This is a genomic window from Cytobacillus oceanisediminis, from assembly GCF_007830235.1.
GTDB lineage: Bacteria > Bacillota > Bacilli > Bacillales > Cytobacillaceae > Cytobacillus > Cytobacillus oceanisediminis.
In genome coordinates this window covers 1-57,521 of the sequence record NZ_VLKI01000004.1, presented here as the reverse complement: position 1 = coordinate 57,521, position 57,521 = coordinate 1, and the positions used below count along the sequence as shown (strand labels likewise).

Sequence of the window (57,521 nt, the reverse complement as noted above, 5' to 3'; positions counted from 1 at the left end):
GTTTCTCCTGGCAGTGCCGCCAATGGCCATTAAAAATCCGACCAATTGGCTGTCATTCTCCGCCACAATGATGGTTGAATTGTCTTCTTTCTCAATCGCTTCGATTCTCTTTCTTTGTGCTTCCGGTGTGGTCTGTCTTTCGCCAGGTTCGAAAAGCATGTATTCTGCCTCGTTTTCTACCTGTGTAATCAAGTTAGCCAGGGCTTCGGCATCGGATGGTTTTATGTGCCGGATCATTGGATAGTCCCCCCTTTATTTGACTATTAAACTAGTATCCTTTTTTTTGTTATTCGACAAAATTCGTACGAAAACATTATTTGAAAGACACAAGTCACGTTTTTTCGCATTTGCAGAGAAGTAATTCATTGCAGTAAATGGTACCATTACCTCTCAACCGTCCGAGCCAATATCGCACCAGCAACGAGTCCCCAGACGGGTGCGCTGATGTGGAGGAAGGAGATGCCGGATAGGGTGACGATGAAGGCGGCGAGTGCGCTTAGGCGGTAGCGGTTGCCGGAGAAGCCCATTTGCAGGCTTGAGTGTAAAACGCCAATCAGCGCGAAACCGGCTAAGAGGGAGACAAATGCCTGTGGGAGCGATTGGATAAAGGGCACGATTTTCCACGCAAAGATTCCAAATACGATAGTGATGACACCCGATACGACTGCACCCATATACCTTTTCTCCCTTGGCCCCGAATCCGGCCCGGCACAAATAGCGCTCATCATTCCAGCGATGTTAGCACACTGTCCGCCAAAGAAACTCGTAATCACAGAAAAGACGCCGCTCGAAGATACAATTTTTCGAATGGGCGGCTCGAAGTTAGAGCTTTCCAGTGCTCCTATTCCCGGTGCAGCGTCATTGCTTAAAATCAGCATGGCCAGCGGAAGTGCAATCGTCACGAGACCCATCCAGGTGAATTCCGGTACCTGCAGTGACGGCAGAAAATAGGTAATTTCTTTGGCAGGGTTCAGGTCCGCTGTAAAAAACAAAACCACAAAGGCTGCAACAACAGCTGCCAGTACCGGCGGAAATTTCTTAACATACCTTGTAAAAAGAAGAAAACTGATTAAAGCGGCCCCTCCCACCAGAGGCATGTCTTGGATCGCCGGAACGAGCTGCACCACATAGCCGGCCACAAGCCCTCCCAGCATCGATGCGATGACTTCTTTCGGCACCCACCCAATAATTTTTGTAAAAAGCCCGGTGATGCCGACCAGAAAAATAAGCAATCCCGACATCACATAACCGCCAATCAGCTCGGGATACGTATACTGAGCAGTGACTGTCGCCAAAAAAGCGGCACCTGTTATCGAATGTCCGCCCGTAATCGGAATCCTGTAAAGCAGCGGCATAAGGATACTGTAAACGCCCCCGAAAAAATAAACTGCAAACATCCAGTTGATGGTTTGCTGATCGGTAAATCCCCCGGCAGCCGCGGCCTGTAAAATAATAAGCGCCGGGCCTGTCATCACCAGCGTGCTTGCAATAATTCCCGATGATATATTTTCACCCGTCAAATCCCGGATCACTGAATATTTATGTAATTTTTCGTTTGAGCTGTATTCGCTGTGCCTTTCCTCTGGCAAACCCATGTCCCCTGCCCCCGACTTTCCATTATTTTAATTACTATCATGATTTTAAACACAAAAATTGTCAAACTATTTCGCATAAGGGAGCATTTTTAAAATAAAAAGCTCTGTTAATCAATAATGTTTATATTTCAAACATAAAAAAGACCATCACATTTCGATGGTCTTCTTAAACTAATCCACCAGTTAGAATAAGGACTTCAGAAATAACCTTTCCTAGTCATCACCCCTGTTAGCTTAACCTTGATAAGGTGTAAGCTAATTCTTTACCTTGCAGCTCTGAAGAAAGGGTGTAATGATAAATTTATCAAGATTGATGCTCCAAAATCAAATGCTCCAGAATCTTAGGAAGCTGTTCAAAGGCAAATGGTACATGCAGCCGCTCTGTTTTTTGATGAGCATCCCTTCCTATCGGCCCAACATTGATAACAGGTGCTTTGAATTGGGACATTTCATCAAAAGGAATGGAATACAGCTCCTGTCCTCCAGGAAGGTTTGAATTATATCTTTCCATTTCAGATAAGTCTCCCTGTAATCCTGCATAGCTTAAATCTGAGATACCGTTAAAATAGTCAACTGCATGAAGATCCTTACCAAACTCTTCTTTTGTAAAGCGAACGAGAGTATGTGACAGAGACTGGATATCCTTATGTTCTGCCGTATTAATGGCCGGATAGTACGGCGGTGCATAGAACAAGACGATCATTGGCCCTAGTTCCTGGCAAAGCATGGACATTTGGTCTGCAATTTGAATGGTTTGTTCACGAATGTCGCCTTGTGTATCTCTGGCAATGGACCGTTCCAGAATGGTGATGTAATCTTCACTTGTCTTCTTAACAGCAAAGTCCCTTAATTGCTCATAGAAGAATACGCGGATAGCTGGTACTTCTTTAATTTCCAGGTTAAATGAACGGTACCTTTCTACAATAAAACTTTCCATTTTCTTCGCTGCGATTTCAGCTGCCCGCTTCATTTCCTCCATCACATCAGCAGCCGTTTTCTTCATTAATAATAGATTATATAAGCTGACAGAACGGTGTGGAATTTGAGTAGAATATTCTTTTTTCAAGTCTTTTTGAAGCAGGAGAGTCGGCGGCGGACTGATCTTGCCATTCACAGTTTCGCAAAACATTTTATTCCATTCAATTTCCTGTGTTAGAACGGATGACATCCACCCGGCATTGATACCGGAGAACGGCTCGCCCACATGTGTTTCCCGGCCAAAGCAAAGTGCTCCGGGCATAATTTTCCCGATTGATCCCGTGTAAAAATAACATTTCTCATCTTGAGGAACTTGGGAAAACATCGGCTCTGAATTGAGGAATAGAGTGTAAGTTAAATCATATTCTTTCGAAATATCCAGAAGCTTCGGAATCACTTCCCGCATTCCCCTTGAATTCACCTCTTCATCAGGAACAGTCAGCAAAAGCAAATTGATTTTCCAATCTTCACTAGAAGCCTTCTCGATAATCGACATATGCTGAACGAGCCCGCATTTCATATCCATCGTCCCTCTTCCAAACAGCCATTCTCCTGTTTCAAGATCTGCCCTTACATCAGCAGGAAGACGGTCAGCACGTTCCTTCAGTGCCCTGGTTAACTCTTCCGGATAAAAGGCAAGATGCTTTAAATCACCATAATCATCAATATCTACGACATCAAAGTGGCTGATCATTACAACCGTTTTCTCAGCCTCGTCATGCCTATACAGAGCAGTCAGAACAAACCTGCCATCTGCCATCGGATGATTAATAATTTGTGAGGGATGTTTTTTAAAATAAGGAATATCCCTTAACAACTGCTCCACCCTTAGCGGAAAATGCTTTTCCCCTTCAGTTAATGTAACACTTGGAATAGATACAAGATCGCATAAAGTGGACTTTAATTGCTCTGGTGACTGAAATGAATATTTATGTTTCATACAAAAGACTCCTTTGCCTTGTAATGATGAATAAAACGTTCAAGCCTGTTCAATCCTTCCTTGAGGATTTCCATGGAGTAAGCGTAAGAAATTCGTATATAGCCTTCCCCATACGGTGTAAAGGCACTGCCGGGAACAACGGCCACCCCTCCTTCGTGGAGGAGCCTGGTTGCAAAGATGTACGAATCCGAAAAACCATCAGGTATCTTCGGAAAAATATAGAAACTTCCTTGGGGCTTTTCCGTCTCCATCCCCATCCGATGAAGCCTTTCATATACATAGTCCCGCCTTTTTACATAAGCCTCATTCATCCACTCAGGATCATTGCGTCCAAATTTCAACGCCTGGATGGCTGCATACTGGCTCGTAATGGGGGCACAAACCACATTATACAAATGCACTTTTACCATCTGCTCAGTTATGGATGCAGGTGCAAGTGTATAGCCAATCCTCCAGCCAGTCATGGAGTGGGACTTGGAGAGCCCATTAATCAAAATGGTCCTTTCTTTCATACCATCTAATGCGGCAAACGAAACATGCCGGCTCCCGAATGTATTTTCACTGTATATTTCATCAGAAATAACATATAAATCCTGTGCCTTTAGCCATTCTGCTAGAGGTTCCATCTCCTCTTTTGTCAGTATAACTCCCGTTGGATTGGATGGATAGTTAAATAAAATCGCTTTCGTTTTATTGGTAACGGACTGCTTCAATAATTCAAGGTCCGGTTTAAATCCATTTGCCGAGGTATCCACCAAGACAGGCTTCGCTCCGCAGAGTACAATCAATGGAATATACCCGGGATAGGCAGGAGCTAATACAACTACCTCATCCCCTTCCTCCAAAATGGTGCGGAAGGCGGCATCTAATGCTTCACTGGCGCCAATAGTAATGATGATTTCGTCCTCTGCGTGATAGAAAAGGCCATACTTCTCTTCAAAGAAAGATTGCACTTCTTTTCTTAGGCTTAACAACCCTGCATTATGGGAGTAACTTGTATAATCCGCATAAAGGGACGATATCGCTGCTTCTTTAATATGTGCTGGCGTCGGAAAGTCCGGCTGTCCAATAGTAAGGTTCACCGCACCTGGAAAATGGACCAGCTGGTTAGAAAATTTTCTTATTCCTGGGGTTTCAAGACCCAGAACACGTGCGTTCATTGACAGTGCCATGTTCATCAACCTTTCATCAACATGCTATTTCTGGAAAAACTCCGGCAGCCATATAGACAATGCAGGGACATAGGTAATCACTAGCAAAGAAATAATCATCGACAATAAGAACGGTAGGATGGCCATCGAGATCTTTTCAATCTTCACACCGCTCACACTCGAAGCGACAAATAAATTAACACCGAGTGGCGGAGTGATAAAGCCGATGGCCAGGTTTGCCACCAGGATGACGCCAAAATGAATCGGATCTACACCAACTGCAGTCACAATCGGCAAAAGAATTGGCGTTAAGACAACCAAAGCAGAAATCGTATCTATAAACATCCCAACGATTAGCAAGAGCAAATTAATTACAAGCAGGATCACGAATGGATTGGTTGATAGATTCGTAATAAAATCTGCAATACTTGCAGGTATTTGCTCAAGAGTCATAATATAAGCGAATGATATAGACAGACCGATAATGATCATTGTTGTCGCATTAATGACGACAGCTTCCCTGAAACTGTCGTATAAATCCTTCATAGATAATTCTTTATGAACAAACACACCGATAATAATGGCATACACAACGGCTACTACTGCAGCTTCGGTTGGCGAGAAGATGCCTCCATAAATTCCGCCGAGGATAATGACCGGTATGAGCAATGCCCATTTTGCATCATATAATGCTTTTAATAGTTCTTTTGTAGAATAATTGATTCTCTTTTCCGGCTTGTAATCACGCTTTTTAGATATGAGAAACGAGACAATCATCAAGCCCGCCCCAAGGATGATTCCCGGAAGAATCCCCGCCAGGAACATGCTACCAACAGATACTCCCCCAATGACACCATAGAGGACAAAAGGAATACTTGGCGGAATAATGACACCAATTGAACCGGAGGCAGCAGCCACTGCAGCAGAAAACCCTTCCCCATAGTTTTTTTCCCGCATGGAAGGAATCATGAAGGAACCAATCGCTGCCACAGTCGCAGGACCGGAACCCGAAATGGCAGCAAAGAACATGCATGAGACCACGGTCACTAAGGCGAGTCCGCCAATCATCCATCCAACAAGTATCGTGGCGAGGTTTAACAGCCGTTTGGAAACTCCGCCTTTTCCCATTAGTATTCCTGCAAGCATAAAGAACGGAATGGCCAATAACGGGAAGGAATCTAGTGAGGTAAAGGCTTTCTGAGTCATAATCGTCAGCGGCAAAGTGGTTGTAAAGTAAATCGTCAAAAGTGCAGAAGCACCCAGTGCGATGGCAATTGGAACACCGATTAATAAGAAGACGATTAGTGAAATAAACAGAATGGCAACTGTCAAACTGCTTCTCCTCCTTCACTTCTGACAGGCGTTTTCCATATAAACCAAAGCTGCTGAAGAAGGCGGATTGACATTCCAGCACCGCCCAAAGGAATAGCCAGGAATGGAATCCACATCGGCAGCTGCATCGCTGGGGTCGTTTGTCCATTCTTCAAACTACTAAAGACGAGCTGTGTGCCCAATACAGCAAGGAATAAGGCGAGAATAAACCATACGAGAATCGATAGGGTATCAAGCACTTTTTTAAAAGAATCCGAGAATAAATTTCTAAATGCCTCTACGCGAATATGTGCACGGAGCCTTACCGCATAACTTGCTCCAATCCAAACCTGCCAAATATGTATATAGCGGGCAAGCTCTTCTGTCCAGCTGGGCGCAGAATCAAATACATATCGTCCCACCACCTGGGCAAAAATGAGGATGACCATCCCAGCCAAAGTGAGAACCAGAAAAACTTCTTCCAGATATTTATCTAATCGTTTCATAGCATTCTCCTTGTTTTGAATGTTTAAGGAAAGCCCGCCTAACTCCGTATCAAACGTAGTAAGCGGGCCTGTTATTGCCTGTTTAATTGTTTGCTTCTAGTGCCTGGTTTACCAGATCTTCACCAATCTCAGGAATATACTTGTCATATACAGATCTGGATGCTTCTCTGAAGGCATCCTTCTGTTTATCAGTCAGCTCATTAACCTGCATGCCGCCTTCTTTAAGCTTGTCCAAAAACTCTTTATCCTGCTTTTGAGCAATTTCACGTTGTTCATCCCTATATTCAAGTGAGGCTTCTGTAATTACTTCTTGCAAATCCTCCGGCAGATTATTGTAAAAATCATTGTTCATCAATAGAATCGTAGCAGCATACACATGGCCACTCATAGTTAAGTAGTCCTGCACCTCATAAAACTTGTTTGTGTAATAAAGGGAAATAGGACATTCCATAGCGTCGTATGTTTTTTGCTGAAGAGCAGTATACAGCTCTCCAAAAGCAAATGGTGAAGCATTAGCCCCGAAAGATTTAAAAGTATCTGTGTGGACAGGATTTTCCAGGGTACGAAACTTCATTCCCTTTAGATCCTCAGGACTTTCAATCGGTCCGTTGTTGTTGGACATATGTCTGAAACCATTTTCGGCAAACACTAGACCTTTCAGATCATTATTCTCGAGATCCTTCAATAGGGTCTCCCCTAATTCCCCATCCAATGCCTTATAAGCAGCTTCGTTGGAGTTAAACAAGAATGGAAGGTCAAACACCATGAATTTTTTGTTAAAAGAAGCAAGCGGGGCTACTGCAGGAATCGTCATCTCAACATTCCCAAGCTGGACTGCTTCAATCGCTTCACGGTCAGACCCATAAAGAGACCCATTTGGGTAAAGCTGTACTTCGATTCTACCGTTTGACCGTTCCTCCACATTTTTTTTAAATGTCTCTGCGGCAATATGGCTGGATTGTTCTTCAGGAACGAGATGGGCAATACGGATCGTATATTTATCTCCGTCCCCCCCCTCTCCCCCGCTGGATTTACTATCTCCTGCAGTAGGCCTTCCGCAACCGCTGACGATTAGGACTGCAATAAGCATCGTGAGCCATAACAACTTCTTCATTAAAATTCCCCCTCTTTTAAATAAATTTGTATTCGCTTGCCAACCTGCTGCATGTGATATTCCATCTTTATTTTAGCTAATGAAATATCTCTATCTTTTAAAGCATTGACAATGGATTTATGCTCCTCAACAGCATCCTTGACACTAATTGGGAGGGTTTTTGATAATAATAGAAAAGCACGGTTAACCCCTTTGTTCAATTGTTTAATCATTTCTGCCAATGTTTTATTTTTGTTTCTTTCTGCAAGTAGCAAATGAAAGGCCAAATCCAAATCATTGAATTCTTGATAATCCAGATCCTTAATGGTTCTTTCCTGCATCTCAATATTCTTTTCCAGGTCAGATATCAAAGCCTCATCAAGCGTAAATTCAATCGTTTGAATATTGTAAGCTTCAAGAACAGAACGAACTTCCAAATAATCGAGGGCCTCCGACGGCGAATAGGAAGCAACTACCGCCCGCTTCCCCTTTTCCATGACAATCAAGCCATCCTGGGCAAGAAGCTGAAGGGCTTCTCTTAATGGTGTCCGGCTTATCCCTAAATCTCCTGCTACCTTTTCCTCAGGTAGCACATCACCTGGGGAAAGATCTCCGGAAATAATAGATTGTTTAATAATGTCATAGGCTTGTTCACCTAGTGAGCGTTCCTTTGCAATTTTTTTCATCTGATGCCTCCAAAATTCAACTGTATACTGTATACAGTTATAATAACCTCTGTTAAAATAAATGTAAACAAATTTTTAAAAAATTATAAATATTCTAAGAGTGGAGATGAATTAGCATTGTTTAACGATCTTCTAAAGATTCTCGGTAAAGAAAAAGTAAGCAAAAGCGAAACTCAGCTTTATAACCACAGTAAAGATGAATCCTATCATCCTCACACAGAACCCGATGTGGTCGTTTTCCCCTCCTGCACCAAAGATGTCCAGCTGGTCGTACAGTACGCCCATAAACATGCCATTCCACTTGTTCAGTATGGAGCAGGATCAGGACTTGAAGGCCAAGCTATTCCCATTAATAAAGGAATAAGCATAAACTTTGAGAAAATGAATCGGATTGTTTCTTTCCGGCCTGAGGATATGATGGTAACTGTTCAGCCCGGCATTACCCGTCTACAACTGAATGAACAGCTAAACCGTCATGGTCTTTTCTTTCCGGTTGATCCGGGTGCAGATGCCACCATTGGTGGCATGGCTGCTACGAATGCGAGCGGGACAGCTGCTGTTAGATATGGAACGATGAGAGATCAAGTGTTAAAGCTTGAAATCGTCCTTCCTGACGGGAGGTTGATTCAAAGCGGAAGTCTTGCAAAGAAATCATCCTCTGGCTATCACCTAAACGGAATGTTTGTTGGGTCGGAAGGAACTCTAGGTATTTTTACTGAAATTACCCTAAAGCTTTCCGGCATTCCGGAACATATTCTCGCCGCGCGCTGTTCCTTCCCGGATATACGGGCATGTGCGAGTGCGGCAGAATCCATCCTCATGGCCGGCATTCCAGTTGCACGAATGGAGCTCGTCGATCAGGTTAGTATGATTAAAGTGAATGAATACAGCAACACCTCCTACCCTGCTGCCCATTCACTCTTTTTCGAGTTCCACGGAAATCAAAGCGGTGTGGAGGAAGACTCCAAATTGGTTGAAATGATTGTGGTAGAAGCAGGAAGCAAGGATTGGGTAGTCGAAGCCAAATCAAAGGAGCGGGCTATGTTGTGGAAAGCACGCCATTACTTAGCCTATGCTTTCCGACATCAGAATCCCTCTTTGAAAGCCGGCGGAACCGATGTATGTGTTCCGATTTCAAAACTGGCTGAACTGATCGTCTTTGCAAGAGAAATCATTGACCAGGAAGGGATAGAGGGAGGCGTTCTCGGCCACATTGGAGATGGAAACTTTCATACCATTTTTCTTTATGATCCCGAAAATTCTGTTCAAATGAAAGCGATAGAAAAAATTGACGAACAAATCGTTAGCCTTTCCCTTTCGTATGGAGGTACATGCACGGGAGAACATGGAGTGGGATTGGGAAAAATAAAATACCAACAGGAGGAACACGGGGAAGCCTTAGAACTTATGTATGGGATAAAGCAGCTGATTGATCCGAAGAAGATTATGAATCCTGGGAAGGTCTTGCCGGTGAGGGTGTTGAAGTGAGGATATTAATGATACCTGTATTTTAAACAGGTGGAGACATTTTATTAAAAATTGATATAAAAAACTGTGCAGCTTTCATTTGGAGAAAAATTACCATTAATAATATCGTCAGATTTTCCCCATCCTATAAAAAGAAAAATATATTTGGAGGTAATTTCATGGCACAGTTAAGAGATATCATGACATCAAATGTTGTTACTGTTAACGAAACACAAACCGTACAGGAAGCTGCAGCGTTAATGAGCCAATATAATATCGGAGCTATCCCAGTAGTAAATAACAGCAGACAAATAGTTGGAATTGTAACGGATCGTGATATTACCCTTCGTACGACAGCACAAGGTGAAAATGCTCAAACACCAGTATCTCAAGTCATGACTGCACAGCAAATCGTACAAGGCACACCTGATATGGATGTTCATCAAGCATCAAATTTAATGGCACAGCAGCAAATTCGCCGATTGCCGGTAACCGAAAATGGACAAATAGTGGGAATGGTTGCTTTAGGTGATTTAGCCGTACAAAATCAATATGCAAACGAGGCAGAACAGGCATTACAAAGTATTTCAACTCCTTCCGCACCTCAACAATAGTAAGGGGTTACTTGATTGTCATAAAATAATAAATAGCACAGACCAGGCCTGGGTCTGTGCTAAAATTCAACCTTTTGTTCAACTCTTCTGTTCAATAGCAAAAGAAGTGACTTTACTTATGCCGTAAATCGTACCCAATCGTTAAGTGAATACTTTTACAAGAACCCCACGAAGAAAATACGATAGCATTTTCGAAGATCACGCGCCTTCCGCTCCAATCAACTCAGTAGTAAACTCAGTTAGCCGCCCAAAAGAAACATACTTTACGAAATAGCCTTTTTAAAAAAGGGTTCTTAACAGTTATAAAAATTGACCAGCATCTATGCTAGTGGATTTTTTCCCCTTAACCTGCTTTAACGTCGCTACTATAAGAAAGCTAACAATCACTAATAATAGCCATGAACTCACCTTTCCTAGATGAACAAGACTCCATGCATCGGTTTGGTTTGGATATTCCCAAGCTCCAAAGAACGTAGCGATATTTTCGGCTATCCATATAAAAAATCCGATGAGCACAAAAGAAAGTCCGAGTGTCATACTGTAACGACTTCCATCAACCTCGTATGTGACCCATGATTGCCAAAAGGCGATCATGACAAGTCCAGATAACCACCAACGAACATCAATCCAATAATGGTGGGTGAAAAAATTCAAATAAATCGCAGCTGCAAGAGGTACAACTACCAAAAAGGGTGGCCACTTAACCAGTTCAACCTTTAACCTCCTCCACGCCTGGCAAAGATAACTCGCTACACTTGCATACATGAATCCGCTATACAAAGGCACTCCAAAAATTTTGAAATATCCTTGCTCTGGATAAGACCAGGAGCCCATATGTACCTTAAAAAGTTCAAGAGCAAGGCCAATAAGGTGGAACAATGTGATAACCTTTAGTTCGTCCTGTGTTTCAAGCCCAGAACGTACCATCCACCACTGCATCAGAAGGCAGATGATAAGCAGCCAGTCATAACGTGGAAGGAAGGGAAGAGGCATGAATTGTGTAAAAGCCAAAGAGGCAAAAATAACGACAGGAAACAAACATGATAGGGCCTGCTCCCAACCAAAACGAAAAAGTTGTTTTAGCGCTCTCATAATTTTTGCCTCCATTTTTATATTCATGAGTAACTCTCCCCTTTTATGAAATAACGGAAATGACATCTTTCTATTCCTTTCAATTATTCCTACTTTTATTTATCCTGGGTGCCTTCATCACTTCGGTATTCTAAAATATCTCCGGGCTGACATTCTAATGCTTTGCAAATTGCCTCTAATGTTGAAAATCTGATTGCTTTTGCCTTTCCATTTTTCAAAATAGAAAGGTTAGCCATTGTGATTCCAACCCTCTCTGAAAGTTCTGTTACGCTCATTTTCCTTTTCGCCAACATCACATCAATATTGATTATAATTGCCATGTTAATCACCTCAGACCGTTAAATCATTTTCTGATTTTATATCAATCGCTTCTTGTAAAAGTTTTTGGAGAACAGCCGCAAAGACTGCGATCACCATCGAAGCAAAAGGAACAACCAATCCGACAAAGATGACACCTGGAGCGTCGTCTTTCTCCGCAAAAAGATAGAAGAGCGGCAATACTAGCACATGTAAACAGCTGATTGTGATTGCACAGTATTTGATTTTCTTTAAAGCATTTACAGAAACTTGCGAGAAAGCTTTATTATTGTCAATATAGCGTAAAAGTTTGAAAGCCTGATACAAAGCAAAGTAAAAAGGGATCGCCGAAGCATAAAAAATAATGGAAACGAGATATTTTATATAAGCAAACTCAGGAAGCAATTCTGCTGTAACATTCCCTATCTCAGGCACCAAAAAGATGCACAAAGCAAGAACTGGGACTCCCAAAAGAATAACAGCTATTTTTAAAAACAACGTTGTAACTTTTTTCATAAAAAGCACCTCACATATTTATTATCAAATTGAATTTAACACATATTTTATCGTTTTACAATAAATAATTAATGATTATAATTACATTTTTATTGATATGGAAATATCCCTTTAATTTTAGACAAAGATAAAAAGCATTCCTCAATACAAAGAAATGCTCTAAACTTTAAACAATCAATTTATAACTTGTTCTGCTAACCTGCCCCGTTTTGTTAAAGAAAACAATTAGGTAATTTTCCTAATTACTATTTTCCTGTACATCCCATTTAGCATTATTGGGGTATCTTCTTCTACTATTATATTTTTATTATTGTTAAGATATATTTCTTCAAAACTCCTACCAATATCAGTTCCTAATACACTAATAATGGGTCTTAAAAGCATTTTAGGTAACGAAAGTTTACTATTTTGAGGTGTGAATTTATCAAAAAATATTATTTTCCCATCCGTTTGTAAAACTCTAACCATCTCTTTAAAACACTTATTTGCATCACACTACAGATAGAATCAGATTTGCTACTACATAGTCGAAAGATTCATTATCGCTAAAAACATCACTTGTTATGTCAATGTTACAAATGGTACCTTTATTAAATCAGGTTCCCCCACTCTTCCATTGCGGCGGTTTCTCCATCCAGCCGTTATGGATCATGCTTTGGGCTCCACGGTGGATGTACTCGAAATGTCTTTAAAGAAGTGCCTGCTTTGGTGGTGCCATTTCGCAGGATGAAGGCCGTACGGATTGCGTTTTTTCCTAAAGGTAAGCTTAAAAAAGGCAAAAAAAAGAACCTCCTAAGAGGCCCCCTGTTCTTTCCGGTCAAGATAGAAACTTAATACTTGCTTGAGGGATTGGTCCAGCTGCACCCATTCATCAAGTTTGTAATTATTTAAAACCTTTGCAAGGTTTGGCTTAATGCCGATTAATTTTATGATGCTGCCGGTCATGAAGTTCAATGTTTTGATAAGCTGGGTGAATTTTTCAATGCCTTTGTCCTCCACTTCCCCAACTGCGGTAAGATCAAAGAGGATTTCACCATATTCACCGGCAAACACAGACTTTAGGCAGCTTTCGGATATCACATTGATTTTATCTGCTGTAATATCCCCAAATAAAGGGATCAGGCACATGGATTCCGATAGAGGGATAAATGGGCCTGACAAGTGATTCAAGCGGATCAGTACCTGCTCAAGCTCTTCCTTTTTCTCCAAAAGCTCAAAATCGGTGGAGGCAAGTCGTCCCTGCAGCTCCAACAGCTTGTTCATCAGGACTTCATTCGAGCTGTCTTTCGGCAAAAAAATCATATTGGCACAATCATCGCTGTCCCATAAAATATGAACATCAAATAATGCAAGCGGAGCATCCTTTGTCTTCATGTTCAGCTCCAGCTTAACAGGTTCCATCCCGGTCCCCCTGCTGTAATGGACAAGCTTTTCAATGCTTTCCTCATCTATTATACCCTTCAAATTTCCATCGCTAAGGTCAAAGCTATCCCTCGCCAAAGTGGAATAGCTAAGAATTTCTCCGTTTCTGTCAGCTTTTAAAAAAGCGAGCGGAAGCGTTTGATTAAAATATTGCATTTTGCTGTCCTCCCGCCTGATAGTTTTGCAGCCATTCCTTCGTTTCGAGCAAATCACGTAAAATAACGGTGCCTTCCGCACAATAAGGAACCAGATCATATTTACCCGCTAAACGCCCTCCTAAAAGTACGGCCGGTTTGTGCCGAAGCTTTGCACATTCGGCAGCATATTCCTTAAGCTTTGGCAGGTGATAAACAATGCTTACAGACAAGCCTATCACATTCGGCTTCCATTCTTTTGCGGTTTTAAGCGCGTATTCCAAAGGCAGGCTCGGACCAAAACATTTCGTTTCCCAGCCATTCTCTTCAAATAAGCTATTGACCATTTTCAGGCCAATATAATGCTGCTCGCCGTCCAGGCAAAGAAACATGGCTTTTTGTCCTGATTCTATTTTATCTCGGCTATAAGCCAGTTTTGACAGCACAAAATCACATGTAGCCGTAGCTAAATGTTCATCCGCAACCGTTATTTTATTCGTCTCCCAGAGAAAGCCGATATGCTGCATGGCAGGCGTAATCAGATTTTGATAGACTTCCAGGCGTGATAAATCCCGATGCTTCTGAAGATGCTCCCACACTTTCGCAGAATCTCCTTCCAGTAAAAAAGAAGCAAGCGTCTCAGCATACTGCATATTACACCTCTCCCTTCACTGGTTCGCCTTTCAGTACAGCAATTGCTGCGGATAAATAAAGAGTGAACGCTTCTGCTTGCTGTTCGTCCTCTCCTTTTACTTCTCTCAGAACAGTGTGAATTAGTTCAAAATTGTCAATCAAATGCTGTGTCTTCATCCCATGCTTTGTTAAAATGCCATTAAGCCAGAAGGCATAATCCGTGAAAAATGCAGCTTGATTTAATTCATAGGCCGACTGGAGATGCTTCATATGGTGATGGTTATCTTCGCGGCACTTCTCTTTCCCCTTCTCGCCGAATCGCTCAAGCAAGGAAGGTTCCCGTTCATAAATCATTTCGGTTACTTTATTGACGATCCCATCAAAATTCACTTAGCCACCACCTTGTATTGCGACACTTTCGGAACCACCGCAGCCAATTCCTGGTCGGGGTACTTTTTCTCCAAATCATGGATTCTCTTAAAATCTTCGCTTCGAACCCAATTTAAATAGCTTTCCTTTGTATCAAAAATCAGCTGGACAGTCAGCTCGCCCGGGCGCTTATCATTTTGCAGCAGCAAAAAGTCTACAAACCCCTCAGCACCATCGACCGACCGTGAGCGATTTTTATATATGTGAATGACTTCTTCCGATTTTTCATCGGGAACATCAAATGTTGAAAAAACCGTATACATGTATTCTCCTCCTATTTTCGGGAGTTTTCAGGCTTCTCAAGTATAACATAGTGTTGGAGTTTGTTCTTTTTGGAGGGTTTGGAGATGTTTCATTGCGCAGGCGGATAAGCCGATTAATTTAACTGCTATGCGGTTTCTGGACGTTCATCTGTTCTTTAACTACCATATTCTCTCCCTCTCCTCATTTTTGGTCGTTAATCCGGCTCTTTAACTTCCATATCCCTTCCATATCCCTTCCATCTCCTCGCTTTTGGTCGTTAATCCGGCTCTTTAACTTCCATATCCCTTCCATCTCCTCATTTTTGGTCGTTAATCCGGTGCTTTAGCTACCATATTCTCTCCCTCTCCTCGTTTTTGGTCGTTAATCCGGTTCTTTAACTTCCATATTCTTTCCGTCTCCTCATTTTTGGTCGTTAATCCGGTTCTTTAACTTCCATATTCTCTCCCTCTCCTCGCTTTTGGTCGTTAATCTAACTCTTTAACTACCATATCCATTCCATCTCCTCATTTTTGGTCGTTAATCCAGCTCTTTAGCTACCATACTCTTTCCGTCTCCTCATTTTTGGTCGTTAATCCAGCTCTTTAGCTACCATACTCTCTCCGTCTCCTCATTTTTGGTCGTTAATCCAGCTCTTTAGCTACCATACTCTTTCCGTCTCCTCATTTTTGGTCGTTAATCCAGCTCTTTAGCTACCATACTCTTTCCGTCTCCTCATTTTTGGTCGTTAATCCAGCTCTTTAGCTACCATATTCTCTCTCCTCATTTTTGGTCGTTAATCCTTCTTATTAACTACCTTTGCCGCCCTTCTCCGATTTTTGGTCATTAAGATAACGTAAGCCTTTATTTATTACTGCCATGTATTGCCGTATTCAATTTCATCCATTAGCTCTAATTATCTCAGCCTTAAGCCTGAGAGAAAGATATGTCTCTGGCTCGTTATGGCTCCTGTTCATCCGCGTTAAGATGATACATGTAACAATTGTTAAGTTTTTCCTGCAAACAAGGTCTGATTTTGGCGAAATAGGTCGTACGAATTATTAGTATTTTAAAGGAAAAATGGTTATTATTACCTATTTTCTGTGTATAATTAGATCTTGAGTGCAAATTTTGACTATTAGGGAGCAAGGAGAATGTTTATGAAATTATTGAAGCTGATTGTACAGAGAAAAATTTTGGTCGGGTTAATAACGGTATTGATTTTAGCCATCGGCAGCTATTCTATTCTTGAATTGGATAAAGAGTTGATGCCGCCTGTGACGATGGATGGAGCTTATGTGGAGATCAGCGCTGGTGAGATGGCTGCCATAGAAGTGGAGCGATCGATCACCAACCCCTTGGAGCAGCAAATCAGGGGGATTGACGGAGTAGAAGGCATTGACTCGACAACGACAATCGGGCGGAGCTCTCTTCAAATAACCTTTGAACAGGGCCGCGGCGATGACCTTTTTAAGGAAGTAGAGTCAATCGTAAATGCCGCCAAGGGGGATAATGCTGGAATCACAGAGGTCATGGCAGGACAGTATGGAACGGCTCAAACCTACGAGTTTTATATGGATGTTTCCGGTGGCACAATGGAAGAGATGACCAATTTTGCTAAAAATGTTCTCGAGCCCCGTTTAGAAGCATTGCCTGAAGTCCGCGACGTATCACTGGCAGGCGTACAGGAGCATGAGATTACAATTGAATTGAACCGCTCCGAAATGGCGGAAAAAGGGCTGGATGCCACAGCAATAATCAGTTCGATCCAGCAGGTGAACAGCGAAGCAACACTCGGGGAACTGAGCAGCGATTCAAACTCTCCTTCCCTTCGCTGGAACACGAAATTGGAAAATATGGACGATGTAAAAAATATAAAAATTCCGACACAGGCGGGATTCATTGAATTGGAGGAAGTAGCAGACGTTTCCCTTCAGCCGCTTGAAAGCTCCTCCTTTGTCTGGAAAAATGGCACAAAAGACTTTATCTTTGTCCAGGTAGGCCGCGTTTCGGATGCTACACAAATTGACATGGCGGCAGCAGTCCGTACCGAAATCAAGAATATCCGTGAAGATGGATTGGTTAAAGGCTTCGAACTGAATGAAATGGTCGCGCAGGCGGATTACGTCCAGGAATCGATTGATGGGGTAACCGGCAATATTCTTATTGGAGGCGTCATTGCGATTGCGATTCTGCTGATCTTTTTGCGGAATCTGAGGGCCACTTTTATCATCGGCCTATCAATCCCCACTTCTATCCTGCTGACTTTTACTGCGATGTGGGTATTTGATTACAGCTTTAACATCCTAACCCTGATTGGTTTGGGACTTGGAATTGGAATGATGGTCGATTCCTCCATTGTTATTTTGGAATCAATCTATCGAAAGAAAGAGCAAGGCTTGGGCAAGCTGGAATCCGTTTTAGAAGGAACCAAGGAAGTTTCATCTGCTGTTATTGCTTCCATGCTGACGACGATCGTCGTATTCCTGCCGATTGGCCTGATTGGAGGCGATATGGGGCAATTCATGATCATGCTGTCTGCGGTTGTAGCGATTACATTGATCAGCTCGGTTATCGTATCGTTCACACTGATCCCTTCTCTTTCTGAAAAATTGCTGAAGCTCCGCAAATCGAAAAAAGAAAGCAAAGAAGGACCGATTATGCGCCTGTATAGCCGTATCGTCGCCTGGATAATCAAGAAAAAACGCTACAGCTTTGCAATCATTGCAATCTTTTTCCTGCTTTTTGCCGGATCCTTGACGCTTGTGACAAAAATTCCGATGACGATTATGCCAGATATGTTCAATCGTTACACCGAGCTGATGGTTGATCTGGAAACAGGCGTTTCAATAGAAGATAAAGAGGAGATTGCACAAAACATAAATCAAAAACTACAATCCATCGAGGATGTAGAGTCCAATTACGTCATGGATAACGGCGGCATGTTTTATACCATTATCAACATGACAAAGGGTGAAGACATTACAAGGGAACAAAAAGACATTAATGAAGATATTATGAAAGAACTCCGTAGCCTATCAGATACCCTTCCAGTTGAAAATGTCCAAGGAGCTATGTCGGCTGGAGGCAGTTCTCCAGTTCAAGTGAATATTAAAGGCGAAGATTTTGAACAATTGCAGGCAGTTGCCGGCGATTTTACTCAAGAACTTGAAGGCATTGATGGCATTGTTGGTGTGACAAATTCCATGGAGCGCACTTCCGAAGAACAGGTTGTCGTTATAAAGGAAGAAGCGATTGAAAAAGCAGGATTAACACAGCCGCAAATTAGGCAATTCATCGAGCAGGCCTTTTTGACAATGCCAGTAGGAGAAATGACGGTAAACGAAGAAAATGTGCCGCTTGCCCTAAAATGGGCCGAGAAAACCGATTCCAAATCGTCCCTATTGGATTTAAAAGTCCCAACAGCACAGGGCGAGAAAACTTTATCTTCTTTTATCCAATTGGAGAGTGTGGAAACACCGAATGAAATTTCCCATCGTGATGGCGAGCGTTTCCTGTCCATCTCGGCTGATATGGAGGGCAAAGACCTTGGCGCTATTAACCGTGACGTACAAAAGCTGATCAGCGACTTTGCTGCACCTGCTGGCTATACCGTTTCAGTTGCCGGCGACCTTGAGCAGCAGCAGGAATTGATCATGGATATGGTGTTTGTGTTAGCCATCGCAATCTTCCTTGTGTACCTGGTGATGGCCGTCCAATTTAACCACCTTGGCCATCCGCTTATCGTCATGTCCGTGATCCCTATGACAATCGTTGGTGTCATTCTCGGATTGTTCCTTACACAAATGGAGCTTAGTGTCATGTCAGGCATGGGAATCGTGATGCTGATTGGAATTGTTCTCAACAACGCCATCCTGTTGATCGACCGGACGAACCAGCTGCGCACTGAAGGATTCTCTGTTGAGGAAGCCCTTTTAGAAGCAGGGAAAAACCGGATTCGCCCCATCTTTATGACCACATTGACAACAGCCGGCGGCATGCTGCCATTGGCATTGGCATCCGGAACTTCCGGCAACTACCAGGCCCCTATGGCGACAGTCATTATTTCCGGTCTGCTATTTGCCACCTTCATCACCCTGCTGCTGATTCCGGCCGTTTACCGCTTGTTTACAACCTCCAGCCTTCGTTTCGGCTGGCTGAAGAAAAAGCGGAAAAAGGAACGAAATGATGTAAAAGCAGTACCAGGAACATAACAATTAACGCAAAAACCCCCTTTAAAAACGGAGGGGGTTTTTGCATAAAATTCCGGGCCATGGCGGAAGTTTCAAACACTATGGACAAGGGCTCTACCCTTCCGAATTTTCTTTCATATATTATTAGCAGATTAATGGAAAGGAGAGTAACCTATGTGCCATTATTGTGTTGAGTACCATTCTTACAAAAAGAAAACCTGCCATGACCCACATTGCAAAATCTGCTGCAAAAAGAAAGAAAGCCATGAAAATCACTGCTGCAAAAAATGCTGCCACGACCACAGCCACCATTGCTCCTGCAAAAAATGCTGCCACGAATGCCATCATCATTCCTGCTGCAAAAAGTGCTGCTGCTAGAATTGCTTTTGTGAAAATAGTAAACAAGCTTTACTTTAAAAAGCAGGTTATTCCTGCTTTTTTTTTGCTGTCATTTTACATATGGAATTCCTCTCGGTTACCTGGATGAAGAGTCATTTAAAAACAAAATATTTCTGTCCAAAATAATTGGTTAGCGTGTAAATCGCTGCTCCCATGAATACGGCAAGCTCTACACGGGAAAGTTCATACCCCGAAAGGTTAAAATCCTGCACGACCTCTGCGGCCAAATCGCTTATTGCATAAGAAAGAAAGTAACTAAATAAAATGACAGAAATAAAACGGACAGCACTCTTTTGAATGCAGGCCTTACTCTGAAAAGTAAAGGCCCTATTTAGATAATAGCTGATTGCAGCTCCAATGCTATTTCCGATAAAAGTAGCTGTCCAGTATGACATTCCGATTAAATTCAAAAGGATAAATATAATAGATAGACCAGCCAACGTATTAACCGCTCCAACAATCAAAAAACGAATAAAGGTATTAGTTCGTTTCAGATAATTTTCCAAAATTAATGCCAGTGAACTCATTTTCAGTTCCTCCGTCCGAAGCCAGGTGAGGGGAAATAGGCATATTAAAAGCATCAATTTCTACTGAAAATTTTGGTCTCCTCTTTGTTTCTTTATATATTTTCCCAATATATTCCCCCACTAAGCCAATAGCCGTAAGCTGCAGCCCGCCAAGCATCCAGATTGAAGTAATCAAGGAAGTCCAGCCGGTTTCGGTTTCACCAAAAAACCTTAATCCAAGAAAGTAAATGCCAAATAGAAGACTAATAAAAAATGAGCATATCCCCAATGCCATGACCATTCGGATCGGTGTAACAGAAAATGAGGTAATGCCTTCAAAGCAAAAGGCAATCATTTTTTTCAAAGGATACTTGGACTCTCCCGCAAGCCGTTCTTTACGATCATAATACACACTGGCCGTTTTAAATCCGAGCAATGGCACGATCCCGCGCAGGAACATGTTTGTCTCCTCATATCGTTGAAGTTCTTCCAACGCACGTTTGCTCATTAAGCGGAAGTCTGCGTGATTATAAACAAGATCGACTCCCATCTTCTTCATCATCTTATAGAATCCCTGAGCAGTGCTTCTTTTGAAAAAAGTATCAGTATCCCGTTTTCTCCTTACACCATAGACAATTTCATACCCTTCCCGGAATTTCAACATAAACTCCCGGATTACTGAAATATCGTCCTGAAGATCCGCATCGATTGAAACAGCACAATCCGCGGCCTTTCCTGCTGCTGATAAACCAGCAAGCAATGCATTCTGGTGCCCCACATTTCTGGAAAGCTTTATTCCCCTAACCTTATCATTATTTAAGCTTTGCTTGTAAATGATTGGCCAAGTCCGATCTTTGCTTCCGTCATCCACAAACAGAATTTTGCTTTTATCCGAAGCTAGATTTTCGTTCTCCAGTTCTTCAAGCAATTGGCTAAGTTGTTTAATCGTTTCCGGCAGTACCTCCTCTTCGTTATAGCAAGGAACCACGATGGTGAGTACTGGGTTGTTCATTTTTTTCCTCCTGATTATATGGCTTTATAAAGGTAGATTTTCCATATAGAGCTTTTTGATTCAAAAACCTTTTCTAAGTGCAGAGCGTTATCTGCAGCATTATCGATTGGAACGGATGAAAAAATATAAGAACCACCCATTGCCTTGAATGCACCTGTATTCAATTGAAGGTTTTTCAGCCTTTTTTTCGTATGCTTTTTAAACATATAATGCTTTCCGAGCTCGTCCGTAAAGATATAGCACCTTCCACCCCATTCATCAAAGTAGATGCGGATTCTTTTGTTTTTTTCCAGTTCTTTTTCAATTATTGTCCGAAACTGATATTTGTACGTTAAGGGGTAAAAATTGTTATACGTATCTAAAGTGTAGAAGCCATTATACTGGGCGATGGCAGGGTGAAGGCCGATGCTTGCGACACGGTAATCTTCCTGCGGGCGCCCAATATAGTTCTTAATATCAGTAAACTGCTTTTCTGCATAAAATTGCTTTACAGTAGGCTTATCCTGAAAGAGAATTTCTTCATTAAAAAATAAAGCGACAATCACTTGTGCCAGCACAAAAACGGGAACCTGCCGCCTCCAAAACTGGCCACGGGACCAAATGATTTTCAAGGACAGGGCAAAAAGAACATAAATAACCAGAGGCCGTAAGAAGTGATACCTGGCAAAGTTGAATGTATCAAGAACATGAAAGCGCTCAGTAAGCGGCAGCCAGCCTTTGTAAAACCAGAAGGCATACCATGCTGATAAAGCAAAGTTTAGGAAAAAAAGGAACAAAAACACCTTTTCATCTTTCCAGTTCTTTTGCCAAATAATCATGAAAAGGGCTATGAACATAAGCGGGAGGATGACTAAGGTGTGGATGGTTGCAGCATGGTGGTGTCCCAGAGCAAAATTTTTAAATGTCAGCCGGAGGCAATGCCAAAAGGTTAACCTTGCATGGAAATATTCATCACGGCTGTTTGGTTCATCGTCAAATAGAAAGGAATAAACAAGCCTGTATTCAACAATAAAAAATATTCCGGTCATATAAGCAATCGATAATAGAAATGGCCAATTCCACTTTCTTTTTCTGATTACATCTGTCAGCCAAAAGATTCCCATGGCACTCAGGAAAAAGAAAAATCCCAGAACGATGCTCGCATACATGGGCAATAAGGTTAAGACAAGGATGTTTCTCAAGGATCTTTCCCCTTGCCTGATATTTAAAAATGCCCAAAGCGCAAGCGGCATCCCAAGAGTGCTCAGCATACCGGATGGCCAAAATGGAGTGAAGGCAAATGCCAGCGCTGTCCCAATCGTAACCGGTGCCCACTTCTCTTCTTTAAGAAAATGCTTTTTCAAAAGCAAATACATTCCAATAAAAGCAAACACTCTTGTAATCGTCTGGCTGAGAGCATAGGCAATCATGGCCGGAAAGAGAGCATAAAGCCAAACAATTAAGGTGAATTCAGAGCCAAACGCGTTCCGGGATAGGTTTCCGTTCATAATTTGCGGAATGACTGCATCAATCGGCCCTGTAAGCTGGCCGCTTTCGGCGAGGACTTTATACCATGCAAGATTGGAATCCAAATTATCGTGAACGCGAATATGAGCGTTTTCACCTAATATGTACAACGGAGACACAAACAAAGCTAAAGCAATAAAGGCAAGGATAAGAAGTTTTTTCTCGGCTGTTATTTTTTTCAACTGCAACCTTTACACCTCTAGGTTCAAGATTATTTATAGGTTAGGGTTCACGAACTGGTGCAAAATATTCCGGAACATCCATATTCAACCCAATAAAGGGGATAATACAACCTGCCGGCATCATAAAAATAAAGTGAAGCTGCCTGCAAGCTGATGTATTACAGTAACCCATAGATAGCCTATAACTAAATGGCGGTTCATGCTGGGGGAAGACTGTGGAAAAATGGGAGGGGTTATATGATTAAAAAAGCGGTAATTCCTGCTGCAGGCCTCGGAACGCGTTTTCTGCCGGCCACAAAGGCTCAGCCAAAGGAAATGCTCCCTATCGTCGACAAGCCGGCCATCCAATATATTGTTGAAGAAGCAATCGCTTCGGGGATTGAAGATATCATCATCATAACCGGCAGGAATAAAAGGGCCATTGAAGATCATTTCGATAAATCAGTTGAAATGGAATTATTGCTGAAGAAGAACGGAAAGCTGGAAATTCTTGAGGAAGTTCGCGAAATTTCCAATCTGGCAGATATTCATTATGTCAGGCAAAAGGATCCTCTTGGGTTGGGCCACGCCATTTTATGCGCCAAAAAATTTATTGGCCATCAGCCCTTCGCTGTCCTTCTCGGTGATGACATCATTGACGGCAAAAAGCCAGCATTGCTGCAGATGATCGAGCAATATAACAAAATGGGTACGAGTATCCTTGGATGCAGTGAGGTTCCCATTTCTGAAGTAAGTAAATATGGGATAGTCGGTTACTCAGAGCAGCGGGACGCATTATATAAAGTTGACAGCCTTGTTGAAAAACCCCCAATCGATACCGCTCCCTCAACCCATGCCATTATTGGCCGATATATTTTAACTCCATCTATTTTTGAAATGCTTGAAAACGGCAAGCCTGACAGCAAGGGAGAATTACAGCTGACAGATGCGCTTCATTTATTACTCGGCCACGAGAGAATGTATTCTTATTTAATCCAGGGCAATCGTTATGATGTTGGCGATAAATTTGGGTTTTTAAAAGCCTCTATTGACTTTGCTTTGCAAAGACCTGACCTGAAGGAGAAACTATTACTATATTTGAAGCAAATTCGCCTATGAATTTTTATCATTTATATCCGTCAAGGTGAGACCTGGGCTATCTCCATGCATCTTGGATCATCTGGCGGATGGATGATTTTTTTGGATTCCTGTCCAACATGTCCCAAGGCCGGGCATGATAATGAAATAAGGAAAAGCCCTCATCCTCAAAGGTTTTCACCGCTCTTTTCTGCGCTGATCTTCTTTAATCCCAAAACCACGAAACAAACAGCCAAAAACAAGAGAATAAAGCCAATAAACGAATAAGTATGCTTCCAATGAATCAGTTCGAATATATTCAAAAGGCTAAATAAAGGTTCAATGATATAGGCAAAAATGGCGGCTAGAATGACCGATGCTGCGCTAAAGCTTTTCCATGTGCGGAAATATTGATAAATCAGCATCCCTGAAACCGGGATGACCACAAAATCTGCAGGCATTAATGGCAGGATAAAATGAAACAATTTATCAGGGTATCCCCATAGCAAAAGATCAACACCCAATACATCCAGAAAACACGCAAAGACCCCACACATTAAACCGAAAGCAAGGATTTCAAAAAAACGCTCCTTTTCCACCAGCCTCCACCAAATAAAAAAAGGAAGAATGGTGGCAGCCATTAACAGCCACCAGTTAAAGCTAAACAAATCGTCCTGCACCCAATGTTCAAAAGAAACATCCCTTAACTTTTCCCTAACTTTTTGCACCTCTTCGTATGAAGGAAATTTACTCATAGCATCACCTGCTGTGCGAGTTCTTGTACATTCTATTCATCTTTCCCCACGCAAGAAGTTACATACAGTAAACCGATGTATTTAATAATATATGTATACAAAAAAGCGGCTGGCCTAAGCCAACCGCTCTCCTCTTAGTATTCACCTTTTAGTCCTGCATAAATCAAAATCGCTTCCCTTAAAAACTCTGCGGCATTTGGATGAATTTTATCATAATAGGCTTTAAATCTTTCGTCTGCCACATACATTTCCGCAAGGCCTGCATGGGCCTCTTTGCTATATTCACTCCAATAAAACGTGATCCATTGTTTATGAAGATCGGCTGCTTCTTGCGCAAGTTCACCTGCCGGATTGCCTGATTGAATCGCTTCAGCTAAAGTGCTATTCACTTTCTCAGCCAACTGGGTAACAGCCTCATGCTCCTCCTGGGTCATATTCATAACCTTGGCATTTGCCTTTTCTACAGTCTCATCCCCGTATTTTTCACGGATTTCTTTCCCGTACTTTTTCTCATTATCATCAATCATCTTCTTTTTGAATCCTTCAAACTTTTCCTTGTCTGACATGGTCGTTCTCCCTTCTACTGACGCAATGGTTTTTTCTACATTCGCAATAAGCAAATCCAGCTGTATTCTTTTCTCAAGGAGTTTCTCGCGATGCTCCTTCAGTGCATCCGCAGCATCAAAAGCTGGTGCTGAAATGAGCTCTTTAATCTGATCCAAGCTAACGCCAAGCTCTCGGTAAAAAAGGATCTGCTGCAGCCTGTCAACCTCCCGCTGGCCATAAATCCGGTATCCCGACGAATTGGTTCTTGCCGGCTTAAGAATCTCAATTTCATCATAATACCTTAGAGTCCTTGTACTCACCCCCGCCAGCTGAGCAAGCTTTTGCACTGTGTACTCCATACGGAAATATCCTCCTTTCGAAAATATAGAAAGTACTTTCTGCTTATTACGATACACCTTTACGCAGCGTGAAGGTCAAATGGTTTTTATAAAAAATTTGCCTCTTGGGGCCCATTCACCTGTCCAGCTGCTTCACTAGGAGAGCTCCCGTTGTTTTTATCATCCTGCATCCTTCCAGATCCTGCTCCTTAATCAATCCAAGGTCCAATGCAGATTTAATTTTTCCTTCATCTGGCCTTTTTTGAATAAGGTCCAGGAAGTTCAGTTTTTCCAGCTTTTGAACAGTCGTTTCCTGATCAAATTTCTCCAATTTTCGAATCTGCCGTTGCAGTTTGTAATTATCGATCGTGACTTCACCTTTCTCATTCTGTCCGACTGCCGTATCGAAATACTGGTGGAACAGATCTTTTAGTTTTTCCAGCTCGGTTTCCAAATCCTTTTTCCTGCGGTTCAACTCAACAAAACGGACCAGCATATCTTTTGTAAGGATGCTCTCGCTGTTTACCAAATCGATCGCCTCTTTTCTCAGATGATACTTCATCTTATTTTGGAAGAGGCGGTGTTATGCGTGTCCTAAAGAACATTCGTTTGTGTCCTTTTAGAAGATTGGGTAGGAGTTTCGCGGATAAATTTAAATTTCCCCGTTTAACAGGCTTAGGCCAACTATATATCAGGTCAAAAAAATGCCTGCAGCCGCTTCTGGATCAAATATATGTTCCTTTGCGGTGCAGGCACTTTTTTTACTGCAATTCCTTTAATGCAATGGTCTGGGCTTAGGGGGACCTTTCTTCTATCTCTAGGTGATTTTCGGCTTCATGAACGCTTCATGGCGACCTTTCTTCTATCTTTGAGGTGATTTTCGGCTTTATGCACGCTTCATGGCGACCTTTCTTCTCTCTCTGAGGTGACTTTCGGCTTCCTGAACGCTTCATGGCGACCTTCTTCTTTCTCTCTATTGGGAAATTTTCGGCTTTATGTTCACTTTATGTTACCCTATCCTTCTCTTAAAACATTTAATTTTTTTAATTGGAAGGGTATACCCAATTGGCGAAGTATATTAGTAAGAAAGACAAAAAGAGGCATGGAGGCCATATGAGATCCGAAACCGAAATGATGGAATTAATTTTATTAACAGCCAAGCAAGATGATCGGATACGAGCGGTTATCATGAATGGTTCGCGCACGAATCCGAATGTGAAAAAAGATATCTTTCAAGATTACGATATCGTGTACCTTGTGAGGAAAATCGAATCTTTTACCCGTGATCATAGCTGGGTGGATGTGTTTGGCGAACGGATTATGATGCAGCTGCCTGAGGAGAAGGTGCTGCCTCCGGCTGATGGCAGCGGCCGTTTTCCTTACCTTATGCAGTTTATGGACGGGAATCGTATTGATTTGACCTTGATTTCTGTTGGAAAAATGGATGAACTCCTGCAACGCGACAGCTTGACTGTCCTGCTTCTTGATAAGGATGGCCTTGTTGGCTCCCTTCCTCCTTCGAGCGATCGGGATTATTGGATTAGAAAGCCGACTGCTAAGGAGTTTGCCGATCTCTGCAACGAGTTTTGGTGGATCGGCCTGAACATCAGCAAGGGGCTTTGGCGTCAGGAGCTTACATATGCCATGTTTATGCATGAGCAAATCAACCGCAATGTAATGATTAAGATGATGGAATGGAAGATTGGCATCGAGACCGGTTTTACAAAAAGCGCTGGCAAGTTCGGAAAAGATATGCGAAATTATCTGACAGAGGAAGAGTGGGAGCAATTTAGATCAACCTATTCTGATGCCGATTTTGAAAACATTTGGGAAGCACTCTTCACTATGTGCGATCTTTTCAGAAAAACGGCTGTCATGGTCGCTGGACAGCTGGGCTATGATTACCCTTATGAAGACGATAAACGGGTGACAGCATTTTTGAAGCATGTTCGAAATCTGCCTGCTGATGCAATGTCTATCTATTAAAAAAAACCCCCTACCCAGGGGGCCTTTTTCAGTTATTTTTCAATTCGAATTGTTCAAATGCTGACCAGTTCACCATCTTTTCCATGAGAATGGAGAGGAGCACGCCCATGATGAGCCCATTTGATATAAATGGCTGGATCAGGACTGGCAAATCAGCGAACAAGGCAGGCGGTGTGTTCATTAAGCTAATGCCGATGAGCACCGGCGCTGCCAGACGGAAAATCGTATCCGAATTAAAGGTTTTTCCGTTTAAGCTATTAAAAGCCGTTCCGAAAAGCTGCAAATAAGCAACAAACAGCACAGCGTTTCCGACAGTGACCGGCATGCCGGCAAGCCATGATCCTAGCGGCGGGATCAGGCCAATCACGGCCAGCAGTGCACCCCCAAGGAAAAATGGCGTTTTCATTAAAATTCGTGTGCTCTGCAAAAATCCAATTGATGAAGTGAATGGCGTATATGGCACCAGGCCAAATCCGCTGCCGATCACTGTGAAGACGGCTGTAAAAAAAATCGAACCCCGGTACTCCCTCTTACCAGATTCTTTTTTAAATAGCGTATCTCCCGAGCTAATCGAAGCGACTGTGTTGCTCAGGTTCATCAATCCAGCAAAGAAAGTGACGGCGATAATTCCGATTTCGAGGTTAGGCTGTCCCAATGGAAACAGCGTAAAGCTCACTTCCCCGGCCGACGCCGTCCCTTGCTGCCCCTCACTCATGAATAACAAATCATAGCCAATCCATCCGGCCAGCAGCCCTATTAAAATGGAAAAATTGCTGATGATGCCATTCCCTTTTAATTTTAATAGACTAACAAAAATGACGAGTGCAAAAGAATATAAAGTAATGGGAACATCAATCGTGCCCTGCTCACTGACTTTCATCATGCCTTTGAAAAAGATAAAAATCAGCTGAAAGGTTAATAGAAACAGATAAACTGACATCACCATCGGGTTAAAGATCGATTTTAATAGCGACATTCCATTAAAAGCTGCAAGAATTAAAGTTACTGTTGAAGCCAAGAGTACCCCTGTCGCGATTCCTCCGCCTATTTCGGAATAGCTCATTCCCAGGGAGGATGCCGATAATCCCAAATTTAAAATGACTCCCCAAAGCAAGCCAGAATGGCCCTCCATCAACGGATAGCGATGCCCTGTCCACCCCTGGAAAATTGATGCAAGCCCCGTAAATACAAGCGAGGCTCTTAGCATCATCGCAATCGTTTCACTGGGCAGCTGGAAGACCGTCCCTACTGAAATGGGGATCATCACTGTATTCGCAAATATAAAGAAAAGCCATTGTACGGAAGAAAAAATCGTAACGGTACCAAACCGCTTATTCATGCTGTCAACACCGCTTTCCAATCAAAAGTTTCGTCTCTCTAAAAAATAAACTAGCTATTATTATAATATAAATCCTGATAAATTTCTTTGGATTTCACTTGAAGAAAATTGGAAGTTCATTTAATAGAGCGGAACTTAATCTGCATGTGGCCAGAAGACCAGTATATCAACAACTGACCGATATATTGGAAATCTGACCTATATATTTTAAAAGTGACCGATAAAATGAAAATCTGACCGAAATATCCAAAAAGTGACCGAAAAAGTTGGATAATTGGCCGATATAAATTTTAACAGTTTTGCGGGGTTCAATAATTAGACAGCGCAAAGACTTTTCTATCTGCCTTCTTATTAATAGGCGGCATTTTAATCGTGATTTTTTATACGTATAGCTTTTTTCCGGAATAGGAAAAACCCGCAATAAAGATTGCGGGATGGATACTATTTTTACATAAAACCGGAAAACCACAGTCCAAGCGTGGTGCCAACATAGTTGCCGATAATGTATCCGAGCGTTCCGACGACCAGAATCGGTCCAATCAGATCCTTCCAGCCTTTTGCTATCGCCATGGCTGCAGCAGTTGTCGGGCCTCCGACGTTCGCATTGCTGGCCAGGAGAATTTCTTCAAGATCATATTTTAATAGTTTCCCGGCTGTTAATGATACCGCCATATTTACCACGATGATAATGAAAACGAACACCAGCAGCAGTGGGGCATTTTGAATAATGAGTGGAATGGATGCCGGAATGCCGATGACGACAAAGAACAAGTAGATCAGGAAAGTTCCGATTTCCTGGCTTCCGTTAATCGATTCAAAGTACTTCGGAAACAACGCCAGAAATAGGAATGTCAAAGTCGTCAGCATTAAATACTTGTCGCCGAATAGCCCATTAAGCAGATTCAAAAAGAATGAAGTTTCATCGCCAGAAGGAATGAATCCATCCAGGAATTCTGCTATTTTAAAAGAAACAATAACGAGCAGAAAGGCCGTTCCAACCGACATTGCCATATCCATCAACGAAATATCCTTCCGCTTCCAAAAGCTTTCAGCAAGCGTCTTGCCCTCTTCTCCTACACTGCCTCTTTCCACTTTTTCAACATGCGGAGCTTTAAAACGGCTTCTGAAAAAGCTCATGGCCGGAATCATCATCAGGACGACGAAATATATGGCCATCATTAAATTGTCAGCGACAACCGCTGAAGATACCATTTCCCCCGGTGTTTCAAACTTCGCCGCCATGGCCGCAAAGTTCACTCCCCCGCCAATATAGGACGCGCTGAGCATGGCGCCAATTTTATCGAGCATCGGGATATGATCCTTCAGTAAAAAGAAACTGATGATCACACCTGCAACGGTACCGATGGAGCTGATCAGAAAAATAATCAGCAAGCGGCCACTTTCCTGCCAAATCTTTTTAAAATTCACATGAAAAAGCAGCAAGGGAATGGCAAGCGGGATAATAAAGGTCCAAACTGCATCATAAACAGGCGAGGCTGTAGGAATAATGCCGGTATTCGATAGTATGATCGCACCAATCAGCGCAACAATTGCACCTGAAATTTTTGAGGCCCAGCTGTAGCGCTGCTCCAAATAAATGCTCGCTGAAGCCCACACCACAATAATCCCCCACAACGTCACATAATCATCTGCTTTAATCAGGGTATGTTCCAAAATCAATTGCCTCCTTTTAACAATTTTTTACCACTATAAACATATTAGCTATATCAGAAAAAAAATTCAAAATATTCAATTTCGACAAAATTCGGGTGGTACCTGGTACCATATCAAAAAGACGCAACCTGCAGTGATTGCGTCTGAGTGATAGGCAACTCCTGATAGGCAAAAACATCGCCAGCTGTAAAACTGGCGATGCGTTCGGTTACCCATTTAAAAACAGGGTTGCAGTTACGTATTTTTTTGTAAGTGACTTATAGTACGCCGATAGGACAGTTAAGGATGCTGTGACGAGGATATTGGAAACAATGTCCTTTTGCTGGTCGGTTAGATCCTGAAAATTCTCCAGCGTCCTCAAGGCTTCTTTTTTAATGCATTGTTCAATCTGCTCGTGCATGCTTTCCCCTACAATATTTTGATGATGGGCTTTTTCAAAAATAGCTGCATAGGCAGAATAAAATGGTATCGGTTCAATCACATCATCTGTGCGGTCATCAAGATCATTGAATAAGAGAGCAAGAATTTTTCGGATGGAGTCGAAATCCAGAGTCGCTTTAAGATCCTCCACGATAAAAAGCATCGCCGCCTGGTCGACAGAATACTTTTTGCCAAGCTGAGGACTTCCAATCAGCTCCTTCACATCTCGTTTCACCCAGTTTTGCACGGCAGTCGAAGATAAATTCGTAAATTCAATTTGGTTTCCCAGTGCAACGATTTCATTTATCGAAAAACCGATTTTCTGCAAATCAGCTCTTAGCAATTTTTCAAAAATAGCTGGCATTTTTGTGTCTAAAAAAGCCTCAATTGATTTTCCGCTTTTTTCATGGGCGGCGGCCCACGCATTCTGAAGGATTTCTTTGGGCGAATAAGTCCCTTCCCCTTTTAGGGAGAAGAGAAAATCAGCCATGCTTTTTCTCGATAGCTGGAATAATTCCAAGGTTATCAGCCCCTGCGTTCTTCTATTAGATGTCTCCATCCTAATTGTTTCCTATTTAACAGTCAATGTCTATTGGTTTTGTTTTCCCTTTTGACACTATCATAACTGTATTAAATTCTTGTAATTTTCTTAGAAAAAATATAAAATATAGTCAAGTGACAAGTTCATAAGACCTCGAAATACAAAAAATATTTATATAAGGGTGAGGAAATGGGTAAGCGTATATTTTACTTTTTATTGACGAACGTACTTGTCTTATTGACGATTAGTATTATTTTCTCGCTGATTGGCGGAGGAAATTATATCAATGCCCAGGGCGGCATTGACTTCGGTGCCTTGCTGGTTGTGAGTGCTGTCATTGGTTTCTCTGGCTCCTTCATATCACTCTTGATGTCCCGCTGGATGGCCAAGAAAATGATGAATGTCCAAGTGCTGGATCCGAATGGATCACTATCATCAGCTGAACGTGACATTGTGGAAAAGGTTCACCGCCTATCCAGAGCAGCAGGCTTAACACATATGCCTGAAGTAGGAATCTATCATTCTCCTGAAGTGAACGCATTTGCCACCGGACCGTCTAAAAAACGTTCCCTTGTCGCAGTTTCAACCGGATTGCTGCAGGAAATGGACGACGATGCCATTGAAGGCGTTATTGCTCACGAAGTTGCGCATATTGCAAACGGAGATATGGTCACCATGACTCTGCTTCAAGGTGTAGTCAACACATTTGTTGTCTTCTTAGCCCGCATTGCAGCTTGGGTTGCATCGCGATTTGTTAGAGAAGAAATGGCACCGATCGTGCACTTCATTGCCGTGATCGTGTTCCAAATCGCCTTTTCCATTCTGGGAAGCCTTGTTGTCTTCGCCTACTCCCGTCACCGTGAATTCCATGCGGACCGCGGCGGTGCAGACCTGGCAGGCAAGGATAAAATGGCACATGCCCTGCAAATGCTAAAGGCATACTCCAACCGCATCAAGGGCGAAGAGCAGACAGCGATCTCTACTCTAAAAATTAATAATAGAAGCAAAGCTTCATTGTTCTCCACACATCCGGATTTGGATGAGCGTATTAGACGCTTGAGCATGAAGTAAGAGGAAAGGGTGCCCCAAGGTTTCGGGGCATCTTTTTTTATAAGGATATGTTAATCCTAGAATGGGATTTCCAGGAACTAGGGGGGCTGAACTGAAAAGCAGAATCATCCATACGTCATTATTCACAGTTCTGCTATTTTTTGACCTGACCTGCTCTTATACCTTTTATTGGCTAATTTCGCTCTTCATTTAGTGTGGTATGCAAATTTCTTTATATCTGATTTTCCTGAAGAAAATATTGTTTTGGACATTTCTGATGCTTCTCTGCTGATTATTGCCGCCAGTATTTTACCTTTTTCTATCTTAAGTATATATTAGATCCAGTTCCTTATAGGAAAATCAAACTTATACTTATTGTGGCAGGATTTGGTTTTTCCCTGTTTCTTTATATCATCTGGTTTTGCCGCATCTAGCTGTTGAACAGCTACTGAACGGAGACTTATTCATCCAATCAATGATCTTTGGCTTTAGTTCATCCCTGTTTATCTATGCTTGGAAAAACTTTAAATCTCTTTTCAATCAAACGTTTGATTAAACCGATACACCAAAAAGCGCTCATTTTCATTCTGCTTGTCCAGGCCAACCTCCTTCAGCAGTTCAAAAGGGGTACTGTTTTCCAGAAAAAATATATAGTCCTTAGAAGGATAATACAAAATGATATCAATCTTCCGCAGATGTTCCTCAGCAGACCTCAGGATATTGTTGGCTACTTTCATAAAAATTTGCACGGTAAACGGATTAAAAAAATAGAAGTGGGTGTCTTCAGCCAAAATTTCATATTTCTGCGCCAGGCAGCACTTAAACTCAATCCGCTCTTTATCTCCTTTATAACGCTGTAAATTGGCAGCGGCCTCACCATAAAAATCCTCACTCATCTCCACTCCGACAGCGGAAGTGCCAAACTTATAATGAACATAAAAAGGCAGGCGGCCTTTCCCGCAGCCAAAGTCCACAACCCGGTCACTGCTTTTCAGTTCATATTCTGCAGACAATTTTTCCAATGCCTCATAAGGTGTTGGCTCGTAGCGGTGGTAGTGGAAAAATTCATGGAATCCTTTCTGCTCCCCGCATGTTTGGATATTAAGCAAGTCATCAAAATACTTCTCTTTCATTGGCGTGCTCCCCTTATAAAAAAGTGCCTGGCACCGCCCTTGGACAAGTTGGTCCATTTGCAGTGTCAGGCATTCATGATGTATGTATGCAGATTATTTCGCTTCTAAAACCAAATATTCACGCAATGTCTGCTGCAGTGTTCCCTTTGTTTCGGCTTGTTTTTCGAAGGTAACACCTGCATGAATCATCTTTCTGACCAGTTCAGCACGCAAGCCTGTAAGGACTGCGTCGCACCCCATCATTTTAATGCCGCTCAGGATCTTTTTAAAATGAACAATCACATCAATTTCCATATCCGCAATACCGGAAAGATCCATGATCAATGTTTGGATTTTGACTGAAGAAATATCCATCAGGACTTTTTCTTCAATTGTCTGGATCCGGTAAGAATCAATCATGCCAATCAGCGGAAGAACAGCTACAGAAGAGCTGATTGGAATAATTGGCACTGATAAATGCTCAACCAATTTCCGCTGGGATTTTAGCATATCATCTTTATAATCCGAATAGCTGATGAAAAAGTTATTAAGGAATTGATCAACATGGTCATTGACTTCTCTTTCTTGCTTATAAAAGCTTTCGGACGTTTGGTTTAATCCTTTTACCTTGTCAAATTGATAAAGGAAATGCCATAGTGTTCTTCTGATTGCCTGAACCCATTCCAATTTAAACGATAGGGTCAGGGAATGCTCCGCCCAAGCAACACCTTCCTGTTTGGCGAAAGCGATCAGCTCTTCTTCTCTATTTTCCGTCACATACAGAGCCAATCTCTCTGCGTTTTTTAACAGGTCGATATTGCCCCTTTGTAAAATTTCATTAATTTTTGAAGCCACATTAACAGCTTCTGATAATAGCTTTTGCTGAAAATTCCCACGGTTCGTAACGATAAATTCAGCAATATCCTTGCTATCCTTGTAAGTTGCCTCCATTTTAAGCATACGCCCCTTTGTTTTGTTGACTATTATACTCATTCGTTTAAACGGTGGAAAATCCTCCCGAAAACTTAATTATGGAAGAGGTTAGTAACATTTTATTAAACCCTAAAACTAATTACCCTCATTTTGCTCCCTTTAAACCTTAGATATAAGTAAAATGTATTTTTTTATAAAAACGGACAAATTTTATCCTTAAGCTTAGAGGAATTTGTATACCAAGCACCCGCTCAGCGGTGCCGGAAGGAATCCCAATTCGGATAGCTGCTGGATCTCCTCCTCCATAGGTGTACCATCACTGTTTTCAACCAATATCAAACATACACAGTCCCCGCTCCCTTATTTTTATTGTATACGGCTTATTGATAAAAAAGTTCCTTTTGAACACAAAAAGCGCCGCAGACGGGCGCTTTTTTTTAAATGGTTCTTTTCGTATAGATTGTTGTTTTTGAACTATAAAGCTTGCCCGTTGATTTCCGCTCCAGTCACTTGCTTTCCGCGGGGAGGAACGGGAGCCTCCTCGGCGTTTCGCGCCTGCGGGGTCTCCCGCTCCCTCTCTTCCCGCAGGAGTCAAGTGCCTTCCACTCCAATCAACTCAGTAATTAAAACTAGTTTGTAAGCAACATACTTGGGAAAACAGCCTTTTAAATAAAGCCTAGCGTGCTCATAAAGACAACAATAATGGTAATCGGAACCACCCATTTCATCAGGAAGCTCCAGGTTGTATACATGGCAGGTGAAAGCGTGTTGCTGATTGTAAATTCGTCTTTCACGAGCTGTTTGCTCATCTTATATGAAATAAACAGCGCGATCAGCAGGCTTCCTAGCGGCAGCAATATATTGCTGACAAGGAAATCTGTTGCATCAAAGACATTTTTCCCGAAAATTGTGAAATCCCCCAGCAAGCTGAATGACAATGCAGCAGGAATTCCAGCAGCAAACACGACAATTCCGGAAAGCCAGGAGATTTTTTTCCTTGTGTGTTTTCCGTTCTCGATAAAAGCAGATACGATGATTTCCAGCATGCTAAACGAAGAAGTTAGTGTTGCAAATAAGAATAGAAGCAGGAAGATCGCCAGGAAAAATTCACCCATTGGAATTTGTGAAAAGACTGCCGGCAGAACCATGAACAGCAGGCCAGGACCTTCTGCAGGCTCGAAGCCAAATGCAAATACAACCGGGAATATCGCCAATCCAGCCAGAATGGATATAAAGATATTCATGACTACAACGGAACCCGCTGATGCAGGAATACTTACTTTTTTATCCAAATAAGAGCTGTATGTAACCATGCAGGAAAAACCGACTGCAAGAGCAAAGAACGACTGTCCAAGTGCGTAAAGGGCAGATTCACCGGTGACCTTGCTGAAATCAGGGTTCAGGAAGAATTTAACCCCTTCCATTGCACCCTCCAGAGTCAAGGCACGGATCACAAGCACAATAAAGAATACAAATAAAAGCGGCATCATATATTTGCTTGCTTTTTCAATACCATTTTGTATCCCGAACGTAATAACAATAATATTAATTAGCAAAAATGCTGCAAGACCGATAAGTGTCAAACCTGGTGTGGATGTGACGCTGCCAAATAATTCAGGGTACGCCGCATCTGGCGTAATGATTTGGCCGCCAACCGCCATAACCGTATAAATTAGCACCCATCCCCCTACAACCGCATAGAAGGAAAGCAGCAGGAAACAGCCGATTACGCCAAGCTTACCTGTAATCGTCCACCAGCTATTGGGCGCGAGCTTATAATAAGCAGATACCGCCTCTTTCTGTGCGCCTCGTCCGATAATAAATTCTGAAATCAGCATGGGAAGCCCAATCAGAATCGTAAACGCAATAAACATAAGCAAAAATGCGCCCCCGCCGCTCGTTCCGGCTACGTACGGAAATTTCCAGATGGCCCCCAGGCCGATCGCCGCACCGGCCGAGGACATGATAAAACCGAATTTAGATGACCACTGCTCTCGATTTGTACTCATAGTACACCCCCTGTTAATCTCTCTATTTTATAGCTCCGTGCGGATATCCCAAAGCTCTGGGAAGAAGCGCTGATCCAGTACTTTTTTCAGATAGCCGACACCTGAAGAACCGCCTGTGCCCATTTTGAAGCCGATGATTCTTTCCACTGTTTTCATATGGCGGAAGCGCCACTGCTGAAGCCAGTCTTCAATATCCACAAGCTTTTCTGCCAGCTCATAAAGTTCCCAATACTTTTCAGGATTTTTATACACAGTCATCCAAGCCTCACGCACGGAATCATTTTCTTTGTATGTTCTTGTTACATCTCTGTTTAGGATTTCTTCGTCAATTGCAAGTCCTGCTTTGTGGAGCGCGCGGATTGCTACATCGTAAAGGCCTGGTGCTTCGAACGCTTCAGTTAATTTCGCGTGCAGGTCAGGATCTTTTTGATAGATTTTGAGAACATGCTCCGTTTTGTAGCCTAACGCAAATTCTACCATACGGTACTGGTAGGATTGGAAGCCAGATGCCTGGCCAAGAGAATCCCGAAACTCCATATACTCGGACGGCGTCATTGTAGATAAGACATCCCATGCCTGGATAATCTGCGATTGCGTCTTGGAAACACGCGCAAGGCGCTTCTGCGCTGTGGATAAGTCGTTGTTTTCAATCGATTTAATGGCTGCGCCCATTTCATGAAGAATCAACTTCATCCACAGCTCGCTCACCTGGTGGATAATAATGAACAGCATCTCATCATGATGGCCGGAAAGCCTGTTTTGTGCAGACAGGATCTTATCCAGCTGCAGGTACTCGGCATATGTCATGTTGTTTGTAAAATCAGTATGGATGCTTTTTTCAGAGGTAGTTGCGTTAACATCTTGATGGTTTTTTTCGTTGATCATGGTGGATCCTCCTTATAATCTAGCTTTCGTTTAAGGCTGGTATATCAGCAACTGACCAATATATCGGGAAAGTGGCGGATATATTGAAAATCTGACCAATATCCTCTTGTGATTTTCCATATATTTGAAAAACTGACCAATAAAATTTATTTTGGACTGATAAAGATAGGATTGGAGCCGCTGCTATGAATGAGCGGCCTGATAATAAATTGTTTGGCCGGTAAACCCCAGAGTTTGGCCGGTATTTTGCTAAAATCGGCCGGTAAATGTTTATTTTTGGCCGGTATTTTCTAAAAAATGGCCGGTAAATGTTTTTTCTGCTCGCTAATCCAAGTCTAGATAACTGCAAAATGCCGTTTGGCCGATAAACTCTCTAGTTTAGCCGTTAAATCATTAGATTCGGCCGATAACTGCGCGAGTTTTAGCCAATATATTCCTAAAATCGGCCGTTAACGTTCATTTTAGCCTGCTGAAATAACTCTTTTCCCCTAAAGCGGCCTAATAACCGCCCGCACCGGACTGCCATCAGCCCCTTTAATCGGCAGCGGCAAAGCAATCAGCTCGTAATTGCCTTCTTCCACATCATCAAGCATGATATTTTCTAAAATATGAATGCCATTCCGATACAAAGCATGGTGCGTTTCCATATCCTTGCTGTCGAGCGGGTCAACGGATGGAACATCCACACCCAGAAGTCGCACGCCTTTACTGCCCAGGTAGTCCGCCATATCCGCCGCCAATTCAGAAATCCTTTCCGGGAACACTTCCGGATTATTCGGAACCGCTGTTTTCAGCAGCACACGTTCCACGCCTTCCAAATCAAAACCGCGCAATACTTCAGCATCTACATGATCATAACCAGACACATCAATCACAAGCGCAGTCCCGATATACAGCTCAATATCAAGATCAATAATCTTCTCGCCTTCATCATTAAAATGGAACGGTGCATCGACATGGGTGCCGGTATGCAGGCTGGTTGTGATCCGGCCAATATTGACCGATCCAGTTTGCTCTTTTGTAAAAGCCGTTTCATAACTGAATGGCGTATCGCCAGGCCAGTGCGCAATATCGCTGCTTAATGGCTGTGAAATATCAATCCACCCTTTTTTCGTCATGCCACGACTCCCCGCTTATTTTCAAATTGCTTGTATTTTTCCTCTTTCATGATGCCTTTTAAAATCTGCACTGTTTTCCAGACATCCTCAAATGTATTGTATAGGGCTACTGGCGCAAGGCGAATTCCATTCGGCGCACGAAAATCAGGTATGACTCCTTCTGCCTTCAGCGCTTTGCAGATTCGAGCCGCTTCCGGATGCTCCAAATAAATATGACCGCCGCGCTTCTTCTCATCAAGCGGATTTCGCAGAACCAAACCGTGTCCGTCCAGCTCATGCTTAATCAAATCTATCATATAGCCTGTCAGTTTAAGGGATTTCTCCCGGATCTTCTCCATCCCTACTTCATTAAACATGCTTAGAGAGCCAATAATTGGGGCCATGCTAAAAATATTCGGTGTTCCAATCTGATATGCGCCTGCATCCTCGGCAACTGTAAGCTCATGCTCCATATCAAATTGCTTATCTTTGCGGGAGCTGAACCAGCCGGCAAGTCCGGGCACTTTGCCAAAGTGACGCTTGTTTACGAACAATCCGCCAGTGGAGCCTGGTCCGCCATTTAAATGCTTATAGTTGCACCAGAACGCGAAGTCGACATCCCAGGCACTCAACTCATGTGTAACCGATCCAACTGAATGACATAAATCAAAACCAATCTTGATGCCCCGCTTATGGGCTTCGGCAGTCAAATATTCCATATCCAGCACCTGGCCGCTGCGATACAAAACGCCTGGCAGGACAATCAGCGCAATTTCATCAGTCATCGCTGCGACAATATCTTCTTCTTTCAGCGTATGGCCATCCCCGCTCTTTACTTGGACAAGATGCTCAGCAGGATCATAGCCCTTCAGCTTAATCTGGCTTTGCAGCGCATAAATATCGCTCGGAAAATTTAATTCGTCCGCCAATATTTTCGTTCTTTTTCCTTCCGGCTTATAAAAAGTAGATACAAGCTGGTGCAAATTAACGGTAGTGGAACCGCTTACAATTACTTCTTCCGGATTTGCCCCTACGATTGGCGCCAGCTCTTTTCCAAGTGTTTCAGATAAATAGAACCAAGAATTGTCCCCTTCTGTCCAGCCGTCAATTCCATGGTGCTTCCAGGAATCCAGTAAATCAAGAAGCGATTTTTCCGCTCGCTTGGATAGCAGGCCAAGGGAGTTTCCATCCAAGTAAATTCCGTTTTCCTTTATATAAAACTCTTCCCGGTAAGATGCCAGACCATCCTGGGCATCCAGTCCGATTGCATATTCACGTGTAATATCCATAGATTTCCAACCTTTCAGAATATTTATTATTTACGCAAATTATATAAGTTTGATTGACACTATGTCAATGATATAATGTCAGTAAGGTTGTCAGAAAACTCAAAACCATTTAAACTTACAAGAAAAGCGGAAGTGTCTTGCCCACGAAGGAACGCAGACTAAGGACGCCACGTCCTGTCGCAACGTCTGCATGACCCCCATCCTCCCAAAAGCTGCCGCTTTTGGTCGTGCGATGATTATGCTGACGAAGCCTTCCTTGTCCTGCGGGCCTCAGGCATAAGACGGTTCCTGTAAGAAGGCGTTTTTCCTTCTGATAGTAAACGGCTTATGACCCTGAGTCCCTAGGAGCCGCAACTAGACAAGCTTGTGACCTCGAGGGGGTAGGCGCTCCTCCTAAAAGCTAACGCTTTTAGTCGTGCGATGATTAAGCTGTCGAAGCGTTCCTTGTGGAGCTGGACAGTTATCGACGGTCAAAATTTCACACTTTTATACTAAAAAAATACTTCAATATTCGAAATATAAAAGCAAACTGGCAAAGGAATGAAAACATGACAAACTCAATCGACCAATTGCCGGCAAGGCAGCAGCAAGCCCTTAAGACGCGCAGCAGACTCCTGAAAGCCGGAAAAGAAATTTTCCTCGAAAATGGCTTTCAAAAAGCGACCATCTCGCAAATTATTAAAAAAGCCAAAACAGGCTACGGAACGGCTTACGTCTATTTTAAAAATAAGGATGAACTTTTTATCACCTTGATGGAAGATTTGATGAACCAATTTTACGAAGTGGCCGAGATGCCCTTCAAACCGCAGACAAAAGACGAAGCCTATGAAAATATCAAAAAACAGGTTCGCCTTTTCCTGCAGCTGGCTTTGGATGAGCAGGATATGATGAAAGTGGTAAAAGAAGCAATCGGGGTCTCTCCTGAAATTGACCATAAATGGTATATGATCCGCGAACGATTCATCGAGCGGATTTCGGTGGATATCCGCTATGCCCAGGTGCAAAAACTCGCCAAGCAGCATCTCGATCCATCCCTCACCGCAAGAGGCTGGTTCTACTCAAATGAAATGTTTATGTGGGAACTGGTGATGAACGAGGATAAGTATAAGATGGATGATGTGATTGTGAATTTGACTAGTATGTATACGGGCGGGTTGTATGAATAATAGATTGAATTTGATCCGGGTTTAATAAAATTCACCTGCAAAATAGAAATCACCCCGTACTATGAATGGATATTTTAAGTTTGAAATTTATGCTGCACCACTTTCATAGATTTGCGGATCACTTTTTCGATTTATGCTTCAGGTTTGTTCATTTATGCACCACTTTTCGATTATATGCACAACTTCCCATTCAACGGGTCTGTTTTAAGAAACAAATAATGTTCGCCAAAAAGGTACCTCTCCCCGCCAAGGGAGGAGGCAACTTTTTCTAATTCGGAATCAACTCTCTATCATTCGATGAAACCGTAATATTCCCTTTCGACAGCTTCACCGTCACATCGGAACCGTGGGAAATACTTCGGGTCATGAGTAACAACAATTACGCACTTCCCTTCCTCGTGAGCCAGTGCCCGCAATAGCCCGACAATCTCCTAGGCGGTATCTTCATCCAGATTTCCAGTAGGCTCATCCGCCACAATCAGTTCGGCATCACAGCACAATGCCCGGGCAATGGCTACGCGCTGCTGCTGTCCTCCGCTTAAAGTAAGCACTTTTTGCCGTGCCTGCATCTCGGAAATCCCGACCCGCTGCAGCATTTCCAGCGCCACTGCCTTTTTGTTTTTCGCAGAAGACCCCGTAATCTCCATAGCAGTTAGTACATTCTGCAATGCAGTCATATACGGAAGCAGATTATAAGATTGAAAGACAATCGAGACAAATTTGTTTCGGAACCTGGTCAGTCCGATCTTCCGGATATCCTTCCCTTCATACAGGACTTCTCCCTCTTTCGGAACATCCAGCGCACTGGCAAGCGCCAGGAATGTTGTTTTCCCGGAACCGGACGGCCCGATGATGCTATAAAAATTCCCTTTCTCGAAACTGACTCATCGCCTGTTCTCTCATTTTTTCCATGTCGTGCTGAAGCTTAACATCAGCCCCCAGCTTTTGACGGGCCAGATCACCTGATTTTTCAGCAGATGTCTGGACGGACAAGCCTGCCAGCACTAATACACAAATCACCGTAAACACAAAGATCTGCAATATGCTTTTCCTTTTCTGGCCTTAACACTTAAAAAAGCTCGCTTTAAAAAATTCATTTCATTTTTCCCCTCAGCCCTCTAAATTGTTCTCAATCTCATATTCTTCGAATGTTTCTTCCAGCCATGCAGTATATTCTGTCTGCATTTCTGTTTCGATTAATGTATTTTTGATCTCTTCCTTAACATCCTCATAGACCGCTTCTTTGGCTTCCTGCTTTTCTGCTACCTTGATGACATGATAACCATATTCCGTTTTAACAGGTTCACTAATTTTTCCTGGCTCCAGAGAGAAGGCGACCTCTTCAAACTCAGCAACCATGTCTCCCTTCCCGAAAAATCCGAGGTCTCCGCCCGCATCTTTATTGCTTTCATCTGTAGAGTATTCAGCTGCCAGCTCTGCGAAGTCCCCGCCATCATTCAGCTTCTCAATGACTTCCTTTGCCGCCTTCTCGTCCTCTACTAAAATATGGCTCGCAGACACCTGTTCCTCTTGAGCAAAGGTGTCCTTGTTTTGATCAAAATAGGTTTTCATTTCATCTTCTGTAATGTCGATTCTTGGTTCGAGCAGCTTCTTCGTTGCCAGGTAGGATTCGATATCATCCTCAAAATCGGCCATCGTCAGGCCGCTTGTTTCGAGCGTCTGCTTTAAAGCATCCTCACCGCCGTATGACTCCGCGTAAACGGCTTTTTCCTCATCAATTTCTTCTTGTGTCACTTTCACATTTTCTTTTTTTACTTCCTGCTCAATCACTTTCTCGGTGATTAGCGTATCCAGAAGCTCCTGTCCGTACTGGTCAACAAGCCGCTCATGCAGCTCATCCCTGCTGATTTTCTCCCCGTTAACTGTCGCTGCCGCATCATTCTGTATGGTAAAAAAGATGGCTGCCGCTGCTCCGATTGTAAAAACACTGCCTAAAATCCAATATAAAATTTTTTTATTCTTCATTTTGTTCCCCTTTCCTAATTCGCTTTCTGATTGCTTGTTAACGTCACTTCAGCTGTCTTTAATTCGTCTCCGCGATAAAAATCGATTTTCACCTTATCGCCAATTGAAAAATCACTGTATAAATGCTTGCGCAAATCACCGGAATTCGTAATTTCCTTGCCGCCGATGCTGACAAGAATATCCTCCACCTGAAGGCCTGCTCCCGCTGCAGACGAATCCGGATCGATGTTCGCTACAATCGCCCCGGTTGTAACGCCATCTGGCAGATTGCGCAAATATTGAGGAGGCACTTCGTCAAAGCTTGCCAGGCCAACTCCAAGATATGGGCGGACCACTTGTCCATTTTCAACCAGCTGATCAATCAGTGTTTTGACCTCATTGCTAGGGATCGCAAACCCAAGGCCTTCCACTCCGTTATCAGCGATCTTTAAGCTGTTGATCCCCACCAGCTGGCCAGCCGTATTCATCAGAGCACCACCGCTGTTGCCGGGATTGATTGCTGCATCGGTCTGAATGACATTTAAGTTCCATTCCCCTGCAGATGTGCTGACTTCAATCGAGCGGTCCACCGCACTCACGATTCCCTGTGTAACCGTTCTGGATAAATCCAGGCCAAGCGGGTTGCCGATGGCCAGCACCTGATCTCCGGTTCTTAGCTTGGAGGAATCTCCAAACTCCATGGCAGCAGCGGAGACATCTCCTTTAATTTTTAACACTGCGATATCTGTCAGTGCATCGGTTCCGACCAATTCTGCTGTCACCTTTTCACCATCATGCAGAGTCACCTGAATTTCGCTGGCATTTTCAATCACGTGATTATTCGTCACAATATAAGCAGCATCATTAGTCTTTTTATAAACAACCCCCGAACCCGTGCCGCTTTCGGCAGCTTCACCCGATTGGCTGAACGGATTATTATTTTGCTGCTGCATATTCACAACACCGACAATGGCTTTGGATGCTTGCTCAATGGTATCCGCCAGGGAATTTGCAGAGGCAGACACTGGAGTCACATCAAGATTGGATGAGCTTTCAGCTTGTACATTTTCTTCCGGAACAGATGCCTGTGGCGTATCTTCCTGAAAATACGGAACGGCTGTAAGCGTTAGCGCCGATCCCAGCACCCCTGCCGCCACTGTGGATAGGAACCCTTTCCATACCGGCTTTTTCGCCGCCCGATTTTCCGTTCTGCTTTCTTCGTTAAAATCTGTCATGATTGAACACTTCCTTCTTATCTATTTTGAATTTGGATTAGTTGTTGTTTGCCTTACAAGTTATACTTTAAAGGCCCACTGTGTCAGGAAAATGTCAAAGACGATTTTTATGCAAAAAAAACAGGGACAGGTCCCTTGTCCCTCTGTTCCAAGTAATAATCTTTTCTAAGACAGTGAACCTGTCCCCTTGTCCCTCTGGCAAAACAGAAGTTCTAAAAAATATTGATAATAGGGTGTTTTTTTTATAATATTGGATATTTTAAAAGAGTGGAAAGCTGGTTGAGGTGAAATCGCTAATGATATCAAAGAGGCATTTAATATTTAATCTATCTATAATAATCATTCCGTGGTTATCGTTGTTTTTTATAGGAAAACGCAGTATAAAACGTTATTCTTTTGCGGGTGTTTTTATTATTATTTTTGAGATCATAAATCATATATATGGACACAAGCGGAATTGGTGGAAGTTTTACGATAAGCGGAAATCATTTATAAAGGATGAACTTCCTTTTAGTGTTGGTCCCTATATGCCTCTTTCTATGTGGTTGCTTAAATTTTCGTACGGAAACTTTAAAAAGTTTGTGCTGCTTAATGCTATTGCTGATGGACTCTTTGCTTTTCTAATCATTGATATTCTTAAAAAATTAAAAATCGCAAGTCTAAATAGGTTAAATCATTTTCAATTTTTTATCTACATACACTACAAAGCCTATTTATTATATGGAGTACAGTATTTGTTTGAGAAAACCAGAAGATTTAGTTGATTTGATAACCTCAGCAGGACATGCAAGCACCTCTTAAACCCAGCCGAGGAAATGATGAAATGTTCAAAGCCCCAGCTCATTTTTCGAGAAGGGGCTCTTTCAGTTTACCTTTTCAATATTTTTACGAATCCTGCTCCACAATTAAAAGTTACCTTTAAACTATTGGGTGCATTACTTAAAGGATCCAGCTGCAATTCTTTGCGGCTTTTTCTTGTTGAAATAAAGAGGCCGGTTACTACAATAAGACATAAATTTTCTTATTAAGAATTTAATGGTAAAATCAATTAATAGACTAAACGAGGTGAGAAAATGTATTGGGAGACTCTTCCTAATGGGGTTTGGATTATTTATTACTCATTTTTGATCGTAACATTGGGAACTGCACTATTAAGTATTATTAGAAAGAAAATGTTAAGTTTGTCCATTATTGCCATCGCACTTACCATGACTGTTCCGATAATTAGTTTAATAAACAGCATAGGGAGAGCAAAAGGACTAAATGAGTTTGAACATATTGTTTCTCAGCTACAACAAGGGGCTATCTGGTCTATTTATACATTTATAGGCTTCTTATATTTACTTATTTGGTGGGCTATCTTTCTTTTCAAAAATAAATCGAAAAACTTCAAAACCGACTAATTACATGTTTCATCATGTGTTTATTAATGTAATTTCTGAGCCAGTTTAAAATTAAATTCGAGTTTGTAAATGAAATCAATAATCCGTGTCCCGATCATTTGGCAGATAACCGCATAGACAATAACCTTCCAGTCAACTACAATACCGGTAAGCAATAAAAGACTTCCATTTATGTAAAAAAGCGTTCTCCCTGGCGCGTACCCTTTCGCTTTTGAAATGATTAAAGCAAGGATGTCCATGCCGCCCGAAGAGGCTCCCATTCGAAATAAAATTCCCACACCAATTCCAAAGACAACAGATCCGAATAAAAGATCCAGCAGGACCGGATTCAGAGGCTCTAATACAAGCGGAGTGAGAGAATCAATGGTAAAGGAAGTAACGGTGACGCAAAACAGCGTCCAGATCACACTGCTTTTTCCGAGCCACTTGGCAGCTGCCAGTAAAAGGCTCGCGTTCAGAACCCATAATGTAACCGAGTAAGGCGTGTCCAATAAATAGTTAAATAAAACAGCTAAGCTGGCGGCACCGCCCGAGGGAATAAAATGCGGAAACAAAAAGAACGTCATCGCAATCCCCTGGATTGCAGCAGCAACTCCTAGAATCAAAGACTTATAGAGTACGTACATAACAAAATCTCCTAAACGTTTTTTCCTTTCTCTATCTTATAATATTCTCATATAATTAGAAACCTCATGATAGAAATACACGTAATAGAGGTGTACATGATGACCTATCACTTTAAAACAGAACGCCTTCTCCTCCGGACGATGCAAACCGATGACCTTGATGCTGTTTTTCAGATTTGGGGTAGCGCAGACGTCATGAAATACTGCGGCGGCGCCAGCACAAAGGACCGCATTCAACGCTCCATCGAATTTTACAAGAAGCTGCAGGATGAAAAAGGCTACTCGGTTTACACTGTGTTGTTAAAAGAATCTACATCTGTCATTGGGGTTTGCGGATTTAATCCGTCAGAAAATGAAGAAGAAGCTGAGCTCCTCTATCACTTGGACCAGCGCTACTGGGGAAAAGGTTTTGCGGCGGAGGCTGCGGCTGCCTGCGTAACTGACATAAGAAAAAATAACACAGGCATTAAGAAAATCATCGCGGCAGTTGATCCGGCCAACCCTGCTTCCGGGAAGGTACTAACCAAAATTGGCATGACTGCCAAAGGAATGAAGTGGTTTGAAGATACACAGCAGGAAGAACTTTACTTTGAACTTGATTTAACGTAAAAAGCTCGCAGGCGAGCCAGCTTTTTTGTTTTTTTAAAATTTCTTCGCTAATTTTAATGATTTATTCGCTAGTTTCATCCATTTGCTCGTAAAATCCCCGTTTTGTTCGCTAATTTTGGTGGTTTCTTCGCTAAAAACCCCGTTTTATTCGCTAAGTTCACATTTTGGCAAGAAAAATACCTGGTACCTAATCGAAAGTACCAAGCATTTTTTCATGAACAACCCGAATCCGTAGACTTCGGGTTCTTCAATCCAAATAGCGGACGGATGAACAGAGCAACCCCTGTTCCAAGCATTGCCATAATGGCCCATACCCAGCCGTGTAAGCTGAAGGAGGCGATTCCGCCGAAGTAACCGCCAATATTGCAGCCGAATGCAAGGCGTGCTCCGTATCCCATGAGCAGTCCGTCAACAATGGCAGCCCCTGCTACGCCAAGCTAAATTTATCTGGTTTGAAGTTTCCTTGAACTGCCGCTGAAATTAAAGGCGCCAAGGATGATGCCGATGTTCATGACACTTGTAGAATCAGCCAGAACAGTATTTTTCAATGCCGCCATATTTCTGCTTTTAATCACTCTCTTTGGCCACATAAATCACCTAATCTACAACCGGAAACCAACCAGGAGTGTTAACGATTGCCTGCCAAAGCGGATCCGGGATGACCAGTTTTGCCTGGTCCTTCTTGGATAAAGTTGTGGCAATCTCAGACTCATTTCCTTCTTGGACTTTTTGCACCCAATCTGGTTCCATAATCAGTTCCCGACCTAGAGCCACCATGGCTACTCCAGTTTCCAATGCTTTTGCGGCTTCATCAGCGGTATGGATAGAACCTACCCCAATGAGCGGTACACGTTTGGCAATTTTTTCTAAAAGATACTCTACTCTCAGCTTATCATCGTCGACACCACGTCTCGGCTTAGACCAGAAATCCATAAGGGAGACATGAAGATAGTCAAGCCCTTTATCTGACAGCACATCTATCAGCTTAAGGGTATCTGCCATTATAATCCCAGGTTCAGACTGCTCCTCTGGTGAAAAACGGTATCCGACAATGAATGACTCTGACGCATGTTCTTTTACAGCTTTCTGCACTTCATCTACCACAGCAAGAGGGAAAGTCAGGCGTTTTTCAAGGCTTCCTCCAAACCGGTCATCACGCTGATTAGAATGCGGAGAAAAGAACTGCTGAATTAAATACCCATTGGCTCCATGAATTTCGACTCCATCAAAGCCTGCTTCAATGGCGCGGCGTGTTGTCTCGCCAAATGCCGCGATGATGTCCTCCACTTCACTTTCTGTCAATGCCCGGGGAGTGATGTCACTCCCTTCTGAAGCAACCGCACTGCTGCTTACAGTTTCTCCATTGGGAACAAGTTCTGGCGGGCATTCCCTGCCTCCGTGAAAAATTTGGAGAACTGCTTTAGCACCCTGCTCTTTAATACTGCTTGCCAGCCTGCGCAGGCTTGGAATCATCCCATCGTGATCTCCACCGAATTCACCATCGAATCCCTTTCCATTTGCTGTCACATATGTACATGCCGTAATGACCATTCCTGCACCTTTGGAACGGCGTACATAATAATCAATCTCGGCATCTGACACGGTTCCATCCGGATGGGAAGAGAAATTTGTCATCGGAGCCAGGACGACTCTGTTTTTTAATTCCACATTATTTTTTAACTGAAGGGATTCGAATAGCGGCTTGTAGCTTGGGTTCATTGAAAGAACACTCCTTTTTTACGGTTTTGGCAATTTATTTTACACAACAAGGACCAAATCCAGTTTGTTAGATTTTCCTGCTGTTACGCAAAAGTTATCAATAACTTACAAGTCAAGCTTAAAAGTATTTCTTGACTAATAGTTTTTTGATATGACGATTTTTAACCTCCTTCAAAAGAATACTGTAATATTATAGTTTACAGTTTGGAAAGTCAATTTTTTGAATCGGAAGCTTTACTTTCCCCCTGCTCGATTCTGAACAATTAAAAAAGAGAAGCTCCCCTTGCAGCTTCTCTTTTCTTAAGTTATCGTCAATTTCACCCTGGGGACAGAAGGACAGGTCCCTTGTCCCTCTTGTTCCAGGCAATATTCTTTACTGGGACAGTGAACCTGTCGCCTTGTCCCGGCCTGAATAAGATATATTTTCTATTACAACATCGAGCTGGCCACTTGGTATGATCAGTGAAGTTTGTTCACCTAGATTTTTTAACAAAAGCTGCCTGCCGACCGGGGACAAGAATGAAATACAGCCATTATCAGGGTCTGAATGTTCTGGCAGACAGATATGATAATCCTCTCTATCATTCTCCCCTTCAAATAATAATGTTACCTTTGTTCCAATAAACACTTTCCGTAAAGGCTGGTCTGAAGAAACTCGACTATACAGTGTAATATATTGCTCTACTTCTCTTACATAAATACTAAGGAAATCCTTTATCCGTTCCTTTAGCGGAGTTGAAGATAGATAAAGGCTATTCAACTCTTGATAGTTTTCGTCAATAAAGGTTAGCTGTTTAATCAAAAACTCTTTTTCAATGGGAGCCTCAAGACTATGGTTCATAGTAGATAACCTCCCTGCTAGGATCAAACACCTTGCAAAACTTTAATTCTACTGTCATTTTCATTACACATCCTTTTTTTAGAATATATAAAAAACAGACCTTTCCTCATATAAAAGAAAGATCTACTATATATTTACAAAATAGCATGTATACCCCTGAAAAGCTAGTTATCGATTAATCTCTAATTAACTTAAGGGACAGGTCCCTTGTCCCTCTGTTTCAGGTAATAATCTTTACTGGGACAGTGAACCTGTCCCCTTGTCCCTCGATTTACCACCTTTATATCAAATTGTAATGTCAATTATTTCTGAACCATCCCAAGTTCCTTTTCGCTGCCAGAGCTTTTGGGGGACCCTATTAATACGCCTATTCCAAGCAAGAGGAGGAAAATCCCTAACCAGGAAGTTATGTTTAAGGATTCTCCTAATAGGAAAACGCCTAATAATGCTGCTGTTAACGGCTCTGCTAGTGCAAGGGTAACTGCCGTTGATGAAGAAACATGGACAAGCCCTTTAGCAAAAAGGAAATAGGCTATCCCAGTGGCCATGATCCCAAGGTGAAGGCTTACACTCACACCTCGAACACTCGTGATCCAAGACATATCAAAAACAAATAAAAATGGTGATAACCAGATAGCACTAAGCGTGAACACAACGGCAACTACTGATAAAGATGAATATCTTTCAACCAAATCTCTGCTTACAAGCGTATAGCCTGCGAATGATAAACCAGCCCCCAAAGCCATTAATATGCCAACAGGGTCTATATAAACTGATTCTTTATTCACAAACAGCATTAGACAACCTAAAATGGATAGTAAAGTAGAACACCACCACATGGTACCAGGACGTTTTTTTAAGTAAATCCATTCAAGGAAACCTGATAAAATAGGTGCACTGCCAATTGCTGTCACGGTCCCAATAGCCACCCCTGTAATGGTAACTGCAGTGAAAAATAATGGTTGATACAGTGCCATACATACAGAAGCCAATATCGTTGTCTTGATTGGCCAATTTTTATAGTTTAATTTTCCTGATAGGAGAACAATACATAATAAAAATAGTCCACCTGCTGCTAAGCGAGCAGCACCAATGGCAATCGGGTGTGCTTCTTCCGGCGCAAGTGCCTGAGATGTACCTGTTGTCCCCCAAAGTACTGCTGCAAGTAATATGAAAAAAGGAGCCCATTTGTCCTTCAATTTTCTCACCTCAATAAAAAAGATAAAAAGAATCATTAACCTAATAATAGAAAATTCCTTAAAAATTTTCTTTACCAGGTTTAATATCCCTTTTATCTATTATTAAGAATTCTGTATTTTTGTGGAGATATTCCCTCACAGCTAACAAACCACCGTGTAAATGAAGAAGAATTCTCAAAACCTAATTCCTCACTAATCCTCGACATGGACCATATTGTAGAAATTAATAGATATTTAGCCTCTTTCAAACGATGTTCAGATATATATACTTTTGGGCTTTTCCCGGTTTTTTTCTTAAACCATGCTGAATAATATGCTGGGTGGTAATGTTCTATTTTTGCTAAAGTTTCTAATCTGATTGACTCCTTAAAATGTTTATGAATATAGTCAATAGAAGGGGGCTTAGAGATTTGAAGTTTACTGGTCACATATCTGGTCAAATCTGCTAAGGAGGATGTGTTCTCCTGACTCTTCGCCTCTTCCAGCAGCAAATAACGGATAGAAGCCCATTGTTTATCCAGCCGAATATACATACTGCTTGTATTTTCTGGTAAATATTGAGTTGGGATATCTAAGATTAAAAATTCATTCCTGTCCATGGATCGGTAGTTATGATCAAACCTTGGAGGAAGATAAAAACAATAATCGGAGTCAAGATTGATCTCTTGCCACTTCGTTTGTATATCCAGGGAGCCCTGTAATGGAAAAAGAAATTGACCAAACTCATGCTGGTGAGAATGAAACTCTCGGGAATAGGATCTTTTCTCGCATGTTACATGATTGACACTGTCCATTTTACTCCCCCAAGGTCATACTTTATGTATATTATAATTCTAAACAATGAGGGAATAAAGAAGGAGCATGAATCGAATTGATTTGATTTAAATATTGAATTCTTTATTGGGTAGCAGCTCCAATTCAAGCAGAAACTGTTTCATTTCAATGCCCCCGCGATAACCGGTCACAGCACCATTTTTGCCGATGACTCGATGGCATGGAATAGCTATTAATAGCGGATTTGCACCGATTGCTTTCCCTGTAGCCCGGACCGCCAGCGGCCTTTTTATTAGCTCGGCGATGTACGAATAGGCGGCTGTTTTCCCATAAGGGATCTGCGATAACGCCGTCCAAACTTCCTCTTGAAATGGAGTGCCTATAATATCCAGGGCCATTGAAAAAACTTGTCTGTTCCCCAATAAATACTCTTGTAATTCCATCATATATGGCTGCAGTGATCCTTTATTTTCCACAAGCACTGCAGATGGCAAGTATTTTTTCAGGGAGCTTTCAAAGTCCTCAAAAGTTGGGTCAGAGCCTATATAGCAAAGACCCTTCTCTGTTTTCGCCAGATATAGGCTCCACTTGCCTTCCCGCATATTCGCCCATTCAATCCTTTTCATTCTTCCGATCCTCCCTTGTTTTTTTCCGGTAAGCTGCAGGTGTTGTTCCAAGCTTCTTTTTATACAATGAGATAAAATAAGGGGTGCTGGGGAATCCTGCTGATGCACCAACATCAGCTATCGATTGCTCCGTAGTCTCCAGCATATGGATTGCTTTTTCCAGCCGGATATCCTGAATATATTCTGTGGGTGACTTCCCCGTGACCCGTTTAAATATTCGCTGTATATGGAATGGACTTCCATGAAAAATGTCCCCCAATAGATGTAATGTAATGGGCTGGCTATAATGCAGATCGATCCACTCTTTTATTTGTTTAATCCATTCTTCTGCAGGCAAGCTGAGGCCTTCCGGTTTGCAGCGCTTGCATGGCCTGAAATTTTCCGCCAGTGCTTGAGCAGCATGATGAAAAATAGTTACATTTTCGATATTCGGGATTCTCGATCTGCAGGATGGCCTGCAGAATATCCCTGTCGTTTTAACGCCATAAAGAAAGATATCATCATAGGTCTTGTCGCAATCCTTTATTGCTTTCCAATACTTTTCAGGAATCACTGCATGTTCTTTAGCCATTGCACTCACTCACCTCTGCTTCACAGTATACACAAAAACATTTATCATCTGCGATTTCCTAAATATAAACGCAAGATAACGTAATCCTGAAGATTTACAATAAAGAAAAGTAACCGTCATACAGGAGGGATAAAAATGAGCACTCACACTATTAAATGGAAAGAGGATGAAAATGGGCTGATCATTTTCACCCCGGATGAATTCAGCTTTTTAGAAAATCTTCGATACTTGTCAAGATCAGCAAATGAATGTCTATATGAGATTTCTCATCAGAAAATTAGACGTGCTCTTTCCATCAAGAATGAAAAGCCGCTGCTTGAAATAAGTGCTGTGTCAGATAAGCTCCTCTACGTCCAATTTTTAGGCGATCACGAACCTGTCACATATCAAGCAAAGGCGTCGATAGCGGCATATATTCATGATTGGTTCGACCTGGGAACCAGTCTGATCCCCTTCTATGAGATGGCGAGAACAGATCTATTATTGCATAAACTTGCAAATCAATTTTTCGGGCTCAGAATTCTGGGAATCCCCGACTTATTCGAAGCCCTTGCCTGGGGAATCCTCGGGCAGCAGATTAATCTTACATATGCGTATACGCTAAAACGGCGGCTCGTAGAAAAATATGGGGATTACCTGGAATATGACGGGACAAAATATTGGCTTTTCCCCGCAGCTGAAACGATTGCCGGGCTAATGGTTGAAGATCTTGCAGACTTAAAAATGACCGTCAAAAAATGCGAATATCTCATTGATGTAGCCCGCTTGATTGCAAATGGCGAGCTTTCGAAAGAGGACTTGCTGAATGAGGGAGATGTGAAGTCTGCAGAGAAAAGATTGACCAGAATACGCGGCATCGGCCCATGGACAGCCCATTATGTCCTCATGCGGTGCCTGCGCTTCCCTTCCGCTTTTCCGATCGATGATGTCGGCCTTCATAATTCGATCAAACTGATCCTCGGCTCTGAAAAAAAACCGACCAAAGAGGAAATTTTGAAATATTCGGGTGCATGGAAGAATTGGGAGTCCTATGCCACTTTTTATTTGTGGAGAGTTCTGTATTAAAGGAAACCTAAAAATCTTTTGACAGAGCATCATCGAAAAGAGAGATCATGCAAAAATAAAAAATCTTCCTATTTCCACCGTTCCATTGCTGAAATATTGATACCACGGAAAGTGACCGATATATTGAAATTTTGACCGATATCCAGTAAGAAGTGACCGATAAAATAAAAATCTGACCGATATACTGTGAGAAGTGACCGATATATCAAAAGCAGGCCGAATTTGAACACCGAATTACCTATAAACGTCAATTCTCAGCAGAAACATAGTAAAAAGGCCGTCAATGAACGGCCTTTTTACTATGTTTTTCTGCAAGATTAAAATTAACTTGCAGTTTGTAGATCACATCTATCATTATTATTACCAACGAAGACAATAGAAACTAAAGAAACGCGCGTTCCGACCATTTCAGGCAGTGCCATGGCATATCCCCTTGGAACAAAATAATTATTATAAAATAGATGAAACTTTTCGTGTATACCATCTTTTTCCCGATCTTTCACTTCACTTTCATTTCCTCTTCCAAGGCTTTCATAGTAAGGACTGGCATCCATAATCACTGGTACTTCGAGGCCTTCTTCTGTTTCTTTCGGACGAATGATATCCACTGCAATTCTGTCTGCTTTTCCGTTTTCATCCGAATCAAGAGTGGACTCCACATAGACTGTCTCATGAATAGCCTCTTCGTAAGAATAAATTGACTGAGACTTTAAGCCCTCGATTTGCGCCGCCTGACTAGGCTTTTCTTTGGCAGTCGCATTGCTGCTTGTGTAAATCAGATTTTGTTAGTTAGAATCACTAATAGTCCAAAAAACAAAAAAAGCCTGGCACTCACTGCTGAGCGCCAGGCTTCCTATTAACAAACCGAATCCGTTGATTTCGGGTTTTTCAATCCAAACAGCGGGCGAATAAATAATGCCACCCCTGTTCCAAGCATCGCCATGATTGCCCACACCCAGCCGTGGAGGCTGAAGGAAGCAATTCCGCCGAAGTAGGCACCGATGTTGCAGCCGAATGCAAGGCGTGCGCCATACCCCATAAGCAAGCCGCCGACAATTGCAGCCCCTGCTACGCCAGGCTTAATTTTACCTGGTTTGAAATTTCCTTGAACTGCCGCTGAAATAAAGGCGCCAAGGATGATGCCGATGTTCATGACACTTGTAGAGTCAGCCAGAACTGTATTTTTCAATGCCGCCATATTAGCGTCTGATGAAAAATATCCCCAGGACGTTACATCAATTCCCATCGCCATTAAAGCCTTACCGCCCCATAGCGCAAAACCGGAAGTGATGCCCCATGGCGTTCCGCGCACGGTTAATGTTAAAGCGTTCAATACAGCTAGAACAATGGCTGCCGCGAACAATGGCCATGAGCCTCTCAAAATCTTTTTCCAGCCGGTAGTTGTCGGCAATGCCTTCATCATTGGCGCGTTTTTCTTCTTCGCAATTTGCAATGTCACCCAATAAATCAGTGCGAACAACGCAAGCTGCAGAACCAGTGCTCCGCCATACCCTAGTCCTGTAGAAGTAGCTAAAGAAATGGGCGGCAATGCTGGTGTTTCTTCCATCCAGAATGAAAAATGGTATGCACCTAAAGTGGACCCCACAATAAAGGCAAGAAGCGTCAGGATCATGGAGGATTGGCCTCCGCCTACAGAGTACAATGTACCGGATGCACAGCCATTCCCCAGCTGCATTCCGATCCCAAACATGAACGAGCCAACCAGAACACTCACCCCAACAGGTGAAACATATCCTTTAGGCTCCATTCCTGTAAAACTGAAGCCGGTGCTTAAAATGATGGCAAATAGAGTAGACGCAACTGCCAGCATGAGCATATGTGCCTGGAGGCCTTGCCCGTTTCCTACACTGGCAAAGCGCCTGAACGCAGATGTGAAGCCAAACCGGGCATGCAGCAGAGTCATTCCCAGCGCAATTCCGATAATAAAGAGAACCCCTTGTGTCATGTTAGCTGCATTTATAATTGAAATGAACAAAATAATAGCCGCAAGAACGCCAGCTGCAACAAAAGGCTTCTGTGCTGGATTTAAGTTTGTCACAACCGTTGTCGGTGCAGAAATCCATTGCTTGGACGGATTACTTTTAACATGAACTTGAACCAATCTTATTCACTCCTTTTCTTATCATTTTAGTCGGATTAAAGCATTATTCTATAATATATTTTGCTAAAAGTAAATGGTGTGCAAGAAGTTTCCACTTTAACCAATCATATCCCCAAACTTTCCAATTTCCTTCTTAAAAGCCAGCTGCACCGTTCCGATTGGGCCGTTCCGCTGTTTGGCGAGGATAATTTCAATCGTATCCTGCTGTTCAGATTCTTTATGATAATAATCATCCCGATACAAAAATGCGATGACATCCGCGTCCTGCTCGATCTGTCCGCTCTCCCGCAAATCTGAGAGCATCGGCCGTTTATCCTGGCGGCATTCCACACCTCGGCTCAGCTGCGAAAGAGCAATGACCGCTACATTCAAATCCCTTGCCATCGTTTTCAGCTTCCTGCTGATTTCACTGATCATATTAATTATTTTCTTTATCTGCCTGCCGCTAGTTTATCTAGCTTTTTTCTATACGCTATAATCTGTTGTTTCTATTCCTGAGGATAATAAAAGTCAAGAGGCTCTCCCTCTATCCTAATTAACTTACGATTCCTGAAATGCCGGTTTCCCTTTTGTTCTAAGGTTATTTTTTCTCCCCAATAAAAAGCATCACTCCCCACTTTTGCTATGCATTTTTTCTCCGGGGACAGGTTCTTTACCCGATAGTATAAGTAATAATTTCGGATTTTCGATATAAATATGAAGTAATAACATTTGATGGGAGAAAAATGAAATGTATGTCTTCGATCAGGGAAGAATATTAGAAGAATCAAAGGTTTCAGTTAGTATAAGAAATAAGGGATTAAATTATGGATTGGGATGCATCGAGGGAATTAGGGCTTTTTGGAATGAAAGACAAAACCAATTGTATATTTTCAGAATTTATGAACACTTTAAGCGATTCCATGAATCTGGTCATTCTCTTCATATTCATATCCCGTATTCTATAAGCCAATTAATCGTTTGGACAATTCAATTATTAAGAAAAAATAACTTCCGGGAAGATGTCTATATTCGCCCTCTTTGCTTTAAGGGGGCAAATATTATTGGACCGGATTTGGCAGATCCATTTAATCGTGTAAGTATGTATTGAACCCAATTAGAATATCAACCGAAGCCGGCTTTAAAGGTTTCTGTTTCCTCATGGAATCGTTTGGGCAATAATATTATTCCCCCTCAGGCAAAGTCAACAGGAGGCTATTTAAATTCCGGTTTAGCTACTACGGAAGCCATTTTGAATGGTTTTGATGAAGCCATTTTCTTAACAGATAGGGGGCTTGTAAGTGAGGGACCAGGTGAAAATATTTTTATTATAAAAAACCACTAGTGTTGCATAAATTTTGACGGAATTTTCAGTTTTTACACTTACCCTGCTTAGAGCCAAAAAGGTAAATACCCAATTAAAGGTGGCTCCATCCATTTGGAAAATAATTTACAATTAGACGTTTGTGACGACGACAGTTTGTTTATTAAGGAATGGCTTTTCCTTCGATTTTCCGAAGCCAAATATGTGCCGGCTTCCATAAAGTAGCTCTTAGATAACGGCTAATTTGTAAGGTTTTTCGCTTGCTTTTCGTCTCAAGTTGAACGAGTACATGTAGGCAAAAAACGATTAATGCGATAAACACTTGATTGTGGATCGCCCATTCACTTTGACCATAAAACTTTTTG

At 42.3% G+C, this 57,521-nt stretch carries 56 protein-coding genes and 5 pseudogenes (1 of these 61 running past the window's edge); 13 read left to right on the top strand and 48 right to left on the bottom strand.

Going from position 1 to position 57,521, the window contains the following annotated elements:
• The 8 genes from IQ19_RS08965 to IQ19_RS08930 all read right to left on the bottom strand — a co-directional run.
• Positions 1-237 carry the start of a GNAT family N-acetyltransferase gene (locus IQ19_RS08965; protein ID WP_144542089.1) on the bottom strand. The gene continues 258 nt to the left of window position 1, outside the view, so 237 of the gene's 495 nt are visible here — the first part of the coding sequence; the start codon lies at positions 235-237; the stop codon falls past the left edge of the window.
• A 146-nt stretch (positions 238-383) separates the two neighbouring features.
• Positions 384-1,595 carry a benzoate/H(+) symporter BenE family transporter gene (locus IQ19_RS08960; protein ID WP_144542088.1) on the bottom strand — a complete coding sequence of 404 codons (1,212 nt, stop codon included), beginning with the start codon at positions 1,593-1,595 and terminating at the stop codon, positions 384-386.
• A gap of 304 nt (positions 1,596-1,899) precedes the next feature.
• Entirely contained in the window at positions 1,900-3,513 is a 1,614-nt protein-coding gene (locus tag IQ19_RS08955; protein ID WP_144542087.1) for a M20/M25/M40 family metallo-hydrolase, read from the bottom strand.
• A complete protein-coding gene (locus IQ19_RS08950; RefSeq protein ID WP_144542086.1) occupies positions 3,510-4,685 on the bottom strand; it encodes an aminotransferase class I/II-fold pyridoxal phosphate-dependent enzyme in 1,176 nt (391 codons plus the stop codon). Before IQ19_RS08950 ends, IQ19_RS08955 begins: the two co-directional genes overlap by 4 nt.
• A gap of 24 nt (positions 4,686-4,709) precedes the next feature.
• The gene (locus tag IQ19_RS08945; RefSeq protein ID WP_144542085.1) at positions 4,710-5,996 is read right to left on the bottom strand and encodes a TRAP transporter large permease; all 1,287 of its coding nucleotides are present in this window, start codon (positions 5,994-5,996) and stop codon (positions 4,710-4,712) included.
• Complete coding sequence (locus tag IQ19_RS08940) at positions 5,993-6,481, bottom strand: TRAP transporter small permease (RefSeq protein ID WP_144542084.1); 489 nt, start codon at positions 6,479-6,481, stop codon at positions 5,993-5,995. Before IQ19_RS08940 ends, IQ19_RS08945 begins: the two co-directional genes overlap by 4 nt.
• Positions 6,482-6,563: 82 nt before the next feature.
• Positions 6,564-7,595, bottom strand: coding sequence for a TRAP transporter substrate-binding protein (locus IQ19_RS08935; protein ID WP_144542083.1), 1,032 nt, complete (start codon positions 7,593-7,595; stop codon positions 6,564-6,566).
• The gene (locus IQ19_RS08930) at positions 7,595-8,260 is read right to left on the bottom strand and encodes a GntR family transcriptional regulator (RefSeq protein ID WP_144542082.1); all 666 of its coding nucleotides are present in this window, start codon (positions 8,258-8,260) and stop codon (positions 7,595-7,597) included. Before IQ19_RS08930 ends, IQ19_RS08935 begins: the two co-directional genes overlap by 1 nt.
• Before the next feature lie 117 nt (positions 8,261-8,377).
• Between IQ19_RS08930 and IQ19_RS08925 the strand changes: the two genes are divergently transcribed.
• Together IQ19_RS08925 and IQ19_RS08920 are read left to right on the top strand one after the other, a co-directional pair.
• Positions 8,378-9,748 carry an FAD-binding oxidoreductase gene (locus IQ19_RS08925; protein ID WP_242020944.1) on the top strand — a complete coding sequence of 457 codons (1,371 nt, stop codon included), beginning with the start codon at positions 8,378-8,380 and terminating at the stop codon, positions 9,746-9,748.
• Positions 9,749-9,906: 158 nt separating this feature from the next.
• Positions 9,907-10,341 carry a CBS domain-containing protein gene (locus IQ19_RS08920; RefSeq protein ID WP_144542080.1) on the top strand — a complete coding sequence of 145 codons (435 nt, stop codon included), beginning with the start codon at positions 9,907-9,909 and terminating at the stop codon, positions 10,339-10,341.
• 300 nt (positions 10,342-10,641) lie between these two features.
• Here the strand turns inward: IQ19_RS08920 and IQ19_RS08915 are convergent, their stop codons facing one another.
• The 8 genes from IQ19_RS08915 to IQ19_RS08880 all read right to left on the bottom strand — a co-directional run bounded on the left by IQ19_RS08915 (position 10,642) and on the right by IQ19_RS08880 (position 15,127).
• Entirely contained in the window at positions 10,642-11,433 is a 792-nt protein-coding gene (locus IQ19_RS08915; protein ID WP_144542339.1) for a DUF817 domain-containing protein, read from the bottom strand.
• A gap of 95 nt (positions 11,434-11,528) precedes the next feature.
• On the bottom strand, positions 11,529-11,753 hold the full coding sequence (locus IQ19_RS08910) for a helix-turn-helix domain-containing protein (RefSeq protein WP_144542079.1): 225 nt from the start codon (positions 11,751-11,753) through the stop codon (positions 11,529-11,531).
• Between the two features lie 10 nt (positions 11,754-11,763).
• Complete coding sequence (locus IQ19_RS08905; RefSeq protein WP_144542078.1) at positions 11,764-12,246, bottom strand: DUF2975 domain-containing protein; 483 nt, start codon at positions 12,244-12,246, stop codon at positions 11,764-11,766.
• A 225-nt stretch (positions 12,247-12,471) separates the two neighbouring features.
• Positions 12,472-12,714, bottom strand: a complete 243-nt coding sequence (locus IQ19_RS08900) for a hypothetical protein (RefSeq protein ID WP_144542077.1) — start codon at positions 12,712-12,714, stop codon at positions 12,472-12,474.
• Between the two features lie 324 nt (positions 12,715-13,038).
• On the bottom strand, positions 13,039-13,824 hold the full coding sequence (locus IQ19_RS08895) for an STAS domain-containing protein (RefSeq protein ID WP_144542076.1): 786 nt from the start codon (positions 13,822-13,824) through the stop codon (positions 13,039-13,041).
• Entirely contained in the window at positions 13,811-14,455 is a 645-nt protein-coding gene (locus IQ19_RS08890; RefSeq protein ID WP_144542075.1) for a cobalamin B12-binding domain-containing protein, read from the bottom strand. Before IQ19_RS08890 ends, IQ19_RS08895 begins: the two co-directional genes overlap by 14 nt.
• Before the next feature lies 1 nt (position 14,456).
• Positions 14,457-14,825: a hypothetical protein gene (locus tag IQ19_RS08885; RefSeq protein WP_144542074.1), complete on the bottom strand. Its 369-nt coding sequence runs from the start codon at positions 14,823-14,825 to the stop codon at positions 14,457-14,459.
• Positions 14,822-15,127 carry an antibiotic biosynthesis monooxygenase family protein gene (locus IQ19_RS08880; protein WP_144542073.1) on the bottom strand — a complete coding sequence of 102 codons (306 nt, stop codon included), beginning with the start codon at positions 15,125-15,127 and terminating at the stop codon, positions 14,822-14,824. The genes IQ19_RS08885 and IQ19_RS08880 overlap by 4 nt, the downstream gene beginning before the upstream one ends.
• 1,137 nt (positions 15,128-16,264) lie before the next feature.
• Here IQ19_RS08880 and IQ19_RS08875 point away from each other — a divergent pair.
• On the top strand, positions 16,265-19,318 hold the full coding sequence (locus tag IQ19_RS08875) for an efflux RND transporter permease subunit (RefSeq protein ID WP_144542072.1): 3,054 nt from the start codon (positions 16,265-16,267) through the stop codon (positions 19,316-19,318).
• A 123-nt stretch (positions 19,319-19,441) separates the two neighbouring features.
• Here the strand turns inward: IQ19_RS08875 and IQ19_RS08870 are convergent, their stop codons facing one another.
• From IQ19_RS08870 to IQ19_RS08855, 4 genes are all read right to left on the bottom strand, one after another.
• Complete coding sequence (locus tag IQ19_RS08870) at positions 19,442-19,648, bottom strand: hypothetical protein (RefSeq protein WP_144542071.1); 207 nt, start codon at positions 19,646-19,648, stop codon at positions 19,442-19,444.
• Positions 19,649-19,788: 140 nt separating this feature from the next.
• The gene (locus IQ19_RS08865) at positions 19,789-20,223 is read right to left on the bottom strand and encodes a GtrA family protein (protein ID WP_144542069.1); all 435 of its coding nucleotides are present in this window, start codon (positions 20,221-20,223) and stop codon (positions 19,789-19,791) included.
• On the bottom strand, positions 20,177-21,214 hold the full coding sequence (locus IQ19_RS08860) for a glycosyltransferase family 2 protein (RefSeq protein ID WP_144542067.1): 1,038 nt from the start codon (positions 21,212-21,214) through the stop codon (positions 20,177-20,179). The genes IQ19_RS08865 and IQ19_RS08860 overlap by 47 nt, the downstream gene beginning before the upstream one ends.
• A gap of 14 nt (positions 21,215-21,228) precedes the next feature.
• Positions 21,229-22,908 (bottom strand): DUF6044 family protein, encoded by a 1,680-nt coding sequence (locus IQ19_RS08855; protein ID WP_394137741.1) that lies wholly within the window; start codon positions 22,906-22,908, stop codon positions 21,229-21,231.
• Positions 22,909-23,139: 231 nt separating this feature from the next.
• On the opposite strand from IQ19_RS08855, the gene galU reads away from it, so the two are divergent.
• Positions 23,140-24,000: a UTP--glucose-1-phosphate uridylyltransferase GalU gene (gene galU, locus IQ19_RS08850; protein WP_144542063.1), complete on the top strand. Its 861-nt coding sequence runs from the start codon at positions 23,140-23,142 to the stop codon at positions 23,998-24,000.
• 146 nt (positions 24,001-24,146) lie between these two features.
• Here galU and IQ19_RS08845 read toward each other — a convergent pair whose 3' ends face one another.
• From IQ19_RS08845 to IQ19_RS08835, 3 genes are all read right to left on the bottom strand, one after another.
• The gene (locus tag IQ19_RS08845; protein WP_144542061.1) at positions 24,147-24,713 is read right to left on the bottom strand and encodes a CBO0543 family protein; all 567 of its coding nucleotides are present in this window, start codon (positions 24,711-24,713) and stop codon (positions 24,147-24,149) included.
• 134 nt (positions 24,714-24,847) lie between these two features.
• Positions 24,848-25,618, bottom strand: a complete 771-nt coding sequence (locus IQ19_RS08840; RefSeq protein ID WP_144542060.1) for a MerR family transcriptional regulator — start codon at positions 25,616-25,618, stop codon at positions 24,848-24,850.
• A gap of 115 nt (positions 25,619-25,733) precedes the next feature.
• The gene (locus tag IQ19_RS08835; RefSeq protein WP_242020943.1) at positions 25,734-26,126 is read right to left on the bottom strand and encodes a hypothetical protein; all 393 of its coding nucleotides are present in this window, start codon (positions 26,124-26,126) and stop codon (positions 25,734-25,736) included.
• Between the two features lie 584 nt (positions 26,127-26,710).
• Between IQ19_RS08835 and IQ19_RS08830 the strand changes: the two genes are divergently transcribed.
• Positions 26,711-27,583 (top strand): aminoglycoside 6-adenylyltransferase, encoded by an 873-nt coding sequence (locus IQ19_RS08830; protein ID WP_144542057.1) that lies wholly within the window; start codon positions 26,711-26,713, stop codon positions 27,581-27,583.
• Between the two features lie 28 nt (positions 27,584-27,611).
• Here IQ19_RS08830 and IQ19_RS08825 read toward each other — a convergent pair whose 3' ends face one another.
• From IQ19_RS08825 to IQ19_RS08815, 3 genes are all read right to left on the bottom strand, one after another.
• A complete protein-coding gene (locus tag IQ19_RS08825; protein ID WP_144542055.1) occupies positions 27,612-28,922 on the bottom strand; it encodes a uracil/xanthine transporter in 1,311 nt (436 codons plus the stop codon).
• Between the two features lie 447 nt (positions 28,923-29,369).
• On the bottom strand, positions 29,370-30,596 hold the full coding sequence (locus IQ19_RS08820; protein ID WP_144542053.1) for a DUF819 family protein: 1,227 nt from the start codon (positions 30,594-30,596) through the stop codon (positions 29,370-29,372).
• Positions 30,597-30,804: 208 nt separating this feature from the next.
• The gene (locus IQ19_RS08815; protein ID WP_144542337.1) at positions 30,805-31,536 is read right to left on the bottom strand and encodes a DUF1836 domain-containing protein; all 732 of its coding nucleotides are present in this window, start codon (positions 31,534-31,536) and stop codon (positions 30,805-30,807) included.
• A gap of 210 nt (positions 31,537-31,746) precedes the next feature.
• Between IQ19_RS08815 and htpX the strand changes: the two genes are divergently transcribed.
• Positions 31,747-32,628, top strand: a complete 882-nt coding sequence (htpX, locus tag IQ19_RS08810; protein ID WP_144542052.1) for a protease HtpX — start codon at positions 31,747-31,749, stop codon at positions 32,626-32,628.
• A gap of 515 nt (positions 32,629-33,143) precedes the next feature.
• On the opposite strand, the gene IQ19_RS08805 is transcribed toward htpX, so the two are convergent.
• The 6 genes from IQ19_RS08805 to kynU form a co-directional block, all read right to left on the bottom strand.
• Positions 33,144-33,740 carry an SAM-dependent methyltransferase gene (locus IQ19_RS08805; protein WP_144542049.1) on the bottom strand — a complete coding sequence of 199 codons (597 nt, stop codon included), beginning with the start codon at positions 33,738-33,740 and terminating at the stop codon, positions 33,144-33,146.
• A 93-nt stretch (positions 33,741-33,833) separates the two neighbouring features.
• Positions 33,834-34,670: an STAS domain-containing protein gene (locus IQ19_RS08800; RefSeq protein ID WP_144542047.1), complete on the bottom strand. Its 837-nt coding sequence runs from the start codon at positions 34,668-34,670 to the stop codon at positions 33,834-33,836.
• Between the two features lie 647 nt (positions 34,671-35,317).
• Positions 35,318-36,661 (bottom strand): sodium-dependent transporter, encoded by a 1,344-nt coding sequence (locus IQ19_RS08795; protein ID WP_144542046.1) that lies wholly within the window; start codon positions 36,659-36,661, stop codon positions 35,318-35,320.
• 27 nt (positions 36,662-36,688) lie between these two features.
• Positions 36,689-37,546, bottom strand: coding sequence for a tryptophan 2,3-dioxygenase (kynA, locus tag IQ19_RS08790; protein ID WP_144542044.1), 858 nt, complete (start codon positions 37,544-37,546; stop codon positions 36,689-36,691).
• Between the two features lie 488 nt (positions 37,547-38,034).
• Positions 38,035-38,664: an arylformamidase gene (gene kynB, locus IQ19_RS08785; RefSeq protein ID WP_144542042.1), complete on the bottom strand. Its 630-nt coding sequence runs from the start codon at positions 38,662-38,664 to the stop codon at positions 38,035-38,037.
• A complete protein-coding gene (gene kynU / locus IQ19_RS08780; RefSeq protein WP_144542040.1) occupies positions 38,661-39,932 on the bottom strand; it encodes a kynureninase in 1,272 nt (423 codons plus the stop codon). The genes kynB and kynU overlap by 4 nt, the downstream gene beginning before the upstream one ends.
• 548 nt (positions 39,933-40,480) lie before the next feature.
• Between kynU and IQ19_RS08775 the strand changes: the two genes are divergently transcribed.
• Positions 40,481-41,098, top strand: coding sequence for a TetR/AcrR family transcriptional regulator (locus tag IQ19_RS08775; protein ID WP_144542038.1), 618 nt, complete (start codon positions 40,481-40,483; stop codon positions 41,096-41,098).
• A 268-nt stretch (positions 41,099-41,366) separates the two neighbouring features.
• On the opposite strand, the pseudogene IQ19_RS08770 reads toward IQ19_RS08775, so the two are convergent.
• The 4 genes and pseudogenes from IQ19_RS08770 to IQ19_RS08755 all read right to left on the bottom strand — a co-directional run.
• Positions 41,367-41,982 (bottom strand): annotated as a pseudogene (locus IQ19_RS08770) (ABC transporter ATP-binding protein); the annotation flags it as partial.
• The gene (locus tag IQ19_RS08765) at positions 41,954-42,139 is read right to left on the bottom strand and encodes a hypothetical protein (RefSeq protein WP_415801794.1); all 186 of its coding nucleotides are present in this window, start codon (positions 42,137-42,139) and stop codon (positions 41,954-41,956) included. The pseudogene IQ19_RS08770 and the gene IQ19_RS08765, both read right to left, overlap by 29 nt.
• Before the next feature lie 69 nt (positions 42,140-42,208).
• A complete protein-coding gene (locus IQ19_RS08760; protein WP_144542036.1) occupies positions 42,209-43,084 on the bottom strand; it encodes a peptidylprolyl isomerase in 876 nt (291 codons plus the stop codon).
• A 14-nt stretch (positions 43,085-43,098) separates the two neighbouring features.
• Complete coding sequence (locus IQ19_RS08755) at positions 43,099-44,298, bottom strand: S1C family serine protease (RefSeq protein ID WP_144542034.1); 1,200 nt, start codon at positions 44,296-44,298, stop codon at positions 43,099-43,101.
• A gap of 296 nt (positions 44,299-44,594) precedes the next feature.
• Here IQ19_RS08755 and IQ19_RS28445 point away from each other — a divergent pair, with 296 nt between their 5' ends.
• On the top strand, positions 44,595-45,062 hold the full coding sequence (locus IQ19_RS28445) for a hypothetical protein (RefSeq protein WP_144542032.1): 468 nt from the start codon (positions 44,595-44,597) through the stop codon (positions 45,060-45,062).
• Positions 45,063-45,371: 309 nt separating this feature from the next.
• Positions 45,372-45,701: a hypothetical protein gene (locus tag IQ19_RS08745; RefSeq protein WP_144542030.1), complete on the top strand. Its 330-nt coding sequence runs from the start codon at positions 45,372-45,374 to the stop codon at positions 45,699-45,701.
• 23 nt (positions 45,702-45,724) lie between these two features.
• On the opposite strand, the gene IQ19_RS08740 is transcribed toward IQ19_RS08745, so the two are convergent.
• Positions 45,725-46,327, bottom strand: a complete 603-nt coding sequence (locus tag IQ19_RS08740; RefSeq protein ID WP_144542028.1) for a YitT family protein — start codon at positions 46,325-46,327, stop codon at positions 45,725-45,727.
• Between the two features lie 96 nt (positions 46,328-46,423).
• Between IQ19_RS08740 and IQ19_RS08735 the strand changes: the two genes are divergently transcribed.
• Positions 46,424-46,936 (top strand): GNAT family N-acetyltransferase, encoded by a 513-nt coding sequence (locus IQ19_RS08735; RefSeq protein WP_242020942.1) that lies wholly within the window; start codon positions 46,424-46,426, stop codon positions 46,934-46,936.
• 212 nt (positions 46,937-47,148) lie between these two features.
• Here IQ19_RS08735 and IQ19_RS29095 read toward each other — a convergent pair.
• From IQ19_RS29095 to IQ19_RS08700, 7 genes and pseudogenes are all read right to left on the bottom strand, one after another.
• Positions 47,149-47,487, bottom strand: a pseudogene (locus IQ19_RS29095) (YeeE/YedE thiosulfate transporter family protein); the annotation flags it as partial.
• A gap of 46 nt (positions 47,488-47,533) precedes the next feature.
• Positions 47,534-48,655 (bottom strand): NADH-dependent flavin oxidoreductase, encoded by a 1,122-nt coding sequence (locus tag IQ19_RS08725; protein ID WP_144542027.1) that lies wholly within the window; start codon positions 48,653-48,655, stop codon positions 47,534-47,536.
• Between the two features lie 373 nt (positions 48,656-49,028).
• The gene (locus IQ19_RS08720; protein WP_144542025.1) at positions 49,029-49,496 is read right to left on the bottom strand and encodes a GreA/GreB family elongation factor; all 468 of its coding nucleotides are present in this window, start codon (positions 49,494-49,496) and stop codon (positions 49,029-49,031) included.
• Between the two features lie 302 nt (positions 49,497-49,798).
• Positions 49,799-50,695, bottom strand: a complete 897-nt coding sequence (locus IQ19_RS08715; protein WP_144542023.1) for an EamA family transporter — start codon at positions 50,693-50,695, stop codon at positions 49,799-49,801.
• 92 nt (positions 50,696-50,787) lie between these two features.
• Positions 50,788-51,489 carry an AraC family transcriptional regulator gene (locus IQ19_RS08710; protein WP_144542021.1) on the bottom strand — a complete coding sequence of 234 codons (702 nt, stop codon included), beginning with the start codon at positions 51,487-51,489 and terminating at the stop codon, positions 50,788-50,790.
• A gap of 87 nt (positions 51,490-51,576) precedes the next feature.
• A complete protein-coding gene (locus IQ19_RS08705; RefSeq protein ID WP_144542019.1) occupies positions 51,577-52,095 on the bottom strand; it encodes a methylated-DNA--[protein]-cysteine S-methyltransferase in 519 nt (172 codons plus the stop codon).
• Positions 52,082-52,666 carry a bifunctional transcriptional activator/DNA repair enzyme AdaA gene (locus tag IQ19_RS08700; protein ID WP_144542017.1) on the bottom strand — a complete coding sequence of 195 codons (585 nt, stop codon included), beginning with the start codon at positions 52,664-52,666 and terminating at the stop codon, positions 52,082-52,084. The genes IQ19_RS08705 and IQ19_RS08700 overlap by 14 nt, the downstream gene beginning before the upstream one ends.
• A gap of 135 nt (positions 52,667-52,801) precedes the next feature.
• On the opposite strand from IQ19_RS08700, the gene IQ19_RS08695 reads away from it, so the two are divergent.
• The gene (locus tag IQ19_RS08695) at positions 52,802-53,731 is read left to right on the top strand and encodes a DNA-3-methyladenine glycosylase family protein (protein WP_144542015.1); all 930 of its coding nucleotides are present in this window, start codon (positions 52,802-52,804) and stop codon (positions 53,729-53,731) included.
• 323 nt (positions 53,732-54,054) lie between these two features.
• Here IQ19_RS08695 and IQ19_RS08690 read toward each other — a convergent pair whose 3' ends face one another.
• From IQ19_RS08690 to IQ19_RS08680, 3 genes and pseudogenes are all read right to left on the bottom strand, one after another.
• Entirely contained in the window at positions 54,055-54,390 is a 336-nt protein-coding gene (locus IQ19_RS08690) for a CocE/NonD family hydrolase (protein ID WP_242020940.1), read from the bottom strand.
• Between the two features lie 197 nt (positions 54,391-54,587).
• Entirely contained in the window at positions 54,588-55,853 is a 1,266-nt protein-coding gene (locus tag IQ19_RS08685) for a YeeE/YedE family protein (protein ID WP_144542013.1), read from the bottom strand.
• 96 nt (positions 55,854-55,949) lie between these two features.
• Positions 55,950-56,267, bottom strand: a pseudogene (locus IQ19_RS08680) (DnaB-like helicase C-terminal domain-containing protein); the annotation flags it as partial.
• Between the two features lie 316 nt (positions 56,268-56,583).
• On the opposite strand from IQ19_RS08680, the gene IQ19_RS08675 reads away from it, so the two are divergent.
• Together IQ19_RS08675 and IQ19_RS29270 are read left to right on the top strand one after the other, a co-directional pair.
• Positions 56,584-56,943 carry an aminotransferase class IV gene (locus IQ19_RS08675; protein WP_144542011.1) on the top strand — a complete coding sequence of 120 codons (360 nt, stop codon included), beginning with the start codon at positions 56,584-56,586 and terminating at the stop codon, positions 56,941-56,943.
• A 30-nt stretch (positions 56,944-56,973) separates the two neighbouring features.
• Positions 56,974-57,177: pseudogene (locus IQ19_RS29270) on the top strand (aminotransferase class IV); the annotation flags it as partial.
• Positions 57,178-57,319: 142 nt separating this feature from the next.
• Here IQ19_RS29270 and IQ19_RS08665 read toward each other — a convergent pair.
• Positions 57,320-57,521 (bottom strand): annotated as a pseudogene (locus IQ19_RS08665) (IS4 family transposase); the annotation flags it as partial.

Excerpts from the sequence above, each read along its gene's own strand:
- IQ19_RS08800 (WP_144542047.1), bottom strand. The coding sequence starts at position 34,670 with ATGGAGGCAACTTACAAGGATAGCAAGGATATTGCTGAATTTATCGTT.
- IQ19_RS08895 (WP_144542076.1), bottom strand. The coding sequence starts at position 13,824 with ATGCAATATTTTAATCAAACGCTTCCGCTCGCTTTTTTAAAAGCTGAC.
- galU (WP_144542063.1), top strand. The coding sequence starts at position 23,140 with ATGATTAAAAAAGCGGTAATTCCTGCTGCAGGCCTCGGAACGCGTTTT.
- IQ19_RS08735 (WP_242020942.1), top strand. The coding sequence starts at position 46,424 with ATGATGACCTATCACTTTAAAACAGAACGCCTTCTCCTCCGGACGATG.
- htpX (WP_144542052.1), top strand. The coding sequence starts at position 31,747 with ATGGGTAAGCGTATATTTTACTTTTTATTGACGAACGTACTTGTCTTA.
- IQ19_RS08870 (WP_144542071.1), bottom strand. The coding sequence starts at position 19,648 with ATGATGATGGCATTCGTGGCAGCATTTTTTGCAGGAGCAATGGTGGCT.
- IQ19_RS08760 (WP_144542036.1), bottom strand. The coding sequence starts at position 43,084 with ATGAAGAATAAAAAAATTTTATATTGGATTTTAGGCAGTGTTTTTACA.
- IQ19_RS08950 (WP_144542086.1), bottom strand. The coding sequence starts at position 4,685 with ATGGCACTGTCAATGAACGCACGTGTTCTGGGTCTTGAAACCCCAGGA.
- IQ19_RS08740 (WP_144542028.1), bottom strand. The coding sequence starts at position 46,327 with ATGTACGTACTCTATAAGTCTTTGATTCTAGGAGTTGCTGCTGCAATC.
- IQ19_RS08935 (WP_144542083.1), bottom strand. The coding sequence starts at position 7,595 with ATGAAGAAGTTGTTATGGCTCACGATGCTTATTGCAGTCCTAATCGTC.
- IQ19_RS08905 (WP_144542078.1), bottom strand. The coding sequence starts at position 12,246 with ATGAAAAAAGTTACAACGTTGTTTTTAAAAATAGCTGTTATTCTTTTG.
- IQ19_RS08805 (WP_144542049.1), bottom strand. The coding sequence starts at position 33,740 with ATGAAAGAGAAGTATTTTGATGACTTGCTTAATATCCAAACATGCGGG.
- kynB (WP_144542042.1), bottom strand. The coding sequence starts at position 38,664 with ATGACGAAAAAAGGGTGGATTGATATTTCACAGCCATTAAGCAGCGAT.
- IQ19_RS08915 (WP_144542339.1), bottom strand. The coding sequence starts at position 11,433 with ATGAGAGCGCTAAAACAACTTTTTCGTTTTGGTTGGGAGCAGGCCCTA.
- IQ19_RS08710 (WP_144542021.1), bottom strand. The coding sequence starts at position 51,489 with ATGGACAGTGTCAATCATGTAACATGCGAGAAAAGATCCTATTCCCGA.
- IQ19_RS08675 (WP_144542011.1), top strand. The coding sequence starts at position 56,584 with ATGTATGTCTTCGATCAGGGAAGAATATTAGAAGAATCAAAGGTTTCA.
- IQ19_RS08860 (WP_144542067.1), bottom strand. The coding sequence starts at position 21,214 with ATGAACAACCCAGTACTCACCATCGTGGTTCCTTGCTATAACGAAGAG.
- IQ19_RS08825 (WP_144542055.1), bottom strand. The coding sequence starts at position 28,922 with ATGAATAAGCGGTTTGGTACCGTTACGATTTTTTCTTCCGTACAATGG.
- kynA (WP_144542044.1), bottom strand. The coding sequence starts at position 37,546 with ATGATCAACGAAAAAAACCATCAAGATGTTAACGCAACTACCTCTGAA.
- IQ19_RS08755 (WP_144542034.1), bottom strand. The coding sequence starts at position 44,298 with ATGACAGATTTTAACGAAGAAAGCAGAACGGAAAATCGGGCGGCGAAA.
- IQ19_RS08880 (WP_144542073.1), bottom strand. The coding sequence starts at position 15,127 with ATGTATACGGTTTTTTCAACATTTGATGTTCCCGATGAAAAATCGGAA.
- IQ19_RS08795 (WP_144542046.1), bottom strand. The coding sequence starts at position 36,661 with ATGAGTACAAATCGAGAGCAGTGGTCATCTAAATTCGGTTTTATCATG.
- IQ19_RS08725 (WP_144542027.1), bottom strand. The coding sequence starts at position 48,655 with ATGAACCCAAGCTACAAGCCGCTATTCGAATCCCTTCAGTTAAAAAAT.
- IQ19_RS08745 (WP_144542030.1), top strand. The coding sequence starts at position 45,372 with ATGTATTGGGAGACTCTTCCTAATGGGGTTTGGATTATTTATTACTCA.
- IQ19_RS08955 (WP_144542087.1), bottom strand. The coding sequence starts at position 3,513 with ATGAAACATAAATATTCATTTCAGTCACCAGAGCAATTAAAGTCCACT.
- IQ19_RS08830 (WP_144542057.1), top strand. The coding sequence starts at position 26,711 with ATGAGATCCGAAACCGAAATGATGGAATTAATTTTATTAACAGCCAAG.
- IQ19_RS08775 (WP_144542038.1), top strand. The coding sequence starts at position 40,481 with ATGACAAACTCAATCGACCAATTGCCGGCAAGGCAGCAGCAAGCCCTT.
- IQ19_RS08940 (WP_144542084.1), bottom strand. The coding sequence starts at position 6,481 with ATGAAACGATTAGATAAATATCTGGAAGAAGTTTTTCTGGTTCTCACT.
- IQ19_RS08720 (WP_144542025.1), bottom strand. The coding sequence starts at position 49,496 with ATGAACCATAGTCTTGAGGCTCCCATTGAAAAAGAGTTTTTGATTAAA.
- kynU (WP_144542040.1), bottom strand. The coding sequence starts at position 39,932 with ATGGATATTACACGTGAATATGCAATCGGACTGGATGCCCAGGATGGT.
- IQ19_RS08930 (WP_144542082.1), bottom strand. The coding sequence starts at position 8,260 with ATGAAAAAAATTGCAAAGGAACGCTCACTAGGTGAACAAGCCTATGAC.
- IQ19_RS08960 (WP_144542088.1), bottom strand. The coding sequence starts at position 1,595 with ATGGGTTTGCCAGAGGAAAGGCACAGCGAATACAGCTCAAACGAAAAA.
- IQ19_RS08705 (WP_144542019.1), bottom strand. The coding sequence starts at position 52,095 with ATGAAAAGGATTGAATGGGCGAATATGCGGGAAGGCAAGTGGAGCCTA.
- IQ19_RS08890 (WP_144542075.1), bottom strand. The coding sequence starts at position 14,455 with ATGCAGTATGCTGAGACGCTTGCTTCTTTTTTACTGGAAGGAGATTCT.
- IQ19_RS08900 (WP_144542077.1), bottom strand. The coding sequence starts at position 12,714 with ATGGTTAGAGTTTTACAAACGGATGGGAAAATAATATTTTTTGATAAA.
- IQ19_RS08920 (WP_144542080.1), top strand. The coding sequence starts at position 9,907 with ATGGCACAGTTAAGAGATATCATGACATCAAATGTTGTTACTGTTAAC.
- IQ19_RS08700 (WP_144542017.1), bottom strand. The coding sequence starts at position 52,666 with ATGGCTAAAGAACATGCAGTGATTCCTGAAAAGTATTGGAAAGCAATA.
- IQ19_RS08865 (WP_144542069.1), bottom strand. The coding sequence starts at position 20,223 with ATGAGTTCACTGGCATTAATTTTGGAAAATTATCTGAAACGAACTAAT.
- IQ19_RS08875 (WP_144542072.1), top strand. The coding sequence starts at position 16,265 with ATGAAATTATTGAAGCTGATTGTACAGAGAAAAATTTTGGTCGGGTTA.
- IQ19_RS08845 (WP_144542061.1), bottom strand. The coding sequence starts at position 24,713 with ATGAGTAAATTTCCTTCATACGAAGAGGTGCAAAAAGTTAGGGAAAAG.
- IQ19_RS08910 (WP_144542079.1), bottom strand. The coding sequence starts at position 11,753 with ATGGCAATTATAATCAATATTGATGTGATGTTGGCGAAAAGGAAAATG.
- IQ19_RS28445 (WP_144542032.1), top strand. The coding sequence starts at position 44,595 with ATGATATCAAAGAGGCATTTAATATTTAATCTATCTATAATAATCATT.
- IQ19_RS08840 (WP_144542060.1), bottom strand. The coding sequence starts at position 25,618 with ATGGAGTACACAGTGCAAAAGCTTGCTCAGCTGGCGGGGGTGAGTACA.
- IQ19_RS08695 (WP_144542015.1), top strand. The coding sequence starts at position 52,802 with ATGAGCACTCACACTATTAAATGGAAAGAGGATGAAAATGGGCTGATC.